52 protein-coding genes (1 of these 52 running past the window's edge) are annotated in these 57,671 nt (G+C 60.6%); 32 read left to right on the top strand and 20 right to left on the bottom strand.

Annotated features, from left to right (window positions below):
- Window positions 1–85: 85 nt before the first annotated feature.
- From BCS36_RS01795 to BCS36_RS01825, 7 genes are read right to left on the bottom strand one after another with little or no spacing between them, the layout of a single operon-like run.
- Window positions 86–3,373: an efflux RND transporter permease subunit gene (locus tag BCS36_RS01795; protein ID WP_291301217.1), complete on the bottom strand. Its 3,288-nt coding sequence runs from the start codon at window positions 3,371–3,373 to the stop codon at window positions 86–88.
- On the bottom strand, window positions 3,370–6,549 hold the full coding sequence (locus BCS36_RS01800) for an MdtB/MuxB family multidrug efflux RND transporter permease subunit (protein WP_291301218.1): 3,180 nt from the start codon (window positions 6,547–6,549) through the stop codon (window positions 3,370–3,372). The genes BCS36_RS01795 and BCS36_RS01800 overlap by 4 nt, the downstream gene beginning before the upstream one ends.
- A 41-nt stretch (window positions 6,550–6,590) precedes the next feature.
- Complete coding sequence (locus tag BCS36_RS01805; RefSeq protein WP_291301219.1) at window positions 6,591–7,916, bottom strand: MdtA/MuxA family multidrug efflux RND transporter periplasmic adaptor subunit; 1,326 nt, start codon at window positions 7,914–7,916, stop codon at window positions 6,591–6,593.
- Complete coding sequence (locus tag BCS36_RS01810) at window positions 7,916–9,568, bottom strand: HAMP domain-containing sensor histidine kinase (RefSeq protein ID WP_291301220.1); 1,653 nt, start codon at window positions 9,566–9,568, stop codon at window positions 7,916–7,918. Before BCS36_RS01810 ends, BCS36_RS01805 begins: the two co-directional genes overlap by 1 nt.
- Window positions 9,568–10,401, bottom strand: a complete 834-nt coding sequence (locus BCS36_RS01815) for a response regulator transcription factor (RefSeq protein WP_291301221.1) — start codon at window positions 10,399–10,401, stop codon at window positions 9,568–9,570. The genes BCS36_RS01810 and BCS36_RS01815 overlap by 1 nt, the downstream gene beginning before the upstream one ends.
- Before the next feature lie 3 nt (window positions 10,402–10,404).
- Window positions 10,405–10,809 carry a NirD/YgiW/YdeI family stress tolerance protein gene (locus tag BCS36_RS01820; protein ID WP_291301222.1) on the bottom strand — a complete coding sequence of 135 codons (405 nt, stop codon included), beginning with the start codon at window positions 10,807–10,809 and terminating at the stop codon, window positions 10,405–10,407.
- A gap of 53 nt (window positions 10,810–10,862) precedes the next feature.
- Window positions 10,863–11,234, bottom strand: coding sequence for a YgiW/YdeI family stress tolerance OB fold protein (locus BCS36_RS01825; protein ID WP_291301223.1), 372 nt, complete (start codon window positions 11,232–11,234; stop codon window positions 10,863–10,865).
- A gap of 74 nt (window positions 11,235–11,308) precedes the next feature.
- On the opposite strand from BCS36_RS01825, the gene BCS36_RS01830 reads away from it, so the two are divergent.
- Window positions 11,309–11,590: a hypothetical protein gene (locus BCS36_RS01830; protein WP_291301224.1), complete on the top strand. Its 282-nt coding sequence runs from the start codon at window positions 11,309–11,311 to the stop codon at window positions 11,588–11,590.
- Window positions 11,591–11,859: 269 nt separating this feature from the next.
- Here the strand turns inward: BCS36_RS01830 and BCS36_RS01835 are convergent, their stop codons facing one another.
- The gene (locus BCS36_RS01835; protein WP_291301225.1) at window positions 11,860–12,303 is read right to left on the bottom strand and encodes a NirD/YgiW/YdeI family stress tolerance protein; all 444 of its coding nucleotides are present in this window, start codon (window positions 12,301–12,303) and stop codon (window positions 11,860–11,862) included.
- A gap of 200 nt (window positions 12,304–12,503) precedes the next feature.
- On the opposite strand from BCS36_RS01835, the gene BCS36_RS01840 reads away from it, so the two are divergent.
- Window positions 12,504–12,773, top strand: a complete 270-nt coding sequence (locus tag BCS36_RS01840) for a hypothetical protein (protein ID WP_291301226.1) — start codon at window positions 12,504–12,506, stop codon at window positions 12,771–12,773.
- Window positions 12,774–13,316: 543 nt separating this feature from the next.
- Here the strand turns inward: BCS36_RS01840 and BCS36_RS01845 are convergent.
- Window positions 13,317–13,988: a S24 family peptidase gene (locus BCS36_RS01845; RefSeq protein ID WP_291301227.1), complete on the bottom strand. Its 672-nt coding sequence runs from the start codon at window positions 13,986–13,988 to the stop codon at window positions 13,317–13,319.
- Window positions 13,989–14,296: 308 nt separating this feature from the next.
- On the opposite strand from BCS36_RS01845, the gene BCS36_RS01850 reads away from it, so the two are divergent.
- From BCS36_RS01850 to BCS36_RS01950, 21 genes are all read left to right on the top strand, one after another.
- Entirely contained in the window at window positions 14,297–14,605 is a 309-nt protein-coding gene (locus BCS36_RS01850) for a hypothetical protein (RefSeq protein WP_291301228.1), read from the top strand.
- On the top strand, window positions 14,592–15,242 hold the full coding sequence (locus BCS36_RS01855) for a Mor transcription activator family protein (RefSeq protein ID WP_291301229.1): 651 nt from the start codon (window positions 14,592–14,594) through the stop codon (window positions 15,240–15,242). Before BCS36_RS01850 ends, BCS36_RS01855 begins: the two co-directional genes overlap by 14 nt.
- Before the next feature lie 241 nt (window positions 15,243–15,483).
- The gene (locus BCS36_RS01860) at window positions 15,484–16,167 is read left to right on the top strand and encodes a glycosyl hydrolase 108 family protein (protein ID WP_291301230.1); all 684 of its coding nucleotides are present in this window, start codon (window positions 15,484–15,486) and stop codon (window positions 16,165–16,167) included.
- Entirely contained in the window at window positions 16,167–16,478 is a 312-nt protein-coding gene (locus tag BCS36_RS01865) for a hypothetical protein (protein WP_291301231.1), read from the top strand. Before BCS36_RS01860 ends, BCS36_RS01865 begins: the two co-directional genes overlap by 1 nt.
- 220 nt (window positions 16,479–16,698) lie before the next feature.
- Window positions 16,699–17,118 (top strand): hypothetical protein, encoded by a 420-nt coding sequence (locus tag BCS36_RS01870; protein WP_291301232.1) that lies wholly within the window; start codon window positions 16,699–16,701, stop codon window positions 17,116–17,118.
- Entirely contained in the window at window positions 17,118–17,402 is a 285-nt protein-coding gene (locus BCS36_RS01875) for a hypothetical protein (protein WP_291301233.1), read from the top strand. Before BCS36_RS01870 ends, BCS36_RS01875 begins: the two co-directional genes overlap by 1 nt.
- A 97-nt stretch (window positions 17,403–17,499) precedes the next feature.
- On the top strand, window positions 17,500–18,888 hold the full coding sequence (locus BCS36_RS01880; RefSeq protein WP_291301234.1) for a hypothetical protein: 1,389 nt from the start codon (window positions 17,500–17,502) through the stop codon (window positions 18,886–18,888).
- Window positions 18,888–19,835: a hypothetical protein gene (locus BCS36_RS01885; protein WP_291301235.1), complete on the top strand. Its 948-nt coding sequence runs from the start codon at window positions 18,888–18,890 to the stop codon at window positions 19,833–19,835. Before BCS36_RS01880 ends, BCS36_RS01885 begins: the two co-directional genes overlap by 1 nt.
- 2 nt (window positions 19,836–19,837) lie before the next feature.
- Complete coding sequence (locus BCS36_RS01890) at window positions 19,838–21,793, top strand: portal protein (protein ID WP_291301236.1); 1,956 nt, start codon at window positions 19,838–19,840, stop codon at window positions 21,791–21,793.
- On the top strand, window positions 21,793–22,137 hold the full coding sequence (locus tag BCS36_RS01895; protein ID WP_291301237.1) for a hypothetical protein: 345 nt from the start codon (window positions 21,793–21,795) through the stop codon (window positions 22,135–22,137). The genes BCS36_RS01890 and BCS36_RS01895 overlap by 1 nt, the downstream gene beginning before the upstream one ends.
- Complete coding sequence (locus BCS36_RS01900; protein WP_291301238.1) at window positions 22,127–22,801, top strand: hypothetical protein; 675 nt, start codon at window positions 22,127–22,129, stop codon at window positions 22,799–22,801. Before BCS36_RS01895 ends, BCS36_RS01900 begins: the two co-directional genes overlap by 11 nt.
- Before the next feature lie 266 nt (window positions 22,802–23,067).
- Window positions 23,068–24,057, top strand: a complete 990-nt coding sequence (locus tag BCS36_RS01905) for a major capsid protein (RefSeq protein ID WP_291301239.1) — start codon at window positions 23,068–23,070, stop codon at window positions 24,055–24,057.
- Between the two features lie 172 nt (window positions 24,058–24,229).
- A complete protein-coding gene (locus tag BCS36_RS01910; protein ID WP_291301240.1) occupies window positions 24,230–24,673 on the top strand; it encodes a hypothetical protein in 444 nt (147 codons plus the stop codon).
- 369 nt (window positions 24,674–25,042) lie between these two features.
- Entirely contained in the window at window positions 25,043–25,633 is a 591-nt protein-coding gene (locus BCS36_RS01915; RefSeq protein WP_291301241.1) for a hypothetical protein, read from the top strand.
- Between the two features lie 376 nt (window positions 25,634–26,009).
- Entirely contained in the window at window positions 26,010–27,785 is a 1,776-nt protein-coding gene (locus BCS36_RS01920) for a hypothetical protein (RefSeq protein WP_291301242.1), read from the top strand.
- Window positions 27,786–27,801: 16 nt separating this feature from the next.
- Window positions 27,802–28,158: a phage tail assembly chaperone gene (locus BCS36_RS01925; RefSeq protein ID WP_291301243.1), complete on the top strand. Its 357-nt coding sequence runs from the start codon at window positions 27,802–27,804 to the stop codon at window positions 28,156–28,158.
- Window positions 28,159–28,170: 12 nt separating this feature from the next.
- On the top strand, window positions 28,171–30,270 hold the full coding sequence (locus BCS36_RS01930) for a hypothetical protein (RefSeq protein WP_291301244.1): 2,100 nt from the start codon (window positions 28,171–28,173) through the stop codon (window positions 30,268–30,270).
- Between the two features lie 260 nt (window positions 30,271–30,530).
- Entirely contained in the window at window positions 30,531–30,989 is a 459-nt protein-coding gene (locus tag BCS36_RS01935; RefSeq protein WP_291301245.1) for a GNAT family N-acetyltransferase, read from the top strand.
- A complete protein-coding gene (locus tag BCS36_RS01940; protein WP_291301246.1) occupies window positions 30,989–31,564 on the top strand; it encodes a hypothetical protein in 576 nt (191 codons plus the stop codon). Before BCS36_RS01935 ends, BCS36_RS01940 begins: the two co-directional genes overlap by 1 nt.
- A 268-nt stretch (window positions 31,565–31,832) precedes the next feature.
- On the top strand, window positions 31,833–32,486 hold the full coding sequence (locus BCS36_RS01945) for a DUF4417 domain-containing protein (RefSeq protein ID WP_291301247.1): 654 nt from the start codon (window positions 31,833–31,835) through the stop codon (window positions 32,484–32,486).
- Window positions 32,486–32,824: a hypothetical protein gene (locus BCS36_RS01950; protein ID WP_291301248.1), complete on the top strand. Its 339-nt coding sequence runs from the start codon at window positions 32,486–32,488 to the stop codon at window positions 32,822–32,824. The genes BCS36_RS01945 and BCS36_RS01950 overlap by 1 nt, the downstream gene beginning before the upstream one ends.
- A 50-nt stretch (window positions 32,825–32,874) precedes the next feature.
- On the opposite strand, the gene BCS36_RS01955 is transcribed toward BCS36_RS01950, so the two are convergent.
- The 5 genes from BCS36_RS01955 to BCS36_RS01975 all read right to left on the bottom strand — a co-directional run bounded on the left by BCS36_RS01955 (window position 32,875) and on the right by BCS36_RS01975 (window position 37,094).
- Window positions 32,875–33,315 (bottom strand): hypothetical protein, encoded by a 441-nt coding sequence (locus BCS36_RS01955; protein ID WP_291301249.1) that lies wholly within the window; start codon window positions 33,313–33,315, stop codon window positions 32,875–32,877.
- Between the two features lie 179 nt (window positions 33,316–33,494).
- The gene (locus BCS36_RS01960; RefSeq protein WP_291301250.1) at window positions 33,495–33,935 is read right to left on the bottom strand and encodes a hypothetical protein; all 441 of its coding nucleotides are present in this window, start codon (window positions 33,933–33,935) and stop codon (window positions 33,495–33,497) included.
- Between the two features lie 218 nt (window positions 33,936–34,153).
- The gene (locus BCS36_RS01965; RefSeq protein WP_291301251.1) at window positions 34,154–34,846 is read right to left on the bottom strand and encodes a hypothetical protein; all 693 of its coding nucleotides are present in this window, start codon (window positions 34,844–34,846) and stop codon (window positions 34,154–34,156) included.
- On the bottom strand, window positions 34,840–35,520 hold the full coding sequence (locus BCS36_RS01970; RefSeq protein ID WP_291301252.1) for a bifunctional adenosylcobinamide kinase/adenosylcobinamide-phosphate guanylyltransferase: 681 nt from the start codon (window positions 35,518–35,520) through the stop codon (window positions 34,840–34,842). The genes BCS36_RS01965 and BCS36_RS01970 overlap by 7 nt, the downstream gene beginning before the upstream one ends.
- Window positions 35,521–35,540: 20 nt before the next feature.
- Window positions 35,541–37,094, bottom strand: a complete 1,554-nt coding sequence (locus BCS36_RS01975) for a hypothetical protein (protein ID WP_291301253.1) — start codon at window positions 37,092–37,094, stop codon at window positions 35,541–35,543.
- Window positions 37,095–37,371: 277 nt separating this feature from the next.
- Here BCS36_RS01975 and thiD point away from each other — a divergent pair, with 277 nt between their 5' ends.
- From thiD to clpB, 9 genes are all read left to right on the top strand, one after another.
- Entirely contained in the window at window positions 37,372–38,172 is an 801-nt protein-coding gene (gene thiD, locus BCS36_RS01980; RefSeq protein ID WP_291301254.1) for a bifunctional hydroxymethylpyrimidine kinase/phosphomethylpyrimidine kinase, read from the top strand.
- Between the two features lie 455 nt (window positions 38,173–38,627).
- Window positions 38,628–39,071 (top strand): flagellar export protein FliJ, encoded by a 444-nt coding sequence (gene fliJ / locus BCS36_RS01985; RefSeq protein WP_291301255.1) that lies wholly within the window; start codon window positions 38,628–38,630, stop codon window positions 39,069–39,071.
- Window positions 39,028–40,383, top strand: a complete 1,356-nt coding sequence (locus BCS36_RS01990; RefSeq protein WP_291301256.1) for a hypothetical protein — start codon at window positions 39,028–39,030, stop codon at window positions 40,381–40,383. The genes fliJ and BCS36_RS01990 overlap by 44 nt, the downstream gene beginning before the upstream one ends.
- Window positions 40,383–41,168: a tRNA pseudouridine(38-40) synthase TruA gene (gene truA / locus BCS36_RS01995; protein ID WP_291301257.1), complete on the top strand. Its 786-nt coding sequence runs from the start codon at window positions 40,383–40,385 to the stop codon at window positions 41,166–41,168. Before BCS36_RS01990 ends, truA begins: the two co-directional genes overlap by 1 nt.
- Window positions 41,169–42,052: 884 nt before the next feature.
- Window positions 42,053–43,591 (top strand): outer membrane homotrimeric porin, encoded by a 1,539-nt coding sequence (locus tag BCS36_RS02000; RefSeq protein ID WP_291301258.1) that lies wholly within the window; start codon window positions 42,053–42,055, stop codon window positions 43,589–43,591.
- A gap of 820 nt (window positions 43,592–44,411) precedes the next feature.
- Window positions 44,412–46,502 carry an excinuclease ABC subunit UvrC gene (uvrC, locus tag BCS36_RS02005; protein ID WP_291301285.1) on the top strand — a complete coding sequence of 697 codons (2,091 nt, stop codon included), beginning with the start codon at window positions 44,412–44,414 and terminating at the stop codon, window positions 46,500–46,502.
- A 621-nt stretch (window positions 46,503–47,123) separates the two neighbouring features.
- Window positions 47,124–48,119 carry a J domain-containing protein gene (locus BCS36_RS02010; RefSeq protein ID WP_291301259.1) on the top strand — a complete coding sequence of 332 codons (996 nt, stop codon included), beginning with the start codon at window positions 47,124–47,126 and terminating at the stop codon, window positions 48,117–48,119.
- A 21-nt stretch (window positions 48,120–48,140) separates the two neighbouring features.
- Entirely contained in the window at window positions 48,141–48,455 is a 315-nt protein-coding gene (locus BCS36_RS02015; protein WP_291301260.1) for a chaperone modulator CbpM, read from the top strand.
- A gap of 240 nt (window positions 48,456–48,695) precedes the next feature.
- Window positions 48,696–51,305, top strand: coding sequence for an ATP-dependent chaperone ClpB (clpB, locus tag BCS36_RS02020; protein WP_291301261.1), 2,610 nt, complete (start codon window positions 48,696–48,698; stop codon window positions 51,303–51,305).
- Window positions 51,306–51,725: 420 nt separating this feature from the next.
- Here clpB and BCS36_RS02025 read toward each other — a convergent pair whose 3' ends face one another.
- The 6 genes from BCS36_RS02025 to BCS36_RS02050 form a co-directional block, all read right to left on the bottom strand.
- A complete protein-coding gene (locus BCS36_RS02025) occupies window positions 51,726–52,793 on the bottom strand; it encodes a hypothetical protein (RefSeq protein WP_291301262.1) in 1,068 nt (355 codons plus the stop codon).
- Window positions 52,794–53,068: 275 nt separating this feature from the next.
- Complete coding sequence (locus BCS36_RS02030; RefSeq protein WP_291301263.1) at window positions 53,069–53,695, bottom strand: YkgJ family cysteine cluster protein; 627 nt, start codon at window positions 53,693–53,695, stop codon at window positions 53,069–53,071.
- Between the two features lie 24 nt (window positions 53,696–53,719).
- Window positions 53,720–54,574 carry a phosphate signaling complex protein PhoU gene (gene phoU / locus BCS36_RS02035; RefSeq protein ID WP_291301264.1) on the bottom strand — a complete coding sequence of 285 codons (855 nt, stop codon included), beginning with the start codon at window positions 54,572–54,574 and terminating at the stop codon, window positions 53,720–53,722.
- 113 nt (window positions 54,575–54,687) lie between these two features.
- Complete coding sequence (pstB, locus tag BCS36_RS02040) at window positions 54,688–55,443, bottom strand: phosphate ABC transporter ATP-binding protein PstB (protein WP_291301265.1); 756 nt, start codon at window positions 55,441–55,443, stop codon at window positions 54,688–54,690.
- Complete coding sequence (locus BCS36_RS02045; RefSeq protein WP_291301266.1) at window positions 55,440–57,455, bottom strand: ATP-binding protein; 2,016 nt, start codon at window positions 57,453–57,455, stop codon at window positions 55,440–55,442. Before BCS36_RS02045 ends, pstB begins: the two co-directional genes overlap by 4 nt.
- A 72-nt stretch (window positions 57,456–57,527) precedes the next feature.
- A protein-coding gene (locus BCS36_RS02050; RefSeq protein WP_291301286.1) for a response regulator crosses the window boundary here: on the bottom strand, window positions 57,528–57,671 show its end. 537 nt of this gene lie beyond the right edge of the window; 144 of the gene's 681 nt are visible here — the last part of the coding sequence; its start codon lies beyond the right edge, outside the window; its stop codon occupies window positions 57,528–57,530.

Genomic DNA, 57,671 nt, shown 5'->3' on the forward strand with positions numbered 1-57,671 from the left:
GCTCTTCCGAGGCATTTCAAAGGAAACGCTGATTTATTCCGTTTGGCGGCGTTGCTTCACTCTCTGCATCTGCGTCTGCCTGCGCCTACGCCTTCTTGCTTAAAACCCTCAATCTGCCCGCCACGGCCTCGCCGTAGCGTACGCGCCACCACCAGCGGCGCGCGCGCAGGCGGGCGCGGTCAAGGCACAGGTACACCACGGGCGTGGTATAGAGCGTCAGAATCTGGCTCACCAGAAGGCCGCCCACAATGGTCACGCCAAGGGGCTGACGGATCTCGGCTCCGTCGCCCTGGCCCAGCATCAGAGGCACGGCCCCGAGGATAGCGGCTGCGGTGGTCATCATGATGGGCCGAAAGCGCAGCAGACATGCCTCATAGATGGCTTTGTCCGGGGGCAGATTGCGGCTGCGCGAAGCCTCCAAGGCAAAGTCGATCATCATGATGGCGTTCTTTTTGACGATGCCGCACAGCAGCAACACGCCGATAAGGGCAATGACGCTGAACTCCATCTTGAAGAGCATGAGCGCCAGCAAGGCCCCGCCCCCGGCTGAAGGCAGCGTGGACAAAATGGTCAGAGGATGGATGAGGCTTTCGTACAGCATGCCCAGAACGATATACAGCGCAGCCAGGGCCGCCAGAATAAGAATGACCTGATTGCCTGCCGTGTCGCTGAACATCTTGGCGGTACCCTGAAAGCTGCCCACAATGGTGGAGGGCATGCCGATCTTGACCCGCGCCTCATCAATGGCCGTCTGCGCCTGAGAAAGCGCCGAACCCGGCGCAAGGTTGAAGGAAAGGGTCACAGCGGCGAACTGCCCCTGATGCGAGACGGAGAGCGGCGCAAAGGACGGAACCACATGGGCGACGCTCAATAGGGGAACCAATCCCTCTTTGCCCGGCAGGTAGACCTTTTCAAGGGCTTCTTCGCTTTGCAGCCAGTCCGGCCCGTATTCCAGCACCACGCGGTACTGGTTCTTGTCGCGGTAAATGGTGGAGACCTGGCTTTGCCCAAAGGCAGTGCCCAGGGCCGAATCTACGTCCTTCATGGTCAGCCCGTGCCGTGCCAGGGCGTCGCGGTTGACTGTGACCGTCGTTTGCAGGCCGCGCTCTTCAATATCGCTGTCCACATCCTTGAAGAGCGGCAGTGACGCAAGCTCCCGCTGCATGCGGCGGCCCCAGGTGCGCAGATCATCCAGATTATCGGCCTGAAGGGTGTACTGGTACTGTGAACGCGAACCGCGTCCGCCCATCATGATGTCCTGCGACGGCTGCAAAAAAATCTGCAAGCCGGGTTCGCCGGAAAGCTTGCCGCGCAGCCTGCCTATGACGGCCTGCGCGCTCACCTTGCGCTCAGCCAGGGGCTTGAGGGCGATAAAGACGCCACCGCCCGCGCGCCCGCCGGTAATATGGGCAGAAACCTGCTGCACCGCCGGGTCCGCGCGTATAATTTCCACAAGTTTGGCCAGCTTGACCTGCATGGCCTGAAAGGACGCGCTCTGGTCGGCACGGATGCCGCCCATGATGACGCCCGTGTCCTGCTCGGGAAAAAACCCCTTGGGCACGGTGATATACATCCATACATTGGCCGCCACCACGAGCAGCAGAACAAACATGGTCAGGCGCGTATGCCGCAGCACCACAGGCAGGCTTTTGGCGTAGCCCGCCTGCATGCCCGAAAGCACCCGGCCCCACGCGTCGCCCAGCCTGGCGAAGAATCTGCGCACAAGGCCGCAAAGACCGCCAGCGCACAACCGCTGCGCCTGGGCAGCGGCCCTGGCGTCGTGCGCGCTCTGGTTCATGGGCCGCAAAAGCTTGGCGCACATCATGGGCGTGGTGGTGAGTGAAACCACCATTGAAACAAGCACCGCCGTGGTCAGCACCACGGAAAATTCGCGGAACAGCCGCCCCACCACGCCGCCCATAAAAAGAATGGGCGCGAACACCGCCACCAGCGAAATAGAAATGGACACAACGGTAAAGCCCACTTCCCGTGCGCCGCGCAGGGCGGCCCGCAGTGGGGTTTCGCCAAGTTCCAGACGGCGAACGATGTTTTCAAGCACCACAATGGCGTCGTCCACCACAAAACCCGTGGAGACAGTGAGCGCCATGAGCGAAAGGTTGTCCAGACTGTAGCCGCAGAGGTACATGACCCCAAAGGTGGCAATGAGCGACACCGGCGCGGCCACCGCCGGAATACTGGTGGCGCGCCCGTTGCGCAGAAAAAGAAACGTCACCAGCACCACAAGAGCCATGGCCAGCACAAGGCTTTTTTCCACTTCATGCAGTGATGCGCGGATAGTCAGCGAGCGGTCCATGCGCAAATCAAGGTCGGCGCTCTCCGGCAGCCAGGAGCGCAACTGGGGCAGCATTTCTTTCACCCTGTCCACAGTCTCGATGATATTGGCGCCGGGCGAGCGAAAAACGATAAGCAACACTGCAGGTCTGCCGTTGGAGACAGCCATGGCGCGCACGTCCTGCGCGCTGTCCACCACTTCCGCCACATCTGCGAGACGTATGACCCTGCCGCCGCTGCGGCCCACGATGAGGGGCTTGTACTCTTCCGCCTTGTGCAACTGGTCATTGGCGCTCACCAGCCAGTAGTTCGTCTCGCTTTCAATCTGCCCTTTGGGCAGATAGGCATTGGCTGAGGAGAGCGCCTTGCGCACGTCCGCCATGCTCAGGCCCAACCTGTTGAGGGCGTCGGGGATGACCTCCACACGCACCGCAGGCAGCGCGCCGCCGCCCACAATAACTTCACCCACGCCAGCAAGCTGGGATATTTTTTGCGCCAGCACCGTGGAAGCCGCATCGTACAGTTGCGAGCGGGTCAGCACGTCCGACGTGATGGACAGAATCATTATGGGAGCGCCCGCCGGGTTCACCTTACGGTAGGAGGGATTGGACGGCATGGTCGGCAGGGTGGAACTCGCCGCGTTGATAGCCGACTGCACGTCGCGGGCCGCGCCGTCGATATTGCGGTTGAGATCAAACTGCAAAATAATCTGGGTGGCGCCAAGACTGCTGCTTGAGGTCATTTCCGTAACCCCTGCGATGCGCCCCAAAGCCCGCTCCAGCGGCGTGGCCACCGTGGCGGCCATGGTTTCCGCCCCTGCGCCGGGCATGTTGGCCCGCACCATAACCACGGGAAAATCCGTATCCGGCAGTGGGGCCACGGGCAAAAGCCCAAAGGCCACAATGCCCGCCAGGGTGATGGCTATGGTCAGAAGGGCCGTAGCCACGGGCCGCCGGATAAAGGGCGCGGAAATATTCAGGGGCAGCACCTGAGGGCCGAGCCGATGGCCGGGCTCCGGCTTTCTGCGCACACGGGGGGTATCCGGCCTGCCGCCTGTTCCGGCTTCCGGGGGGCGGTTCATGACCTGCCCTCTTCGGGCCGCGCGGGCGCGTTCATGCCTGAAATGTGGCCCGAGGTCTGGCCCCCGGCCCGGCTTGCGGATGCGGCGCCCGGTTCACCCGCGTCCTGGCCGCGCACACGGCGGCTTAAGCGGTCGAACCACAGATAGATCACTGGCGTCGTAAAAAGCGTCAGCATCTGGCTGACAATAAGGCCGCCCACCATAGTCACGCCCAGGGGACGCCGCAACTCGGCGCCCATGCCCCAACCCACCATGAGGGGCAGCGCGCCCAAGAGGGCCGCCATGGTCGTCATGAGAATGGGCCGCAGGCGCAGCAGGCAGGCCTGACGAATGGCGGCCAGCGGCTCTTTGCCCTCATTGCGTTCGGCGTCAAGGGCGAAGTCTATCATCATGATGGCGTTCTTTTTGACAATGCCTATGAGCAGGATGATGCCGATAATGCCCACCACGCCCAGCTCCATGCCCCCCAGCATGAGGGCCAGCAAAGCCCCTACGCCTGCAGAAGGCAGGGTGGAAAGAATGGTCACGGGGTGGATATAGCTTTCGTACAATACGCCCAGCACGATATACATGGTCACAATGGCCGCCAGAATGAGCCACACCTGATTATTTGTAGATGACACGAAGGCCTGGGTAGCCCCCTGAAACTGGATGCGTAACGAATCCGGCAATCGCAGACCCTCAAACGTGGAGTTGATGGTCTTTACAGCCGCGCCCAGTGAAGAATCCTGTGCCACGTTGAAGGATATGGTCGCCACGGGAAACTGCCCCTGACGCGCTATGGAAAGCTGAGTGGGACGTTCCTCCACCGTGGCGATGCTGGTGAGGGGTACGGGCTTGCCGTCGCCGCCCTTGACGTAGATATTTTCAATGTCCTGCGGCCCCTGACGGAAGCGCGGAGCCACCTCAAGCACGACCTTGTATTGGTTGGTCTGGGTAAATATGGTGGAAATGAGGCGCTGGCCCAAAGCGTCGTACAGGGCGTTGTCGATATCAGACATGCTGATGCCGAGCCTTCCGGCCGCGTCACGGTTGATATTGAGCCAGGCCATGCGGCCAGGGTTCTGGTAGTCGCTGGTCACAAGCTCAAGCTGGGGCTGCTGGCGCAGGGCGTCCACCATCCGCCGCACCCAGGCGTCAAGCTGCGCCTTGTCCAGAGCTTCCACCGTAAGCTGATACTGGCTGCGGGACACGCGGTCCTCAATGGTCAGGTCCTGCACGGGTTGCAGATACAGCGTCATGCCAGGCAGGGCGGCGGCCTTGTTCATGATGCGCCGGGCTATGGCGGGCGCGCGGGCGTCACGGTCATCAAGCGGGCGCAGCTCTATGCTCAGGCGCGAAGTGGCCATGGTCTGGTTGATGCCGTCCACTCCCACAAAAAACACCACGCTTTCCACTGCCGGGTCTTCAAGAATGACCTGGGCAAGCTCACGCTGTCGTGTGGCCATGGCCTTGAAGGACGTGTCCTGCGGGGCTTCGGCCACGCCCTGTATGACGCCCGTGTCCTGCACGGGAAAAAATCCCTTGGGCACCAGCACATACAGCAGCACGGTCAGCACCAGGGTGCCCACGGCCACGGCCAGGGTGAACTTTTGATGGGCCAGCACCCAGTCCAGCCTGCCCTCGTACCACAGGAGCAGGCGGGCAAAAAAACGACCCTCGCTTTTCTGGCTTGCGTGGCGCTCCGGCCGCAGCATGACGGCGCAAAGCATGGGCGTCAGCGTCAGTGATATGGCCGCAGAAATAAGAATGGTCACGGCCAGCGTGACGGCGAATTCCCTGAACAGCCTGCCCACCACATCACCCATGAAGAGCAGGGGAATAAGCACGGCCACCAGCGAAATGGTCAGGGATATGATGGTAAAGCCTATCTGCCCCGCGCCCGTAAGCGCTGCCTCACGCGGGCGCATGCCCTGCTCCAGATAGCGGGAAATGTTTTCAATGACCACGATGGCGTCGTCCACCACAAAACCTGTGGCGATAACAAGAGCCATGAGCGTGAGGTTGTTGAGCGAATACCCCGCAAGGTGCATGACGCCGAGCGATCCCACCAGAGACAGGGGCACTGCCAGAGCGGGAATGATGGTAGCCTGCGCGTTGCGCAAGAAAAGCCAGATGACCCAGATAACCAGGGCCACGGCCAGCAGCAGTTCAAGCTGCACGTCATGCACTGTGGCGCGGATGGTGGTGGTGCGGTCCATAACCACGCGCACTTCCACATTGCCCGGCAGGGTCTGCTGCAGTACGGGCAAAAGCCGCGTCACGCTGTTGGCCACGCCGATGACGTTGGCCCCCGGCTGCCGCTGCACCGAAAGCACGATGGCCGGGCGAAAGCTCATGCCGTTGCCGGCGACGTAGGCCGCCAGACGTGCGTTCTCGGCCCCTTCCACCACATCGGCCACATCCTTGAGGCGCAGGGGAGCGCCGTCCTTGTAGCCTATGATGGCATTGGCGTATTCCTCCGCCGATGCAAGCTGGTCGTTGGCGTCGATGGTGCTGGCGCGCTCCTGCCCGTCAAAGCTGCCCTTGGCGTCATTGACGTTGGTCTTGGCTATGGCCGTGCGCACATCAGCGAGAGTAAGGCCAGCGTTGGCCAGCGCCCGGGGATTCATCTGCACGCGCACGGCGGGACGCTGCCCGCCCGAAAGCGTTACCAGTCCCACGCCGGGCAACTGCGAAATTTTCTGGGCCATGCGCGTGTCCACCAGGTCTTCCAGCCGGGTCAGGGGCATGGCGTCGCTGGTGACGGCGAGGGTAATGACGGGCGGGTCCGCCGGGTTGACCTTGTTGTATATGGGGGGCGTCGGCAGGTCGGAAGGCAGCAGGTTATTCGCCGCGTTGATGGCGGCCTGCACTTCCTGCTCCGCCACGTCCAGAGCCATAGCAAGGTCGAATTGCAGGGTAATGACCGAAGCTCCGGCAGACGAGAGCGAACTCATCTGCACAAGGCCCGACATGGTGCCGAACTGGCGCTCCAGCGGGGCCGTCACCACGGAGGCTATGACGTCGGGCGAAGCGCCGGGGTACAGCGTCTGCACCTGGATGGTGGGATAGTCTATCTGCGGCAGCGCCGCCACCGGCAGGTAACGGTAGCCCAGAAGGCCAGACAGCAGCAGGGCCACCATGAGCAGGGACGTGGCTATGGGCCGGAGAATGAAGATGCGCGAAAGATTCATGGCGGCATTGTCCTGTACGGCAAAAGCGGCGCTCCGCGTTTTTACGGAGCCTGCCCGGCTTCGGGCGGCGGCGTGCTGCCGGTGGGCGCGTTCCCCTGCGCCTGCGGGGTATTTTGGGCGGCGTTTTGGGCCGCGCCGGAGTCTTCAGCGACGGTTCCGTCCACGGACTCCGCCCTGGGCGTTTCCACTGTGGCCGTCACACGCACGGCAGTGCCGTCCCGCAGGCGGTCCAGACCGTCCACCACCACTCTTTCGCCAGGTTCCAGACCCTTGTCGATGACAGTCAGGCCGCCGGAGCTGACGCCGGGCGTCACTACCTGCAGTTGCGCCTCATCCTGCCCTTTTTCACCCTGGCGAACCACATACACGTAGGCCCCGCGAGTGCCCAACTGCACGGCAGAGGCTGGCACGGTGACGGCTCCCGGCAGGATGCGCACAAGCAGACGCGCATTGACGAACTGGTTGGGGTAAAGAGCGCCGTCCTTGTTGGCAAAGCTGGCCTTGAGGCGCACCGTGCCTGTGGCGCTGTCTATCTGGTTGTCCAGCGAAAGAAGCTGCCCCACGGCCAAAAGACGCTTCTGCTCCCTGTCCCATGCCTGAACGAGCAGCGGCGGGGAACCGGGCAAGCTCTCATTGTGGCGCAGGGCCTGCACCACCAGCGGCACCTGGCTTTCAGGAAGGGTAAAAATGACGTCACATGGGCTGATCTCAGTGATGCGCACAAGACCGTTGGCGTCAGAAGCCTTGATCATGTTGCCTTCGTCCACATTGCGCAGACCGAGCCGCCCGCTGATGGGGGCGGTAACGCGGCTGTATTCCAGTTGCAGGCGGGCCGAATCCACAGCGGCCTGATCGGCCCGCACAACGCCCTCAAACTGCCTCACCAGGGCGCGCTGCGTTTCATACTGCTGCGCCGCTATGTAGTTGCCCTGGGCAAGTTTGGCGTACCGGGCAAGATCGTTGCGGGCATTTTCAAGCTGGGCCTTGTCTTTGGCAAGATTGCCCAGGGCCTGATCCAGGCTGGCCTGAAAGGGGCGCGGGTCTATCTCCGCCAGCAGGTCCCCGGCTTTCACGCGCTGGCCTTCGGCAAAGTGCAGGCGCAGCAGTTGACCGTCAACCCGGCTGGTCACAAGCACGTCGCCAGACGGCAGCACCGTGCCAAGACCGTTAAGAAAATGCGGCACATTCTGGGCCAGGGACGTGGCCACGCGCACTGGCGGAGCATCCATGCTCATGCCGGGGCGGCCGCCTCCCTTGCCCAGCAGCTTCCAGCCCGCCACCACGGCCAGCAGAACCAGAACCACCGCCACCAGCTTACGGCGGCCCGAAAATATGCCGCGAACAGGGCTGATCTGAGAACCTGACATTACACGTTTTCTCCTTGGGCTGCCGGAGGAAAAATAAGGCGAAACACCGTTATCTCTTCCGCTCCGGTATCGGCGGAGGGCAGCAGTTCAAGCAACCAGCCGAGGCGTTCGCAGGCGCGCTGGGCCAAAGAAAGCCCCAGCCCGTACCCTGCGCCATCCCCGTCGGCGTTGTGGTCAGTGGCAGCGCGACGGCGCACGCCGCGCGCAAAAATATCGACATCGCATGGTGTCCGGCCTTTGTTGCCCACCAGCATCCTGCCGGATTCCAGAAGCACAAAAGCGCGCTCATTTTCTGTGTACTTGCAGGCATTGTCCAGCAAATTCTTGAAAATGATTATCGCCAGTTCCCTCTGGGCGCGCGCTGGCGCGTTGGCGGGTATGGCCGTGGCCAGAGCGACCGTGGGGGGCGCGAAAAGACGCGGTCGTGCCGACGCCTCGCGGGGCTGCTCCGGCGCTGACGAACCGCCGCCTTGCGGCTCAGGCCAATATCCGCTGCGCAGCATCAGCTCCACCATGTCGGGCAAACAGCCTGCCGCGCAGGCATCGCCCGATGCGCCAGCCACTTCCGTCACGCGCGCCAGCCCTTCGCGCTCCATTTCGCCTATGACTTCCCGCAGCAAGGCGGCGCAGTCCAAAACCTGAAACTGTATTTCCTCAGGGCGGCGGGCCAGCAACAGCAGCGTGCGCACCGTATCGCTCATGCGGCCTGTGGTGCGCAGAAGCCTGCTGACCACGGGAGCCAGATCCTCACCCTGCTGCAGGCGTCCCAGGCGCATCTCCAGCACTTCAAGCCCGCCCTGCATGACCGTGAGCGGCGTGCGCAGCTCGTGACTCACATCACCGGTAAAATGGCTCTCACGCTGTACAAAACGCCAAAGCGCCTCCTCGCGGGCGGCAATGGCGCGGGCCAGCACGCCGATCTCGTCATCCATATCTGTCATGGGAATGTCGGCGGGCGCGGCGAGCACGGTCATGGCCCGGCCGGCAGGCGGATCACCCCGCATTCCGGATTCCGGGCCGCGCGCGGCTGCGGAGCCGACGGCCATACGGCCCATCCCCGCAGCGGGACGCCCCTCCACCGCCAGGGTAAGCCGCCGCAGGGGATCGGTAAGACGGCGGCTCAAAACCACGGCCAGAAGCACCGCCACAGCCAGCCCGGCCAGCGCGCAGAGCAGCAGAATGCCGTTGAGACGGTCCTTGAGCGCCTGAAAGCCGCCTGTGCCGCCCCGGAGCATGTACTCCACGCCGTCGCGGCGCTCTATGAGAACAAATTCGGCATCATTTTCCACAAAGTGCAGGCCGTCGGGCAGGTCGCGCCACTGCGGCGTCACCTGTTTGCCCACCAGAAACGTCCAGTGCATGGCCGTAGCCAGGTCTTCGCCGTAATACAGCTGGTCGCGCCCGCTGTCTTCAGCCTCCCAGGCGCGCTTTTCTGCCTCGATGAGGGTTTCCATCACCGGGCGGGCATGCCAGCCCACCAGGTAGGTGCCCAGATAGTCAAAGGAAAGATGCCCCACGATACTGAGGGCCGTTCCCATGCCCAGGGCCAGAAAAACGAAAGCCACCAGAATCCGGCGCGCAAAAATGGTGCGGCTTCGGGCTGGCGGCCTGGTGCGGGAAGAAACAGGCGAAGGGGACGCAGCGGGAGCCATCAGTCCACATCCTTGTCAGTACAGGCGTTGGCCAGGCTGGACGGATCAACCGAACGAGACGGGCCAGCCGGGTGAGGCGGACAGGACGGGCCAGATGAAGCCTCATTTTCCGCAGGATCGGCCGCGCCGCCGTCGGCGGGATCGGGACTCAGGCGGTAGCCCACGTGCGGCACCGTATGCAGCAGGGGCAGGCCAAAGGGTTTGTCCAGCTCGCGCCGCAATTCATGAATATGGGTGCGCAGCGCGCTGCCTTCCGGCGGTTCGTCGCCCCACAGCAGCTGTTCCAGATGCTGACGGCGCACAAGCCCCGGAGCAGCGCGCAGCAGTTCCTTGAGAATACGGAATCCCGTGGGGCTCAGACGCAGCCGCCGCCCCTGACGCTCGGCCCAATGCTCCTCATCGTTCAGCGTGAGGTCGGCGCAGGTCCACAGTCCGCCCTTGTCCATTCCCGTGACGCTCTGCATGCGGCCCCGCCGCAGCAAGGCCCGGATGCGCGCCTCCAGTTCCCTGAAGGCAAAAGGCTTGACCAGATAGTCGTCAGCACCGGCCTCAAGCCCAGTCACCCTGTCGGCCACGGCATCACGCGCCGTAAGCATGATGACGGGCGTGACGCATTTGTGCTCCTGCCGCAGACGGCGGCACAGACTCACGCCGTCCAGCCCCGGCAGCATGACGTCCAGCACGATGCAGTCAAAATCTTGCTCAAGGGCCATCTGAAGCCCGGCCTTGCCGTTGCGGGCACAGTCCAGAACATAGCCCATAGGCTCAAGAAAGGCGTAGAGATTGGCGAGGATGTCCTCGTTATCTTCCACAAGCAGAAGAGAGCGCGGCATGGATTACCGTCCCGGCGAATCGTGTGCGTCCACAGTGCCGATGATTGCCAGTGCGTCCACCTGAACCTCATTGGGGCGCTTGCGGTTCCAGTCTATATGGCCGAGCAGGCGCACCTTGTCGTGCGGCGTCACCGTAAGGTGTCCGAACACCTCATTCTTGATTTCCACAATGATCTTGCCGCTGTGGTCCTCAAACAGGTAGCGATTTTTACGGCGGGGCAGCTTTTCAACAATATGCCCTTCAAGCACGCAGGGCGCATCGTCCTGCGCGCCAAGCACATCAGCGGCGCGGGTAACGGTGGCCGCCACGCCGGGGCCTTCAAAGCCCGAAGCCCACACAGTTCCGCCAGAAAAGGCCCCCCCGGCGAAACCTATGGTCAGGGCCAGCAGCACTGCCAACACTCGCATAAACATTCTCCATACATGGCGTGGCCGGATGCAAACCCGGCCACGCAGCACGATCAGTTCAGGATTTCCAGAACCTGGACATCGACCTTGACGGGTTCCATCAGGTCCTTGTCCAGCTTTCCGGAGAGCTTCACGGTTTTTTCAGGAGTGACAGTGCGGCCAGCAAAGACCTCTGTGTCGATATCCACGATTATTTCACCCGTGGCATCCCTGAAGATGTATTTATCATCACTGCCAGCCTTGCGGCCGACAATCTTTCCGGTAAGCAGCACCGGGGCATCGTCTTTGCCCTCCAGCGCCTGCTTGACTGAAGTTATTTCAACGCCCACCGTGGGGCCCTTGAAGCCTCCAGCGCCAGGGCCCTCAAAGGCTGCGTGGGCCGGTACGGCCAGAAGGAGCAACATCAATAAAAGTGCTATACGCATGGCAGTATCCTATATGTTGTGCTTCCGCTTTTGGGCTTGCTGTTTTGAAGCCCCTCATGCGGTAGCTGTTATCCTTGTTTTTCATAGCTGTGAAGGTGCGCGGCCCGGCAGTTCGGCCAGTACGACTAGTCCGACTGGCTCTGGCTGGGCTGGTTCTGGCTGGCCGGTTGGCTCTGGCTGGCCCGGGCAGCGCCGCCGGGGTTGCAGGGCCATGTTGCAAGCCGATTGCAGGGCAGTTCGTATGGCTGCCACAAAGAGCGGGCCGTCTGGCGACGCCCATAGGCGCTTGCCCCAAGGCCGTGGCCTGCCGCGTGCGTGTGGCACTGTGCCTGGCCGCATACGTCTGGTTATTATAGCCTGGTCGTGTCCGCCTGACCATCACAGACTGGCCGTAGCTGCATATGGCCGTGTCCCGCATGTCTGCGTGCGGCATATGGCCAGCATCTTTATTTCAGCGTGGTTTTTTTTGCGGTTTAGCGCAAGACAATTGCGCGGCTTTTCATGTGGGACAGCTCAAAAGCCATCAAAATACACCACGCGATATGAAGCCGGAATTTGCGGGCCCTGCGGCATAAAGCGGACCGCAGGGCAGGAGGCGTCCCGTCCGCCACGGGACAGAAAAAATTTACTTGATAAGGTGCACAGCCCTGACTCCCATAACAGGAGCCTTGTCGGCGGCCACCCTGATTCTGCCCTTGAGGCGAACCTTTGTGCCGGGGGCCAGATTCGCGCCCTTGAGGGCCTTGGGACCGATGGCAGCCGTCATGCGGCCAGTGCCGTCCTCAACAATATAGCGGTTCTTTTGACCGTCGACCTTTTCCACAATGGTGCCCACGATCAAGGCCGGGCTCTTGTTGGGAGCCGTCAACGCCTTGGCGACGGTATCCACTTCCTGCAGCTTTGCCGCGCCCTGGCCTTTTTCGTGCGGGGCCCTGGCTTTGACCTTGTGGGGAGCCGGGGCCGCAACGCCCTGGGAGTCGCTTACGGAGGCGGTGTTTTCAGCGGCATTGGCCGCCTGGACAGGCAGGACAATGGCGGCAGCCATAATCAGAACGAGAACATAACGCATAAATCCTCCAGAAATTTTGTCTATCACGCTGTGGGGGCGCATGACGCGCCACGCAGATACAACCTGCGCCACGGGGCGTCAGCAAAGCGTTAGGAAGACATGCGCCACCCAAAAAGACGCAAAAAACATTGAGGCACGACCCGGCACAGCCCTGACGGACTGCCGCCACGTACTTCTTGTGGACACTCGCCAAAGCTGCTATGCTGCTGGGCATGAAAGAGCTTGACCCACACACGATTCGCCCTTGCCTCGCTTGCGGCGGCACCAATGTTTATCTGGAATCCATGTTGCCACCAGGAAGGCGGCAGGAAGTCTGGCGGGTGGTTTGCTCATGTGGACAGACCTCACAGCAATGGTCTGTCTCGCAGGGGGCGGCCATCCGGGCCTGGAACCGCAACCTGGCCAGCGCCAATGAAATGGACGCCAGCCCCGCGCCTGTGGCAAACCCGCGTCCGCCCCTCAAGCCCTGAAGCATCTCGGGGCAAGGATTTTTCTGAAAATCCTTTGCAGAGCAGTTAACTCATTTCATTGGTAAACTGCTCTAGCCGGAAGGTCGGGACTTCATCAAGCCCGCAAAGCCGCTCTACAGCACGCTGCACCAAGGCCGCCATGCGGCTTTTTGCGTATGGTCTGGTCGCCAAAGTCTGGCACGAAGCCTGATCGCGAAAGTCAGCCTGCAAAAAAAATCAGACCTGACAACCCCTGACGCGCGCGCACTGCGGGCAAGGCTCTGCCCCCTGCGGGCAACGCAGTGCCGCCTCTGGCAGGCTTCGTATCCGGCGTATCCGGCGTATCCGGCGTTTTCGGTGTGGCGTTCGTGTCCGCCATCTCCGGTGTATTCGGCGTAACCGGCGTAGCTGTCATATCCGGCGCAGCGCTCGCAGCACCCGCGCGGGATTATTGCCACGGCCCTGTAGCCGCGCAGCCCAGGCCGTCCTGACTGGCCCAGCCCTGCTTCCGTCTCAGTCCTGCTCCCGGCCCAGCCCTGCTCCCTTCCCAGTCCAGCTTCCGGCTCAGTCCAGTTCCCGCCCCACCCACACGGCGCGCCCTATAACGCGCACGAGATCAGCTAGCTGTTCGCCGGTATCCGCCTCTATGGGCGCATAGTCGGGATTGAAGCTTGTCAGAATGAGCCTGCCCGGCATGGCGTTGACCACCTTGAGGTACACCATATCTTCCACGCCCACCGCATAGATGCGGCCCGGCACGGGATCGCGCTGCCCCTGGTCTATGAGCACAACGTCATTGTGCATGATCTGCGGTTGCATGCTGTCGCCCGAAACGCGCAGAAGGACCATCTGCGATGGGTTGCCCTTGCGGTGGAGAAAATCCCAGCGAAAAGCATAGTGCCGCAGCACCTCGCCGCCCGTTTCAAAGCTGCCCCTGCCAGCGGAAAGCCTGGCTTCCACCATGGGCACCATGACCAGCCTGGCCTCGCCCGCGCCGCCGTCGTCAACGGCCTCCTTGCCAGCCAACAGCCAGTCAAGGGAACAGTCCAGCGCCTCAGCCAGACGCACCGCAAACTCGCCCTTGGGCATCTGCCCTTTTTCGTATTGCTGAATGGTGGTCAGGCTTACCCCTACCTCGTTGGCCACATCCTGCTTGTGCAGGCCAAGAGTCTCGCGCCGCTGGCGCAAACGCTGCGCGAAGATTCTGGACAAATTCACTCCTGCTGCTGTTTTCATGGCGCTTCCATTGGCAAAAGTACCGTTTTAAAACTTTTCTTTAAAAACTCTTGAAAGGTTTTATTCACCCGCCCAGACCATATCCACTTTTTCTCGATCTTACAATCTTTTCTTTTAAAACAGCGCAAAATCGCAGCGTATAGCTAGGATTTTTGCCCTAAAATCTGGCCTTATGTAAAATAAAACATATAAATAACAGCATTATAAATCTTTTCTTTTAATTAAAAACTTTTCCCTTGCTCGTTAAAATAAAAAATTATAAATCTTCCCATAGCACGACATTCCATATTCACTTCAGGGAGCATAGCATGTCAGAATTTAATAACAACATCGAAACCGTAAGCGCTGTGCTGGACATTTTGCAAAACAACGCCCTCCCCGCCCAAAAACCTGTGCTGCGCCTGCTGGGTGACCACCTGCGTCTGCTTGTCCGCTGCATGGACGAAGAGGCGCTCTGCCCGCCGCACATGCCCTCAGGCACGCCCACGCCCGGCACATCCCGGCTGGCCGCATTCCCGCCCGTTACGGATGCTTCGCGCCTGGCGGAGAGTTCGCACATGGCGGCCGCTGACGGAACCGCGCGGAGATTTCAAGAGGTGGGTCATGTACGCCAGTAGCGCATCCGGCGCGGCCCCTGCCCGCATTTACTCTTCTGCCCGCACGGCCAGCGCCGCGCCCACGCCCCAAGGCAAAACACCGCGACCAGCGGCTTCTGGCGGGCGGCGTTCGTGGGGACAGGCCCTGCTGAAGGCGGATCAGAAAAAGCGCTGGCAACAACTGCTGGAGCATTTGCCCGAAAACATGCGGCAAATATGGCATGCCCTGGGTGGGCAGGAAAAAGGACGGCTGGACGACCTCTGGCGACTGCTTGATACCTATGGCGGGCAGACCATCCGTGTGCCCGCCGTCATACCTGCGGAGCGCCATCATCCCCTGTGCCGCCGGTTGGGGAGGCGCTGCGCGGCCAGACTGGTGGCGGCCTTTGGCGGAACCCCGCTGTACGTGCCGCGCTGTTCTTCCGTGCTCACCAAACTCCGCCAGCAGGAGATCATTGAGACCTTTTCCCGCCATACCGCACAGGGCACAAGCAGCACCGCTGCCGTGGCCTGTCTGGCCCGGCGGCATGGGCTGTCTGACCGTCAGGTATGGAAAATCCTCAAAAAAGTGGCCTCAGCTCCGGCGCAGGGCCATTTGCTCCACGAGTTCAAAGAACTGGGCACACAAAAAGAAAATCAAGATAACCATCTGCAATAAATAGTAAAAACACCAAACTGCACAGGCAAAAATATTTATAAGCCCGCGAAATCGTGGGCTTTTTTTATTTCATTTTTGGCCTGAAAGGGGGGTCTGCACAGTCCCGACCCGCGCCAGCCGGGGAAATAGCGGTGCTGAACCCGTTCAGTCTTACCGCGAGCCGCCTTTTTGGCATGTTGTACCCACGCCGCCGATGACGGAGGCGCAACGCTCACAGCCATCATGACCGGGAGAACATGCCATGACCGCATTTTTTCAAAAAGCCCACGACTTCACCGCCCGATGGGAAGGCGGCCTTTCCGACCATCCCGCTGACCCCGGCGGCCTGACCATGTACGGCGTTTCACTGCGCTGGGTTCAGGACCTGGCCCGCCAGGCCCGCGAGGACTGCCTGCGTCAGGCCCGCAGCTGTGACGGCTGCTCCGATGCGCGCACCCCCAGGTGCGGCTATGCCAGCCTTGATATGGACATGGACGGCGATGTGGACGCTGACGACATCCGCGCCTGCACCAGGGCGCAGGCCGCCGCTCTGTTCAAAAAACACTTCTGGGACAAGCTCGGCTGCGGCGGGCTTCCCCTGCCCCTGGCCGTGACCCTGTATGACGGCGCCGTGAACATGGGCCCGGCCCGGGCCGTGCGCCAGATGCAGCGGGCCATGAACACTGTGGGGGAATCTGAGCTCGACCGCTACGTGCCCATTGCCGAAGACGGCATCATGGGGCCGCGCACGGGCCAACTGGCTGAGGCGCTGGAACAGGGCGGCAAACACTGGTTCGCGGCCCGTCAGGTACTGCGCCTGCGTGATGCTTTTTACCGTGACCTTGCCGCGCGGCGGCCCTCCATGCAGGTGTTTCTGGCGGGGTGGCGCAACCGGGTCAAAGCCTTGAACCAGTATCTGGCTGAACTGGAAAGGGAGGACGGCTGATGTGGATGTTGCTTGGCAAACTTCTTGGCGGCCTCACGGGCCTCGCGGACAGGATCGTGCCCGACCGCAACCGGCAGAACGAGGCCCAGAGCCGTATCAATGAGGCTGAGGTTTCTGGCGCGCCAGCCAGCCGCATGCGCCTGTGGCGTTCGTTTCTTGGCTGGGTGCTGGCCCTGCTGTTTTGCTGGGAGGTCGTAGGGCGTCTGGTTATCGTGCCGCTGTTTTTCGCCGGATGGGGCGACAAACTGCCGCCCTCGGCCCTGGATCAGGTCATGGCCCTTCTTTTGGGCATGCTGGGACTGGGATTTTGACAGGGGCGACGCGGCTGCAAAAAACGACGCCCTGAAAAAACGCGACCGACACGTCCAAGCCCAGATAACCAGCCCCCTGGCTATTGCATCCTGAAAGCCCGCGCCTGGAAAGCCGCATGCAACACGCGGCGCGGCCCACGGGGCTGCGGTACTGCGAGACTGCGGGACTGCGGGACTGCGGTAGTGCGGCATGTTCAAACGCAGCACAATGGAGATCATCATGACTATGGATATTTTTTCTTCATCCGGCGCATCCCTGCTGGTGCTTGGCGTTCAGGGGCTTTTTGCCTGGGCGCTCTGGAGCCTGCGCCGCGCCTTTGTGCGGCAGGACGACTACCTTTTGCACATACAGCGTGATGCCCGGCGCGAGGCCGCCGCCTGCCGCCGCATCAGCGCTCTGGAAGAAACCCTGCGCCTCACGCCGGACAATGCCGATCTGGCAGGCCTGCACAACGAACTTTCGACCCTGCGCGGCGAAATACAGGCCCTGAACATTCGCATTTCCGGCCTGGATCGGCTTCTGGAACGGCTGGAACACAGTCTGGAACGGCAGGAGGACCGCCTGCACCTCATTCCGCCTGTCCGGCAAGGCGCTTTTTTGCGCACGTCCGGCATTGGCGCCAATGGAGAAAACCACTGATGCCCGCCTCAAGCCCTCGCAGCAGAAAAACGCGGAAAAGCTCGCGCCTGCTGGACAGCCTGGAGCAACGCCTTGATCTGCTCACGCGCACACTGGGCGAGGCTGAAATTGCCGGAAAAAGCATTGATATCGTCAAGGAAATAAAAGAGCTGCACGCAATTTTACGTTCATTGCGCGAGGAAGACGCGCCCGATGCGCCGCCCAAGGTCGTGGTGGTGTGGGGCGGCCCGCCCAGTTCATCGTCTGGCAAGGGGTCCTCGTCAGAAGCCACCGTGGCCCCTTGACAGATGTCTTCTGGCAGACGGCCCCAGGCTGACGACCTTCTGGCAGGCTGCCCCCTGGCAGGCAGGCGGATCCCAAACGAGCTGGCCTCACTGCAACGTGAATCCTTTGAACGCCAGTCTGATCCAGACCACACAGGAGGCTTCAACGCTTATGCCGCATGTCATCCCCTACAGTCCGCGCCCCCTGCAATGGCAGTTTCACGAGGAGCGCAAGCGCTTCTGCGTGCTGCTCTGCCACAGGCGTTTCGGCAAAACCGTGGCGGCGGTCAATGATCTCATCCGGCAGGCGCTTGTCTCTGGCCGTGAAGACTGGCGGGCCGCCTATGCCGCGCCATTCCAGGGGCAGGCGAAAGCCGTGGCCTGGGATTACTGCAAGCGCTTTGCCGGAGCCATACCCGGTTCGCGCTTTCTGGAAAGCGAGCTTGTATGCGTTTTGCCCACCGGAGGCCGCATACGGCTGCTCGGCACCGAGAACGCCCCTGCCCTGCGCGGTCTGTATCTGGACGATCTTGTGCTGGACGAACCCGCCGACATGCCGCGTCAGGTCTGGACGCAGATTTTCCGCCCCATGCTGGCAGACCGTCTGGGCCGGGCGCTGTTCTGCGGCACGCCGCAGGGCACGGACAACCTGCTTTACGATGTCTGGCAGCAGGCCGGAGCCGACACGGAAGGGTTGTGGTCGCGCTTCCGGTTCCCGGCCTCGCTGACAGGCTACCTGCCCCAGGTTGAACTGGCGGCCGCGCGGCGCAGCATGGACGAAGCCGAATACATGCAGGAGTTTGAATGCTCCTTTGCCGCCGCCGTGCGCGGGGCCTACTACGCGCCCCTGATGGACGCCGCCGACCGCGAGGGCCGCATTATCCCGCTGCCCTGCGCGCCGGAACTGCCCGTGCACACGGCCTGGGATCTCGGCATGGATGACGCCACGGCCATCTGGTTTTTTCAGGTGGAGCCTTCGGGCCAGTGGCGCTTTGTGGACTACTACGAAGCATCGGGCGAGGGCCTTGCCCACTACGCGGGCGTGCTGGCCCAAAAGGCGCGCCCGGCAGGGCAAGCGCCGCTGGACGGCCAGTCTGGCATGGTGGGCCGGGGCTTTACCTACGGCACGCATCTGGCCCCGCACGACATCCGCGTGCGCGAGCTGGGCACAGGTCAAAGCCGGTGGGAAAGCGCGGCTCAGCTGGGCATCCGCTTTACCCTGGCTCCGTCCCTGAGTCTGGCCGACGGAATTGACGCCGTGCGCCGCCGCCTGCCCCGCTGCTGGTTTGACGCCGTTTTTTGCGCGGGGGGCGTCAAGGCCCTGCGGGCCTACAGACGGCAATGGCGGCCAGGGCAGCAGGCGGCAGGTTCCGGCCCCCTGCACGACTGGACAAGCCACGCGGCAGACGCCCTGCGCTACGCGGCCACGGGATTTCGTCCGCCACAGGACGCGCATGGCGGCCAGCGCCGCGCCAAAACCCATTACGATGTCTTTGGAGGCTCCTGATGCTTCTTAACTATGCGCCAGCCGTCAGCCGAGCCCAGCGGGACGCCATCTTTTTACGCATGCAGGCCGAGGGGCTGCTTAACTGCGCCATGAGCGCGCTTGCCGCGCCCACGCTGGCTGACTGGCGGCGCATCACTTCGCCCCGGCGTGGGCTGCTGCTCTGCTGCCACGCTGCTGAAGACAACGACCCCCGAGGCAAGAGCGGGCCCGCGGCGCAACCCAGATACGATTTGACGGCCAGCCCCGACCCCAACGGCCCGGACAGTCAAATGGTTCCGTGTGGGTTGTACGCAAGTGAACTGGCCGCAAATGAATTGTCCGCAGGTATGCGGCCCTCCCGCACGACACAGCGCTCATCTGCTTTGGCGGCGCTTTCTGACGCCACCGACCCCGGCGCTGCGTCCATGCTGGGCTGCGCCCTGTTCACACCGCGTCGGGGCAAGGTGTGGGAGTTTGACTTCACCACCTTCCGCCCTGCCGCGCATCTGGCCGTCCGCATGGCGCACGGCGGCCTGGCCTGGGCTTTCGCCCATCTGGACTGCGCCGCCATTGCGGGCCTGTGCCCCGCGCCCAATCGCCACGCATGGCGGCTGGCCGAAGCTTGCGGTTTTCACGTCATGGGCCGCCTGCCGCAAGCCTGCTGGCACGCCCGCAAACAGTGTCATGTGGACGGCGTGCTGGTGCTCTGCACGCCGCGTGATCTTGCAGAACGAACAAGAGCCAGGGAGGCCGTTATGGGTTTTGGTGGAGGTTACAGTTCCCCCAGTGTTCCTGAAGTTACCCCCGCGCCCAAGCCGGAGGTGCAAAAATCTGTCACAGAGGCTGCCACCGCCGCCCGTCAGGCGCAGAAGGACAAGGCCAGCAAGGCCGCAGGCATCAACGCCTCGGTCTACACAAGCCCGCTCAACCGGGCGGACGCCACGCAAAAAACCCTGTTGGGGCAATAGACATGTTGCGGTCATCCTACAGTACGACACTGCCGCCGCCGTCCGGGGCAGTCACTGAACGCACGGACGGCGAGCGGGACTATCCGCTGGTGCGCGCGGACGTGCCTTCTCTGGCCCGCAGGTATCAGGCCCTTTTGCGCCGCCGTGCCCCCTGGGACACGGCATGGCAGAGCCTTGCCGACCACTTTCTGCCCACGCGCTGCCGCCTGCGGCAGCAGGGGCAGGAGGATCAGGAAGGCCCCATGCTCAACAGCGGCCTTGTGGACGCCACGGGCATTCTGGCCATGCGCACGCTGGCCGCCGGACTTCAGGGCGGCCTGACCAGCCCTGCCCGCCCCTGGTTCCGGCTGGGGCTGGACGATGCGGATCTGGCCCGCAGCCGTCCCGGCCAGGCATGGCTGGACGAGGTGGCCGCGCGCATGCGCGCTGTCTTCCACCGCTGCAACTTCTACAACGCCATGCACACCCTGTATGCGGAGCTGGCGACCTTTGGCACGGCCTTTACCTTTGAACTGGCTGATCCCACGCAGGGCTTCCGCTTTATGCCGCTCTGCGCCGGCGAATATGTGCTGGACTGCGACGCCGCCCGCAAGGTGGACACGGTTTTTCGCCGTTCAAGCATGACGCTGCGCCAGATCGTGCAGACCTTCGGCCTTTCCGCCCTGCCCGAATCCCTGCGCGAGGCGGCCAGCCGCAACGCGGACGAAAGGCGCAGCGTCATTCAGGCCGTGTATCCGCGTGTGGACTGCCAGCCCGGCATGCTCGCGGCCATGCACATGCCCGTGGCGTCGGTCTACTGGCTTGAGGGACGGGACGGCGGCGAACACCCCTTGCGTGAATCGGGCTTCAGGCATTTTCCCGGTTTCGGCCCGCGCTGGGATGTGGCGGGCAATGACGTATACGGGCGTTCGCCAGCAATGGACGCCCTGCCCGACTGCCGCATGCTGCAACAGATGGGCATCACCACGCTCAAGGCCATCCACAAGGCTGTGGACCCGCCCATGAGCGTGTCGGCGGGCTTGCGCTCCGTGGGGCTGGATCTGACCCCCGGCGGCATCAACTATGTGGACAGCGCCCCCGGCCAGAGCCCGCAGGCGGCGACGCCGCTGCTGCAGGTCAACCCTGACCTGTCCACAGCCCGGCGCGCTATGGAATCCGTGCAAAACCAGATCAGGTCAGGGCTCTACAACGACCTTTTCAAACTCATCCTTGAGGGCCGCAGCGGCGTGACCGCCAGCGAAATAGCCGCCCGTGAGGAAGAAAAGCTGGTTCTCATCGGCCCCGTGCTGGAACGCCTGCACGACGAACTCTTTATCCCGCTTATGGACAGAACGTTTGAATGCATGCGCGAACTGGACATGCTGCCCCCCTGCCCGCCCGAACTGGCAGGGCGACGCCTCAAGGTGGAATTCGTCTCACTGCTGGCTCAGGCGCAAAAACTGGTGGGCGTCAGCGCGGCGGACCAGTATCTGGCCCTGACCCTCAGGGCTTCCTCGGCCTGGCCCGAGGCTCTGGACACCGTCAACGTGGACCATCTGCTCGACAATTACGCCGACAGCCTCGGCCTGCCCGTGAGCCTCACACGCTCCCTTGAGGAACGGGAGCAGATGCGCGCCGCCAGAGCCGAAGCCGCACGCAATGCGGCCCTGACAGATACCCTGAAACAGGGCGCGGACCTTGTGCAGCGGCTTGCCCAAAGCCCGCTCACTGACCCGCAGGGCAGGCAGGGCACGGTACTTGACGGCCTTGTGGCCCTGCTGGGGCGTGCGGCCCAGACGCAGACCAACGGGGCTGTCGGGACTGGCGTTACTGGTGGGACTGCCGAGTTTGGCGGGATTGGCGGGATTGCCCGGGTTGGCGGAGCTGGCGAGTTTGGCGGCCAGGAGGCAAAAAGCATTCCCCCGGCCCCGAATGCTGCGGAAGAAGCCCGGCGTGACGCGCCGCAGGAGACGCCCTGATGGACATATTCGCCCCGTACGAACAGGCGCACCGGCAGGAAGGGGAAGCCCGCCAGCGGATGGAGGCGGCAGAGCGCCAGCTGCGCGACGCCGTCAACAGTCTCATGGCCCAGCGGCAGGGGCGACTGTTCCTGCGCTGGCTCGTCCACCAGTGCCAGTGCTTCAGCGCCCTGAATCTTGCCAATGGCGACTGCGGCGCACCGGGAGCGCATGATGCCGTGCGCCTCAGCTTTGCCGAGGGCCGCCGCTATGTGGGCATGACCCTGCTGCACCTTGTGCAACGCTCCGACCCCGGCAATTTGCCGAAACTGCTTGAGAACAGAGAGGATGAACATGACATATGACGCTTTTACTCCCGCATCGGCACAGAACAGCACTCCCGGCGCTGCATCGGCAAACGCTTCGACAGGGGGAAACACCTGGCTCGGCGTTTCGGGCAGTTCCGACGCTACGGCAAATTCTGGCGGGCATGGCGGCCAAAGCAGCCATGGCAGCCATGGCAGGATGACCGGCAGCGCGGCAGGCTCTGCCGTTGACCAGAATTCCGGCTCCAATTCCGGCCCCAATACAGGGCATGGCTCCGCCCCAAAAGAGGGCCAGAACCCGGATCAGAATTCGGCCCAGAACGGCAACGCCGCCACAGGGCAGGAACTGCTTAACCGCCAGATAGAGCAGCACATGCGCCAGCACGAAGCCGCCCGGCACGAGCAGTGGCAAAAGCAGGTCAGCCAGTGGCGTGAGGAAGTGGCGCAGGATCCGCAGCTTGGCGGCGTTCATATGGCCGCCAATGTGGCCCGCGCCCAGCTGGCTCTGGACCGCTTTGATCAGGGCAGGCACATCGGCAGGCTGCTTGAAGAAAGCGGCTATGGCAACCACCCGGAGGTGCTGCGCTTTTTCAACCGGGTGGCTGACGCGCTTATGGAAGACAGCCTGGTGCGCGGCGAGCCGGGCGGCGGCATGCCGCCCCTTGAGGAACGCATGTACGCTGGCTGGAGCTCACGCAAGTAGCCCGATCCGCCCCCTCCTGAACACGCTGCTGTTGTAAGCGGAGTTTTCCCGCCTGCCATCAGGCCGCCATGGGCGCTTGGCGCACAAGGTTGCGCATTCGAGTGGCATCGGTTTGCGCACCCTGCGGGCAGGCAATCATCAACATCCTGCTCCAAGCAGAAATCCTTTCTGCTGCACGCTCACGGCTTCAGCAGGCGCTCCACCACTGTTTTCTGTGGCGCGGCTCTCCCTTTTTGTCCATTCACCTTTCTACATACGAGGCAATCATGTCCAACTCTGCGGGTCTTGTGGTTTCTCTGGCGGAAATGGAACAGTTTTACCGTGGCGACAAGGCCGGTCAGATCATCGAGCTGATGAACAAGACCAATGACATTATGGACGACGTGCTCTGGATGGAATCCAACCAGAGCGACGGGCACCTCACCCGCATCCGCACGGGCCTGCCCGAAGTCTACTGGCGCAGGCTCTATCAGGGCACGCCGCCCTCCAAATCCCAGTGGGGGCAGGTCAAGGAGGGCTGCGGCATTCTTGAGGCCATCATGGAGCTGGACGTGGAAGAGCTGCGCCTCTACGGCAGCCGCGACAAGGCCTTCCGCATGAGCGAGGGCGTGTCCTTTGCCGAAGCCATGCGCCAGAAAGTGGCCGCCACGCTTTTTTACGGCAACAGCAACCTCAACCCTGATGAATTTAACGGCCTGTCCATGCGCTATCCCGCGCAGGACGCCAAAAACGTGCTGGACGCGGGCGGGCGCGACGAAGGCGGCTGCACCTCGCTCTGGCTCATTTCCTGGGGCGCGCAGGCCGTACACGGCATCTACCCCAAGGGCAGCACCGGCGGTCTTTCGCACGAGGACCTCAACACCTACATGGCTCAGGACCCCGACGGCCGCAAGTATCAGGTGGTGGGCGACAAGTACAACTGGCGCTGCGGCCTGGCCGTGCGCGACTGGCGCGCCGTGGTGCGCGTGGCCAACCTGCCTCTGGCCGCCCTTGGCAAGCGCAAGGGCCAGAGCGGCTTTGTCGACCTGCAAAAGCTGACCATCGAGGCCAAAAACCGCATGCCCCAGCACCTGCGCCAGAAGGCCGTGTGGTACGCCAATTCCGATGTGCTCACGGCGCTTGAGCTGCAAAATTCCGACGCGGGCAACGTGCAGCTGCAGTACGGCGAGTTCTTTGACTCCAAGGCTGTTCCCGTGCTGCATGGCCGCCCCGTGCGCCAGTGCGATGCTGTGCTGGCCAGCGAAAGCGTTGTGTAACCTGGCTTGTGACAGCAAAGAAACCTGCGCCAACGGCGTTGTCGTATCGTCTCATGCCTGCGGGCACGGCGGCTGAAGCTCTGCCCATCAGCCCGCTTCAATCGCCACGGACAACCACCCCGAACAACCGCCACGCGGCAAACGCCACGCCATAATCAAACAAGGAGCCACCATGGCTATTATTGACCGCAATTCCATTCTGTTTGAAGGCCCCCTCACCGGCAGCGTCACCGGCCCCGCCGTGGCCCTCAACGCTCTCAAGCTGCCGGGCCGTATGGAGCCCATGCCCTTGCGCCTGTCTGTAACGCAGGGCTTCAAGACCGAAGAGGTGCAGTCCCTGACCATCGCGCTTGAAGAGGCCGACACCGCCAGCGGCCCCTGGACAAGCGTGGCCGGAGCCACGGTCAGCGTATCCCATACGTCGGAAAACCCGGCCCTGGCCGCCGGGGCACGCCCCTACCACCGCTTTCTGCCGCACGGGGCGCGCAAAAGCTGGCTGCGCCTGTCATTCACGCTCACTCCCGTGAGCGGCAAAAGCGTCACCCAGGGCAGCATCTTTGCCGCTCTGCTGCGCGAGGAAGATTTGCCGTACGAAAAGGCGCTCATGGCTGGCTAGGGCAGACGCTCTCAGAGACAGCGTGATGTCATAGGCACTGTCTCCCCCCCCACTTCAACAGTGAAATGCTCTCATGCCATATTAGAACATTTAACACTTGAAATGCTCGTGTACGGCAGGCAAAAGCTTACCTACTCGCATTTCGTGGCAAGGATTTTTAAAAAAATCCTTACAGAGCAGCCAACTCATTTCATTCGTTACCTGCCCTAAATACAGTAAAAGTTTTAGGAGGTGGGGGCGTGGGGGAGGGCCCCTTTTACAAAAGGGTCCCTCCCCCACAAAGCATCTCACTGTGACAATACCATTGCACGCCTCCGGCTGGCCTAGCCGCCGGAGGCTTTTTCCATTCTTCACCCCACAGGAGGCGCTATGACCATCAGCCAGATTGACATCTGGAATCGCGCTCTCGGTTTTCTGGGCGCGCGCAGCGTGGCTTCCGAGCGCGAAAGCACGCCCGAAGTCCTGCAATGCCGTTTGTATTGGGATTCGGCCCGGCGTCAGGTATTGCGCGATTTTCCCTGGAGCTTCGCCCAGCGCAGGGCATGGCTTGCCTTGCAGGCGCTGCCGCAGGGCTACGCGCCGGAATACCGCTTTGCCTACGCCCTGCCTGAAAACTGCCTCAAGGTGCATGCGGTGCGGCACGAAGGCATCTCGGACAGACCCTTCTGCCTTGCCCTGAATACGGCGGGCGACGGCTCCCTGCTTTTGACAAACGCCTCGCGCGCCCTGCTCTTGTACACCGAAGACGTGCGCAACAGCCGCCTGTTTGACGATCTTTTCGCCCATATGCTGGCCCGCAAGCTGGCGGCCCTTGTGGCCGTGCCCCTGCTCAAGGGCAATGGACAAAAGGCCGCCGAACTGGAGCAACTCTATACTGCCAGCCTTCCCCCGGCGCGCGAGGCAGCTGCCTCTGAACGCAGCGAAAAACCGGCCGAGGATTCCTGGCTTGCCACCCGCTAGAGCATTTTCGCATTGAGAATATCCATTCTCGCGGTAGCCGTTGCCCGCAGGGCTTGCCTGAACCGTTGGCGGGACCCGCCTTACGGGGCAGGACAGCATCGCTACGGATGGCGACAGCGATTGTATGGAACAAGCTGTGTCGTTACGCATGCTGTCTTTATCCGTAGCTTCCTGCGTCACAACGCCTGAAGCAATGCTTCCAAGACGCCCGCTTCGGCGCATAACCGCGCAATAAATTACACTTACGCCTCTGCGGCGGGCGTCTGCTCACGCAGCCGCCAGAGCAATTTCAAAGTGAAATTGCTCTGGAGCAGTTAACGCCATTCATTCTTTAGCTGCTCCAGCTGGCCGCACACATAACAGCGAGGATATATTTATGACCATGCCCTATAGTCCCAGCCGGGCCGTCTATGAAGGCAATGACGCGGCCACGCGCTTTCCCTTCGGCTTCAAGGTTTGGGACGCATCACAGCTGGTGGTCACGCTCACCTCCCCTGACGGAGCGACCACCGAGGCCTCCGGCTGGACGGCGGATATTGGCGCGTCCGGCGGCGAAATTGTCTATCTGCATGAGGACGCGCCCCTTCCTTCTGGCTGGAAGCTGGCCGTCACCCGCAACATGCCCTTTACGCAGGAGGTGAACCTCGTCAGTGCCTCACGGTTTGACCCGCAGGTCATTGAGGACGCCCTGGACCAGGCCACGGCTGAACGCCAGCAGACGCTCGAGATGATGCGCCGCGCCGTCATTCTGCCAGCCACCAGCAGCGAAACGCCGCAGGACGTGGTGCTGGCTGTCTACGCCGCCCGCGACGATGCGCAAAACGCCAGCAGCGCCGCCCAGTCAGCCAAGGCAGCGGCAGGAAAAAGCGCCGAACAAGCAGCGGCCAGTGCTGCGGGGGCCTCGGCTGCCGTTGCGGCAGCGGCAGCAACAGCGGTTACTGCCGCATCGGCGCAAGCAGGCAGGGCGCAGAGCGCGGCAAACGCCGCAGAAGCGGCGGCCGAGGCGGCGGCAGACAATGCGCGGCAAGCCGTTGCCGCAGAAATCGGTAAGGCATCAAGCGAGGCAGACAGAGCGCAATCGGAGGCAAACCGCGCCCAAATAGAAGCCGACCGAGCACAAAGCCTGAGCGATATCGGTCCCGCTGCCTCTGATAAACTTGGTTTCGTCAAGATTGGCGAGGGCATTGCCATTACGGATGAAGGGGTAATTTCGGTTCCCCCGCCGCCCGAGATTAACCTTGCTACGAACGTAACAGCCGGGACTATCATCGTTGGTGAGGGCTTGCGCATAACCGGCCTTGTTGAAGAAGGGCAGGATTCCCCCCCCCCAGGCACGCTTGCGCTTGCTGCTCACTCGGATGAAAGCGGCGAAAAATATGGCAAGGGTGACAGCCAGTTTTTTGGCCACGTTAAACTGACGGATGATTTTGAGCAGGATGCCGATGCGACAAGCGGTATCTCCATTTCCCCCAAGGGGGTCAAAACAGCATTTAACAGACTGGTTGGCATTCTTGATGAACAAGTTATCACTTCCTCCCGTACATGGGTAGTACCAGAGACCGGGCGGTACAAAATAACTAATGTAGGTGGCGGCGGAAACGGAGCTAGCGGTGGTAGCGCTGCCTATGGCTTGTGGCCCTCATGCTATGAATGCGGCAATGTCTACTCTATTTCGTCTGGCGGTGGCGGCGGCGGCGGTGGCTCTGGTGAAACAACAACTATCACAACAACACTGACAAAGGGGCAATCATACAGCCTCACTATTGGAGGGGCTGGTGGTACAACATCCTTTGGCGTTCTGCTTACAGCCCGTGGCGGAGGAAACGGTAGCCCCGGAGGCTCCGGAACCGCTAGTTCGGGTGGGAACTATGGAGGCTCGGGTGGCAACCCCGGGACGTCTTATGGTGGCGCGGCTGGTCGGGGAGGCAATGGTTACAATGCGAACCGTGAAGGCTACTGGCCGGAACCTGTCGGCGGCGGAGGCGGTGGAAGCGGAGGCACTTCAACTGATGGCTATTACGGTAATGGTGGAGCTGGTGGAGCTGGTGGCGGGCAAAGCGATAGCGGGCGCGGCTATCTATCTTTGTACGGCCCGGCAGGCGGAGGCGCAGGCCGCCAAGGCTGCATAAAAATCAAAATCGTACCCGTGTAGGCTATTGGAGGTTAATATGCCAACATTTTACTCCCCCACCGGCAATCCCGAAATATGGGACGAACAGCCAGAGAGCTACATTACTGTTGAAGAGTGGAAAGTTGCCCGTGCGGCCGAAGAAGCCGAAGCCGAAGCGGCGCGCCTTGCCGAATACAACAGCGTGGCCGCCAGAGCCTCACGATTGCGCGCAGCGCGTGATGCGCTCCTCGCTGCCACAGACAAGTTTATGCTGGCTGATTATCCCATTAGTTCTGCAGAATTGGTGGAGGTCAAATCCTACCGTCAGATGCTGCGTGATCTGCCTGCACAGGAGGGCGCGCCTTTTGACGGCGGCGGCGATGACACGCCCTGGCCCGCGATTCCTCAACTGTAACCGGAGCACGCCATGCGCACAGCCCTGCAAAACTTTACTGGCGGCGAAATAGCGCCCACCCTTTCAGCGCGCTATGATCTGGCGCGATACCGCAACTGCCTTTTCTGCATGGAAAACATGCTCCCCGGCCTGCACGGCGACGCGGCCCGTCGCCCCGGCACCCGTTTTGTGGCGGACCTTGGCGGGTATTCCGTGCTTATCCCCTTCAGCTTCAGCGCCCTGGCCAGCCAGAATTTCGTGCTGGTTCTCGGCGACCACAGCCTGCGCATCGCCAGCGAGCGGGGGCTTGAGAACATTACCCCCATTGCGACGCCCTACAGCCCCGATGAACTGCTGGACATCTCCTACGCCCAGGTGGGGGACATCGTGTACCTCGCCCACAGCAATCACCCCCTGCACAAGGTGGTGCGCCGGGATGCGGTCAGCGGCTCCACCCCGGATTCCGACTCAGGCTCCGGGGATTCCAGTTCCACTGACGGGCATGCCGCATACGCCTGGCACCTGGAGGCAGTGGCACTCAACACGTCTCTCAAGCCGCCGACCACGCCCACGGTGACATTTTCCGGCACGGCGGGCAGCTACACCCTGCGCTACAAGGTGGCGGCCGTGGACGCCAACGGGCGCGAATCCCTTGCTTCGCCCGCCGGGCAATGCGCCACGGGCCGCCATCCTTCCGACTGGGTGCAGGGCAACAGCGCGGCCATATCCTGGCCCGCCGTTACGGACGCGGTGGAATACAATATCTACAGAGAAGAAGCGGGCTACTTTGGCTTTATCGGCGTTTCCACTGGCCTGAGCTTCAGCGACCAGAACTATGAGGCCGATACGTCCGACACCCCGAAAGAAGACTGGGATCCCTTTGCTGACGGCAATTACCCCGGCGTGGTGACCTTTCATCAGCAGCGTATGGTGCTGGCGGCCACGCCAAAAAGTCCGCAGGCCTTTTATATGTCGCGCGTGGGCGATTTTGAAAACTTTCGCAAATCCCGCCCGCTGCAGAATGATGACCCCGTGGAATACCTCATTGCCTCCGGCTCCATCGACGCCGTCACCTGGGCCGCCAGCTTCGGCGATCTGCTGCTGGGCACATCTGGCAGCGAGTACAAGGCCACCGGGGGCGACGGCAAGGCCATCACGCCGGGCAACATCAGCATTACGGCCCAAAGCTACTGGGGCAGCGCGGGCCTTGCGCCCATAATCATCGGCAACTCCATCCTGCACGTGCAGCGCCACGGCGCCCGCGTGCGCGACCTCTTCTATTCGCTGGAAAAAGACGGCTACGCGGGCAATGACCTTTCCATCATGGCCCCGCACCTTTTTGAAGGGCACACCATTTTGCAATGGGCCTATCAGCAGACGCCCGGCTCCACCATCTGGTGCCTGCGCGACGACGGCCTGCTGCTGGCTTTCACCTATATGAAGGAGCACGACATATGGGGCTGGTCGCGGCAGGTTACTGCCGGGCGGGTGCTTTCAGTGGCCGTCATCTCCGGCGAAAAGGGCGATACCCTCATGCTGGTAGTGGAACGCCTGGTAAACGGGCAGGAGCGCATTTTTCTCGAACGTCTTGCCCCGCAGTGGCAGGATCATGAAGCCATTGAGGAAGCCGTTTTTGTGGACTGCGGCCTGACCCTGCGCCCGCAGCAGCCCGAAGCCAGCCTGGACGGCCTGGATCACCTTGAAGGGTGCGGGCTGGCCATACTGGCGGACGGCAGCCCGGTAGAAGGCTGCGTGGTGCGCCAGGGCCGCATAGAACTGCCCTATGCGGCCAGCGTGGTGCAGGCGGGCCTGCCTTATGTTTCAAGCCTCGCCACCCTGCCCATAGAACTGGAGGCCTCTTCCGGCACAACGCTTGGCCGCCAGCGCGCCCACGGCATGTGCACCGCCCGCCTGTACCGCAGCGTTGGCGGCAAATACGGCCCCAGCAGGCAAGAACTCTACGATCTGCCCTTTTTGCCGGAATACTGGGGGCAGGCGGTATTGCCCTACTCCGGCGACGTGTCCTTTGCCCCCGGCGGCACATGGGCGGCGTCAGACAATCTCTGGTTGGTTCAGGACAGACCCTTGCCCTTCCGGCTGCTTTCCCTGGTGCTGGAAGTGAGTTTTTCCTGAAGCAGCCGACACGCCTTCCCTGACTGATCCTGCAATGCCTTGAAACACATTGGTGGGGAGGAACCCTTGCGTAAAAGGGATCCTCCCCGGCGGCCTCATCATTACAAAAAACTATCTTCGTATTTCACATCATTACAAAAAACGCCTCGGCCTGAACACGGCTGCCAGAAACCACGCCTGCCGCCATGCGCAACCGTACAATCAATCTGCCCATATTCGCCTGTTTACTGCATCTCCCTGAATCAACAAAGGAGAACACCATGCTGGCATTTGCCACCGAACCCTTCGCACAACTGGAGGCCGAGGCCCGGCCCCTCACCGCCGCGCACTGGAGCGAAGTGGAGGCCCCCCTGCACGGAAAAGCGGCCTATGGTCTTGACGCGGCACGCTACGCCCGCCTTGAAAGCCTGAGCATGCTGCACGTCAGCGCCGCCCGCGCCCCCGACGGCGCTCTGGCAGGCTATGCGGCCTTTACCCTTGTGCCCTGCCCACACCGCCAGGGCATGCTGCTGGCGGCTCTGGACGGACTGTATCTGTCCCCGCAGGCGCGGGGCGGCTTCACGGCCTTTAACCTGCTGCGCCATGCCGAGACGGAACTCAGGCAACGCGGCGCAGGTCTTGTGCAGTACAGCTCGCCCGCCTCACGCCCCTGTGACGCCCTGTACCGCCGCCTCGGCGCGCACCATACCGAAACCATCTGGCACAAGGAGCTTTGCTGATGGCCATTGCAACCAGTACAGCCGCTGCCATAAGCGCAGCCGTAGCTCTGGCCGGAGCCGCCGTGGGCACGGTCAGTTCCATCCAGCAGGCTGAAAGCCGCCGCCAACAGGCCGAATATCAGTCTCAAATGGCTGAGCGCAGCGCACAGCAGGCGGAACAGAGCGCCACCCTGGCGGATGATGCCGCCAGGCAGGAAAAACAGGCCGGGTATGAAGCTGCGGTAAAAAAACGGCAGGAGGCCGCCCGCATCATCGGCGGGCAAAGAGCGCAGGCGTCGACATCCGGCGCGCAGGTTGACGCGGGCAGCCAGCTCGATCTGAACCTTGATACCACGGAAAAAGGCGAACTGGACGCCCTGGCCCAGGAGCAGCAGGGCAATGCCGCCTCATATAACCAGCAGGTGCGCGCCTGGAACCTGCGCAATCAGGCCACAGCGGCCGCTTTGAACGCCGAAAATCTCGGCAGTCACGCGCAGACCGATTATCTGGGCCTGACCACCACCCTGATCAACGGCGCTTCCCGCATGGGGCGCAACTTCTACACCCTCGGCACGCGCGGCCCACTGTTGCCCTGAGTACGTAGGCGGGGAGCCAAAATGCTTTTGTGGGGGAGGGACGTCAGCCCCTTAAGCGCCGCAATCTCGGTTGCCGGGCCAGAATGCTTTGTGGGGGAGGGACCCTTTTGAAAAAGGGTCCCTCCCCCACGCCCCCACCCCCTAAAACGTTTATTCCTGTTTTACGGCTCTTGAAGGGGGTCTTCACATCCGAAACGAGGCTTCCAAGGGTTTGCGCAACGTCTTTCTCTGAAAAAACAATAAAACCTCTTTGCTTAAGGGGGGCATTTTGAAACGCTCACGCCACAACCGCTATGGCGTTTTCAAGTCCGAGCTGGTTAAAACAGCGCAGTTCAGCCCGATTTTTGAACTGCCGCAGTTGGAGCCGGTTCATTTTACTCCTGCCAATGCCCTTCCTTTTGAAAAGGCATATAGCAAGGCGACCGACAAAAACTGGCTGCATTTCTACACTCACGATCATATTTTTGAATGTGTCTGGAACAATCCAAAGCGCTACCTGCCGGTATTCAAGCGTATTGCCGGCGTAATTACGCCGGACTTCAGCATATACCGCGAAATGCCATTGGCCATGCAGATATGGAACACCTACCGCAACAGAGCACTGGCCTTTTGGCTGCAACGTGAGGGCGTGCCAATCATACCCAATATCCGATGGGGAGACGAACGCACCTACGCCTCTGCCTTTGAAGGTCTGCCCAAAGGGGGAACCGTGGCCGTCAGCACCAATGGCCTGCTGCGCAACAAACTGGACAGAGAATATTTCAAACAGGGCCTGGCCGTTATGATTGAAACGCTCCAGCCGCGAACCGTCGTCAACTACAGCCGGATGCCGGACGATACTTTTGGGCCTTACCGTAACAACGGGCCAGAACTGATTGAAATACCATACTACGCATTTTCTGCTCGCAAGGAGGCCGCGTAATGGGTGGTGGACGTGGTGGTGGATTTTTTGCAGGAACAGACGGCTGGCGCGCGTCAGAGGCTTTTGCCAGGGGAACGCTGGTTGCGGCGGCTGCTCAGAACACGGCTACGGACGCTGGTGGCGGCTCCGGCGGGATACTTGATGCTTTGCGCCCGTGGTGGTCTTACCCGTATGGACATCCAGAAAAAACAAAAAAGATTGAAATGCTGCAAAAGGCTTTAAAACCGAGAGCGGAAAAAATGGCAAACGGATTTATGTATATGCCAGATATGCCAAACCTGCAGGAAGAATTGATTTATAGTGGAATTGAACTTTTTAAAAAAAAGCAAAAAAACTGATACCGTCAAAAGCACAAGCATATTTTCCGCAAAAAATCATCAATGGTAAATTATTGATGGCTTTTTGCGGAGCTATCTTGTTTAAGATACTTTCCAGAAAAGAAGTATGTACTTAATATAAAATATAAATAAATTACTGACGCTAGAAATCCATGGTCAATAGGAACAAGGCGGTCTTTTTTGAACCAAAAAATATTGTCCATAGTACCGGGCACATCGGAAGGTCTCACTTTATCCGTACTTCCAAAAACATTGAGCAGCATCATGATCACACAATATGCCAGTACGATATTGACACTAGGCTCCAGAATCTTTTTATCAAAAAAACTTGCCACAAGGGCCATACCCACAAAAATGCGTATGCATTCCGTCATGACCACATAAGCAAAAGACGCCTGTTCCCAATGTCCGCCATACAACCATATAAAGTGGTCAACAACAATAAAGGCAAATAGTACGATTCTGTGGCGAGTATCAACAGATATACGCATAGTTAATGACCTCAGGCTGTCTGCTTTTACAAACAAAATCACCGAGCCATTAGGCTGAACATATTAGAACTTAACGCGTGCAGCTACTATCACCGATATTACTCCATGAATCTCTCAATAACAGCCAATATTCCTTTAAAATATGCCTATGGAAAAAATGATAAGTATCTTTACAGAGCCTATTTATATTTTTTTGCAATAATTTCTGGATCAATATACTTTCCAGAGAAAAAATATGCACTCAATATAAAATATAAATAAACTACTGACGCAAGAAATCCGTGTTCAATAGGAACAAGGCGGTCTTTTTTGAACCAAAAAACATTGGGCATTGAACCGGGCACTTCGGAAAAATTCGTTTTATCCGTGGCACCGATAAAATTGAGCAACATCATGGCTACGCAATACGCCAGCACAAACTTAACGCTGCCCTCCAGAATTTTTGGGTAAAAAAAGCTTGCCACAAGGGCAATGGCCACAAGAATCCGGATGCATTCCGTCATGACCACATAGGCAAAAGACGCCTGTTCCCAATGTCCGGCATACAGCCACACCAGATGGTCAAGGATAACAAAGAGCAAGAGCACTATTCTATGGCGATTATCACCAGATATACGCATTCAAGCCTCGCGCTGGCCGGTTATTGCAGAAAACCATCGCTACTCTAGGGGCTGTTTTTAAATTAATGATTTTGCGCCAAGGGCAAGGAAAAGGGCTTTTTTACGAGAGGAATGTACTTTTGCGGTACATGACGCGAGTAAAAAAGAGCCTTTTGACGCAGCCAATTGGACAAAAGAATTATTTAGAAACAGTCCCTAGCCACTGAACGTATCAGACCTCACTGCACGCTGCGGCTTTCGTCGGCAACCTGCCCCATAAGGGCTTCAAGGTTTTCAACAGCAACCAGCCGCCCGGAGCTGCTACCGTCAAAATTCACTCTTCCGTTCACCCGGTAACTTTCGCCATTGCCGTGATCGTAGACAGTAAAAGGCACCAGCCAGTCGCCATTTTTGGCGCGAGCCTCGCCCACCTGCCGAATTTCCTTGCGGCCAGTGGAAGCGTCCGCGAACAGGGGGGCCAGCACGCCCTGAGCGGCGCGCCCTTCCACCTTGCGCCCAGCAAACGCGCCGGAACTGATGCCGTTGACGATAAAGGCGCGTGATTCATTGAGCAGAAGGGCGCGCACCGTGGCGCTGCCCTGCTCGCCCGATGCGGCCTGAGAAAACAGTATGGCCAGCATGGGCGGCAACTCGGCCGCTGCCTGCGGCTGCCTGGCCCGCCGCACAAAAATATCCAGGGCGGCAGCAAGAATGCCGTCCATATCCACAAGCTTTTCAAAAGCCGCCGTATCGGCGCTGTCCACGGCTTTGCCAGCCTGCACGACGCACTGCCGCGCGGCGGCTGCCGTGCCTGCCGCCAGTGACGGCGAGGCAAATGCCAAACACAGAGTCATCAGAAAAAGACACAACAAAACCAGCGGCATGGCCCTTTTATGGGACGTGCCGCTGCATTTGCGCGAACAGTTCAACATAGTTCCTCCGGCAGCGCCCCCTTGAGAGCCAGGGGCAGGCCGCAACTGACAAAAACCACATGGTGGCAGACTCGGGCCAGTTCCTGATTTGCAAGGCCAAGCACGTCATTAAAGGCTCGCCCCAGAGGCGACATGGGCACAAGGCCCAGGCCCGTTTCGGCGCTGACCACGGCCACAGGCAAAGGGGGCGCGGCCAGACGCTCCCCAAGGGCCGATACGTTACGTAAAATTATCTCCTCGTCCTGATCGCGGGCAAGAAGATTGGCAATCCACAGGCTTATACAGTCCAGCAAAATGACGCCCGGTGCGGCGCTTTCCGGCCCGCCTGGCCCTTTCGGCATTTTTGGCCCGTTCGGCATTTCTGGCCCGTTCGGCATTTCTGGCCCGTCTGGCACGTCTGGCCCTACCGGGCCGTCCATTGCCGATGGCGTCTGCGAAGAGCGCACACCGCCAACCTGAGATGTCGCTGCAAAAAGACGGTCAAGAGCGGCGGCGGGATTCAAAGGTTCCTCAAGGCATTGCCAGCCAGCGCCGCGCATATTCTGATGCCTCGTCACACGGCGCGCCATTTCCTCATCCTCGGCCCAGCAGGTAGCCAGATACAGACGCTGCGGGGCCACGGCTTCGGCCCAGCGCTGGGCTATACCGCTTTTGCCGCTGCGTGTGCCTCCCACAAAAAAGACGCAACGTGCGCTCAACGGCCCTGCCCGCCCATCTGAACTGGTGACCCAACACCCTCCGGGCGCGCTGCGGGCGGCGTGAGGGCCGGGCTTGCATGCGGCGCGGTTGGCCCGGCGGGAACAGCCGGGGCCATTCCCTGAGATGGAACTTGCTCCGATGCCGGGGCCGACGTCGGAGCCAGTACTGAAGCAGGAACAGGCGCTGACAATGCGCCATTGCCTGCGGGCGGATTCAGGCTCTGCGCCGCGCCGGTTGCTGCTCCCTGCCCGGTTGTTGAGCCGGGATACGCGGGTTGCTGCGCTGCCCCCGGGTAGGAGGCGGGCGCGCTGTTATGAGGCGCAGGCGAACCGTTGTGAGAAGAGGAAGATCCATTGTGAGGCGCTGGCGCGCCCGTGGCGGCCTGTGCGCAACGCCGGGAAAGATCACGCAATATGCCCGCCGATGTCTGCACCGAGGCCATGGCCTGCGGGTCCTGCTTGAGGCGGCGGTCAGCCCAGCGGGCCACAAAAATAAGCTCGTCATCGTCCATAGTCTGTCCGGCCCCGCGCCGGACGGCGTTCACCAGCGCCCGTTGCGCCACGGCCTGCTCTTCCAGGGAACGGCGAAACCGTGCCCCAAGGCCGTCCACGCGCAGTTGGGCCGTGTTGAGCTGGCTCTGTGAAGCTTTGGCTTCGCGCAACTGGTCGTATTCAAACACCGCCTCGGCCATCTGGCTGTTGATGCCCACCGTGTTTTGCGCCGCCGCGTCCATCTGGCGCAGGCGCGCGTCAAGGTCAGGGGTGGCGGCAACGCCTTCAAGCGCTCCGGCAAGCATCACAAAACGGCCAGCCAATGCCATGTACAACTGCTGCGTCTGTTCTGCGTTCAAATCCCTGGCCTTGGCTTCACGGGCTATATCTTCCATGAAGCGGTCCACATACAGACTGTACAGCCCTTGCAGCATGGTAGGATGAAAAGCATAGCGCAAAAGGGCGACCCTGGCCCCCGCGTCGCCGTCTCCAAGGCCGGTGAGTTTGGAACCGAAGCGCTGATTGACGCTCTGCACCGAAGTGTTGAGCGTACCGGCACGCGGGCCGGGCTTGAAACGCGAAACCAGATATGCCGCCAGGCCTTCCACAAATTGCGGGCGCACGCGACTGTCTTCCGTAACGCGCGGGGTCAGCCCTGTGGGGGGGACGACACCGTCCGGCGCGGCGGCAGTTCCGTTTCCGGCCATAGGCGCATCAGCGGGGCTGCTCACAGTTCCCTGCACATTCTGTCCGGCCAGGGTGCCCGGCGCTGTATAGGGACTCACCACCGAAGGCGGAGGCGGCGGCGGCGCGTCACGCAGAACGTCGCCCACGCCAGCCAGGGGCGTGCCGCTGGTGGCGTTGTCGATAACGGCGGCTGCCTGATCGCGCCAGTGGTCGCGCGTGTCTTTATCACGCGTAAGCCAATAGGCGGCCCCGCCCACCAGCAGCACCGCCAGCAGGGCCAGAACCACCACCTTGCGCCCGCCCTTGCCCGGAGCAGGATCAGGAAGATTGATAATACCCGGCACTCCGGGTTCATTTTTTTCCAGTTTCATGCGCAACTCCTTCAACAGCGGCGTGCGAAAAAACATATGATCACACTGAGGCGCAAAGCCCCTCGCAGGGCGCTTTCGGCCCCGCAGGTCACCCATATGCGGGCTCTTACCGCTTTGCTGATGCTAGCATTGCTTTTCGGGGCTGTGAAGATATTTTCTAGACTCTCCGGGGCCGGAACGGTGGCGAACAGCAACACATTGCACCTGGCAACAGGGCGGGCTATAGTGCGGCTCTGTTCGCTCTTACTGTTTTCTACCTACTACCCAAGAGGCTCGCATGTTGAATCCTCCTAACATTCTCACTATTGCCGGGTCCGACTCCGGCGGCGGTGCGGGCATACAGGCAGACCTGAAAACCATTATGGCCATGGGCGGCTACGGCATGAGCGTCATTACTGCTCTTACCGCCCAAAACGGCCTGGGCGTCACGGGCATACACGCCCCTGACCCCGATTTCGTGGCTCTGCAGCTGCACACTGTGCTTGACGGCTTTTCCATAGCGGCCGCCAAGACAGGCATGCTTTTTTCCGCTCCCATCATCAGGGCGATAGCTTCCATACTGCGGCAGCGCAATTTTCCTCTGGTCGTGGACCCGGTTTCCGTAAGCCAGAGCGGCAGCAATCTTTTGCATGAAGACGCCGTCAGCGCGCTCATCAGTGACATAATTCCCGGCTGCGACCTGCTGACGCCCAACAGGCCCGAAGCCGAAATGCTGACCAATACGACCATAGACACCTTTGAAGACGCCGCGGCCGCTGGCGAAAAGCTGCTGCAAATGGGCGCAAGGGCCGTGCTTATCAAGGGCGGCCATATGGAAAGCAGTGTTGTGGTCACGGACTGCCTGTGCATCGAAGGCGAGGCCCCCAAGGCCTTGCCCCAGGCCAAGGTAGACACGACAAACAACCATGGCACGGGCTGCACGCTTTCTGCGGCCATCGCGGTGGGGCTTGGCAAGGGGCTGCCCCTGCAGGTGGCCGTGACACGCGCGCAGGAGTACCTTAACCTCGCCCTGCGCCGCAGCTACAGCCCCGGCAAGGGAGCCGGGCCGGTCAACCATGCGGCGGCCCTGAACGTCTAGAGCAGTTAACGCTTGAAATGCTCGCCACGCAGGCAAAAGCCTGCCTGCCCGCATTTCGTGGCAAGGATTTTCAAAAAAATCCCTGCAGAGCAGTTAACTCATTTTATTCGCAACCTGCTCTAGCTGACCAGAATCTGAAAAACAGGCCGGAGTTTGCGGCGCACAGGCGTGTCGGCCCTTTCACGCTTTTACCGTCGTTTGCTTTCTCTATCATTATATATAGAAGGCAGAGCGGCGGTTGGAGCGACACTTTGCTGGCGACAGCCCGTTATGGTTGCAGTTATGGCCGCTCTCATGGCCGCCGTGTCGTAAGAGCTTTTCGCATGGCACGCGCGCCGCGAAAAGCAGGGGACAGTTATGCGCGCGAACAGGTTGCGCGCAAACCGGCCACAGCTTGGCCCGCTGTTTGCACTTGATGAAAACGGATGCCCCGCAGGTGTCAAAAAAAAGGCGGTATGCGCGTGCCCTTCCGTTTCAAGATGCAAAAAGTGCTGGATTACCGGGAACAGCTGGAAGAAGAGGCCAAGGTCAACCTGGCCATTCAGCGTACCCGGCTGGCCGAAGCCCAGGACCGTCTGGACAAGATCAAGGCCGAGCTGCGCCAGGCCGAAGACCGCCTTGTGGGCGCTGTTCTTATGGATGCCGCCGAACGCTGGCTGCTTGAGCAGTACGTCAAAGGCCTGCGAGGCGACGCCGCGCACGAAGCCATCCAGGTGCGCATGCTGGAACAACTGGCTGAAGAAGCCCGCAAACTGCTGGCCGAACGCGCCATCGACAAAAAACTGCTGGAAAAGCTCAAGGAAAGGCAAAAGCAGCACTATGTCCGTGAGGAACAATTGAAGGAGCAACGCACCAATGACGAAACAGCCACCCTCCGCTACAAAGCTCCGACTCTCTAAGCTGTTCCGCTGGCTGGCGGTGCTTTGCTTCATCAAGCTTTCCATGCTGTGCATGCTGCTTCTTGACGTTCCCCTGCCTTCATGGCTTGGGGGCGCGCCGTCGCAAACGGCCTTTGTTCCTCCGGCGGACCCGCTTTCCGAGGCCGCCGTTATGGACAAGCTGACAGCGCTTGTGGCGGCCAGCCGTCAGGAAAACGACAAAACCGCCGAACCCGTGGATCTGCCCGCAACGCCGCAGCATGCCGCTGGCGCACCTGTCGTGCCTGCGGCTCCTGACGCGGGGGGTAAATCCCAAAGCGCGCCCGTTGACCGGCTTGCCAAAGATCAGGCCCATGCGCCGCAGGGTTCTGCCGCAGCCAGAATGGCGGCTGCTGCGCAACCGCATGGCGCTGCCTCGCGGGGACGCGTTATGGATGCGGACGCCCTGCCCTCGCCCATGGTGCCAGCGGGAGTCTCCCCCATCAGCCACGCCGCCGAGCAGCAACTTTTCACCCCGCCCGACATCAGCCAGCCCGCGCCCCTGCCTGCGCCGCTGGCCCAGCCGGGCATCAGCGCGCCAGCGCATGCCAGCTCTGCCGCCGCAACCGCCGCGTCAAAAAGTTCTGGCGAACACAGCTGGCTTGACGCCCTTGGCCGTTTGCCCATCCCGACCCTCGGCAGTGTGCAGGCCGCCCACGCGGCCGCCCAGGATATGCCCGTGCCGCAAACGCCGCCCCTGGGTCAGACAACGCCCTTTGCTCCCGCCGCGCAGACCGCGCCCTATTCACTGCCCGGAGCCCCGGATATTCCGTCCAACATCCCCCGAGGTCAGGGTGCGGACGGCGCGCCCCTGCCGCCGCGCGGCGCTTCGGGTTTTGGCGATTCAAACACGGGCAGCGTCCCTGCCCTGCCCATGAGCAGCCAGACAGGCGTACCCACGCCACCGGCCCCTTCCGTACGCCCCACGCAAACGCCCACTGACCCCAATATCAAGGCGCAGGAACTGGCCCGCGAGCAGCAGGACATTCTCATGCTGCGCCAGCAGATGGATCAGCGCCTCAAGGACATGCAGAACGCCGAACAGAAAATGAAGGACATGATCCGCGAAGCGCGCGGCATTGAGGATGAAAAAATCCGCCGACTCGTGCTCACCTATACCCAGATGAAGCCCAAGGCCGCCGCCAAGGCGCTGGAAAGTATGGATGAACGTGTAGCGGTACGCATCCTTACCGGCATGTCGCCCAAGCAGTCGGGGGACATTCTCACCTACGTCAATCCGGCCAAGACAGCCAAACTGACGGAAATCATCACCCGCATGAAGTTGCCGGAATAATGCGTCTCCGACTTCTCATTTCCTACGTGGGCACGGGCTACAGCGGCTGGCAGATTCAGGAAAAGCCCAAGCCTCCGCCGACCATTCAGGGCGCGCTTGAAGCCGCCCTGCTGCAAATCGCGGGACAGCACGTGCGCGTACATGGCTCGGGCCGCACCGATTCCGGCGTACACGCGCATGGGCAGGTGGCGCATTGCGATGTGCCTGACGCCCGCGCGGGGATTGACTGGCGGCACAGCCTCAATGCGGTGCTTCCGCGCGATATCCGCGTTCTGGAAGCAGTGCAGGCAGCTCCTGATTTTCACGCGCGCAAAGACGCCCTGCGCAAAACCTATGTCTATCAATTCTGGCAGGACCGCCGCTTTATGCCGCCCCAACTCCGCCCCTTTGCGTGGAACTGCGGGCCGCTGGATCAGGACGCCATGCGCAGCGCCATTCCATACTTGCTTGGCACGCACGACTTCGCCGGGCTGCGCAATGCGGGCACTGATGTGGAAAACACCGAGCGCACCCTGCTGGACGCCCGTCTGGAACAACTGCCCCCCTGCGAATTTTATCCGCCCCACGCGCCCATGCTTCGCCTTGCCGTCACGGCTGACGGCTTTTTAAAGCAGATGGTGCGCAACATGGCTGGTCTTCTGGCCGCCTGCGGCCAGGGCAAGATGCAGGCAGAGCAGATACCCGCCCTGCTGGCGGCCCATGACCGACGGGCGCTGCCCTCGGTGACGGCCCCCCCTGAAGGGCTGGCGCTTGCCTGCGTGCACTACGCTGCGGACCTGACCTGACCACTGGGATTTAGGCCGCACGCAATCCACAGGCATCAGCCAGATGCCCGAAAACCGGCACGTGCTGTCCCCCGTAAACCCTCCGGCCTGACTTTTTCAGGAGCCGTTCCCCATTGCGATGTCTGTTCGCAATGGGGTGCGGCTCCTGCTTTTGCCCGTGGCTGCAGGCGTTATGGCAGCGCCGTGTTTGCCGCAGCCGCCAGACGGCCTCAACGCGAGCCGAAGATCACAGCAGATGGCTGCGGCAAGGGCAAGGCTCCTTTCGCACAAGCCAGGGCAGTGCCCACAACCCGGCATTCACGCTATCTCTTCATCTCACTCTGGTGAAACCCGATAGCCTGCAATGGCGCTCTAATGACTTTATAATTATAGAATATAGCATATATAAACATAAAACTATTATTTAGTAGTTTTGTCTGACAACTCCGCAGACAAAACCGTCCCTCTGCTTGTGTGGAGCAAAATGCCCCTGTCACAGACCTGGCCCATCATTGTAACACCCTGCGTAACACCCTGCCGGGGCAGACAATACAAGCACGTGAATTCGGCCTTAATTTTTTCGGCGAGTGCCAAAAAATTATACCAATGGTATCATGAATGTAACATACTGAATTTATAGAGCCCTTTAATTTTTTATCCGCGTGCAGGCAAAAAAATTCAGCAACCAAGAAAAAAATTATTGCGTGAAAAAACTTTAACATAACGATTTAATAGAAGTTTTTTATTTTTTATTTTTTTTAATCCCAAGAGGGTTAAAATTTTTGCACGATAATGCTTGCAATGTGCTCGAGGCTTTTCTATAGTTGGCCCGAAGCGGACATCCGCTCCACAGGCGTGTACAGTAACAACGTGCCCTGACTGGGCAAAATAAAGGAAGGTTAACCATGAAAAAGATCGCTACTCTTCTGTTGGCGGCCGGTCTGGTGTTCGGCGCTGCCACAGGCGCCAGCGCCATTGACTTCAAGGCCAAGGGCCAGTGGATCATGAGCTTTGACTACGGCCAGAACGGCAGCTTCACCGGCGGCAATGGCCGCACCGGCTACAACAGCAGTGAAGACGAGTTCGAAGCCAACCAGCGCGTTCGCCTGCAGTTGGACGCCGTGGCTTCCGAATCCCTGTCCGGTACCGTGTTCTTCGAAATCGGCAAGACCACCTGGGGCAAGGCTGGCAGCAATGACAAGCCTTCCGGTGGCGCTCTTGGCGCTGACGACAACAACTCCATCAAGCTGAAGAACGCCTACATCGACTGGCTCGTTCCCCAGACCGACCTGAAGATCCGCATGGGTATTCAGGGTATCGCTCTGCCCAGCTTCACCACTGAAAGCCAGGTCTTCAACGACGACGTGGCCGGCATCACCGCCTCCTATCAGTTCAACGAAAACGTTGGCGTGACCGCGCTGTGGGCCCGCCCCTACAACGACAACTACAATACGGCCAACAGCGGCACCAAGAGCAACTACATGGACAACGTTGACGTTGCCGCCCTGCTCGTGCCCCTGACCTTTGACGGCGTGAAAGTGACCCCCTGGGTCATGTACGCTGCCATCGGCCCCAACGCCTTCCGTAGTGACACTGGCTACCTCACCAACTTTGCTGGCACCTCGGGCAAGTTCCCCAAGGCTGGCATGGTTCCCGTGGGCGGCGCTCACCACAAGGACGGCAGCCTTGCTACCAAGAAGCTCGGCGAATACGGCAACACCATTTGGGCTGGCCTGACCGGCGAAGTGACCATGTTTGACCCCATCCGCATCGCGTGGGATGTCAACTACGGTTCCGCCAGCTATGACGACAGCCGCCTCAACCGTTCCGGTTGGCTGGCTTCTCTGCTCGCCGAATACAAGCTTGACTGGGCCATCCCCGGCATCTACGGCTGGTACGGCTCCGGCGACGACAGCAACCCCGCCAACGGCTCCGAGCGTATGCCCAGCCTGAGCGTGAACAACATCAACAACGCCTTCTCGAACTTTGCCTTCAACGGCAACCCCTACATCGCTCGTGAAGCCACCCTTGGCTACAGCATGGCTGGCACCTGGGGCGTGGGCGCTCGCTTGAAGGACATGAGCTTCGTGGAAAACCTGAAGCACACCCTTCGCGTGAACCTCATCGGCGGCACCAACAGCACGACCATGGCCAAAAAGATGTCCAACAGCTGGGGCGGCGGCAACCTTGCTGCTAACAGCGGCGGAAGCGGCACGGCTGGCATGGATCCCCTGTACATGACCACCCAGGACTACGCCATGGAAATTGGCCTGACCAACGCTTACAAGATGTATGACAACTTCACCATCATGCTTGACGCCGCCTACCTGGCTACCTGGCTTGACCAGTCCAAGTCCGTGTGGGGCAACAGCAAGATGAACGGCAAGTCCGACGAAGTGCGTGATCCCTGGAACGTCAACGTGAGCTTCGTGTACTCTTTCTAAGAGAACAGAACTCAAGTTTCTTTATAAAGGGGAGCCTTGCGGCTCCCCTTTTTCTGTTTATGGCTTCAGCCAGTTGGGCACGCAAGCGCGGCATGCCCCTAAGTCCTCCCATACCCCAGACAAAATCCCCCAGGAGCGCCATAGAGCATGTTACCGCTGGAAAACTGTACATGCGCTAATGCTGCACGAAAGTGCCGCGCCGCCACAACGTGGCGTGGATTCAGCCGAACTTTAGCCGTTGCGACGAAGGAAGCTACGGATGCTTCAAGCGTTGTGGCGCAGGCTTAAAGCGTTGTGATGTAAGAAACTACGCTTGAAGACAGCATACGTAAAAACACGGCCTGTCCCATACAATCGCTGTCGCCATCCGTAGCGATGCTGTCCTGCCCCGTAAGACGGTCCGTCAACGGTTCAGGCAAGCCCTGCGGGCAATTGCTGCCGCAACGACAGCAATTACTTAATTGCACGGACAGCCTACTGATGGCTGTCGCTGCTTTAGCCGTTGCGACGGAGGAAGTTACGGATAAAGACAGCAATTGGTTAAGTGATCGGACAGCCTACTGATGGCTATCGCTGCTTTAGCCGTTGCGACGGAGGAAGTTACGGATAAAGACAGCAATTGGTTAAGTGATCGGACAGCCTACTGATGGCTATCGCTGTCCGTAAGCGGCAAAGGCCCGATAACGGCTAGCGCAAATCGCATTTTGGGGCTGAATGAACACCTTGAAATGCGAAGCAGTTCAAAGTTGCTCTGGTCTGGCCCCCTGGCAGCCCATTCCTTTTTGTTGGCAAGTTGGGCAAGGGTGGTTATATGGATGCCATGCAGAAACCGGAATCCTCAACCATCCCCCTGTCGCCCGGCGTTTACCTGTACAAGGATGTCCGGGGCCGCATCATCTACGTTGGCAAGGCGCGCGTGCTGCGGCGGCGCGTGCTTTCCTATTTCAGGGCTGACGGCTTGCCCGCCAAGACGAAGGCCATGCTTTCTCATGCCGCAAGCATCGAATACCTCACCACCACCACGGAAAAAGAAGCGCTGCTCCTTGAGGCCAGCCTTATTAAAAAGCACAGGCCGCGCTATAACATCGTGCTGCGCGACGACAAGCAGTATGTGCTCTTTCGTCTGAACACCAAGCACGACTTTCCCCGGCTTGAAATTGTCCGTCAGGCCAGGCGCGACGGCGCACGCTATTTCGGGCCGTTCACTTCGGCGCTGGCGGCGCGCGAAACGTGGAAGATCATCCACCGCGCTTTCGCTCTGCGCCGCTGCACCGACAAGGCCATGAAAAACCGCGTGCGCGCGTGCCTGTATCATTTTATGGGGCAGTGCCCCGCGCCCTGCATGGGCATGGTGACGCCTCAGGAGTACAATGAAAACGTCCGCAAGGTCTGTGACCTTTTGCAAGGACGCGCCGCGCCGCTCATGAACAGTCTGCGCGAGGCAATGGACAGGGCTTCGGAAGATCTGGAATTTGAAAAAGCCGCCATCCTGCGCGACCAGATTCGCGCAGTGGAGCGCACGGTGGAGCGTCAGGCCGCCGTGCTGCCCGGCGGCGGCGACATGGACGCCGTGGGCCTCTTTCCGGCCGACAAGGGCCTTGCCCTGGGCATTGTCTTTGTACGCGGCGGCGCGGTGACGGATGGGCGCGCCTTCTACTGGCCGGGCCTGGGCTTTGAAGACGCTCCCGAGCTGCTCTGGAGCTTTGTGAGCCAGTACTACAGCCAGGTCACTCCGCCGCCCCGCATCCTTCTGCCCTGGCTGCCCCCCGATGCCGAGGATATGGAAGACGCGAACAACGGTGAGACACCCTTTGCTGAAGGACTCTCCCCGTCTCCCGACGCACTTCCTGCCGCAACCCCGGATTCGGCCCCTGTAACTTCCGCACCGGTAATTTCCGGGCCGGTAATTTCCGGACCAGAGACTTCCAGGCCGATAACTTCCGGACCGATAACTCCCGGAATGGACGCGCCCAACCATGCCGGGCAGGCTGCCCCTCATGGAGAAACAGCCGCGCCGTCCGCCCCGCCATCCTCTTCCACTGCCCGCGAACTGCTGGAGCAGGCCCTGTCCGACCGCAGAAACGGCGCTGTGCGCATAGTGCCGCCCCAGCATGCCGGGGATAACCAGCTCGTGGACATGGCCCAGTCCAATGCCCGTGAAGAGGCGCGCCGTCAGGAACAGAAAACCGAACTGGGCATTCTTGACCGCCTGGCCCGCTCCCTGCACCTTGCGGGGCCGCCGCACCGCATCGAATGCGTGGACGTTTCCCACACTGGGGGGCAGCAGACGCGCGTGGGTATGGTGGTTTTTGAAGAAGGCCAGCCCGCACGCTCACAGTACCGCGCCTATGCCATGCCTGACAGCGGCGACGACTACGCCACCCTGTACGCCTGGGTGGCGCGCAGGCTTGAAAGCGGCCCCCCCTGGCCCGACTTGCTGCTCATTGACGGCGGGCGCGGACAGCTGCGCACCATTCAGCGCGCGCTGCAGGAGGCTGGGCAGCCAGACCTTTTCGCCCTGGCCGCCATTGCCAAGGCCAGGGACGAGCAAGGCCACGCAGACCGACGCGCCGGCAATGTGGCCGACCGCATTTTTATTCCTGACAGGGCCAACCCCCTGCCCCTGCGAGAAGGCGGCCCGGAACTGCTTTTTCTGCAAAATGTGCGTGACAGCACCCACCGCTTTGCCATTGGCCGCCACCGCAAGGCCAAGCGCGGCGCGGCCCTTGCGGGCGAACTCATGCGTTTGCCCGGCATTGGGCCAGCCACGGCGCGTCTTTTGTGGGACCGCTTCGGCAGCGTGGAAGCCATGCGCGCAGCCACACAGGAAGAGCTGTGCGGCCTGCCCGGCATCGGCCCCGCCAAAGCCGCGCTGCTGCTGCAAAAACTTTCCGGCCTCGGCCACGTGTAATAGTCCCGCAGGCTGCCCCCGCCAACCGTGTCGATCCCCTTTGCTGCAGGGCAGAGTATATTTAAGATCCCTTGTGGGGGAGGGCCCCTTTTGCAAAAGGGTCTCCTCCCCCACGCCCCCACCCCCTAAAATTCTTATTGTATTTGGTGCAGCACAACGAATTTTCTGACTTGGGTGAGGTTCCAGATATAGCGTCTGGCGTTATACCGCCTCAAAGATTCTCTGCACAACGCAGGTCAAGAGCCACGACCCCGCCGCGGCCCGTGGCAGTTCCCAAAACTCTGCGCTCCCGACCTGCCGGTGCTCCATTTATCGGCGCATGGCTTTGACGCGCCCGCCAGCTCCCGCCCCTCTCCCGCAGCTGCTGAAAATCACGCCAAAAGCCTGTGCTGAACACGGCTGAAAGACCCCAGAATAAAAATCCTGAAAATCTGATAAGGATTTTGGTTTTTGCGTAAAAATGTATATTGTATTTCACAGACAGGCATTGACCTTACGTATCACGGCCTTATTCTTGCATATTGAGACCCGGCCACGCACAGATACGGCCGGCACAGCCCGAACCACCATCCCCAAAAGGGCGGCGCGAGCGGGAGTACGATTCGCACGGGGGAACACAGAATGTCAGTATCTTATAAGGACTATTACAAACTGCTGGGAGTAGAGCGCACGGCCAAGACCGAGGACATTTCCAAGGCCTATAAAAAGCTGGCGCGCAAATACCACCCCGACCTGAATCCCGGCGACAAGCAGGCTGAGGACAAGTTTAAAGAAATCAACGAGGCGCATGAGGTTCTTAAAGACCCGGAAAAGCGCAAGCTGTACGACCAGCTTGGCCCCAACTGGCAGCATGGCCAGCAGTTCCAGGGCGAGCCGGGTTTTGAAAACGTGCACTTTACCTTTGGCGGCAAAAGCTTTGATGGATCAGGGTTTTCAGACTTTTTTGAAACCCTTTTCGGTGGAGCGGCAGGCGGCGCACAGTTTGGCGGTCAGTCCGGCAACCCTTTTGGCGGCTCGTTCGGCGGCCAGTCAGGTGGTCGTGGCGCGCAATTCGGCCCGGACCCCTTTGGCGGCTTTTCCTCCCGCCCCCGGCGTGGCCGGGATGTGGAGGCCGAGTTGCCCCTGACGCTTGAAGAAGTGCAGAAAGGCGGCAGCCGCACCGTGTCGATCCAGGGCCCGCAGGGTCCCAAGACGCTGGACGTCAATGTGCCCTCTGGCATACGCGAAGGGGCCAAGCTGCGGCTGGCCGGGCAGGGTGATCCCGCACCTGGCGGCTCCCCCGGCGACCTTTTTTTACGGGTGCGCTATCTGCCGCACAACACGTTCAAGGTGGACGGCGAAAATCTGCAATGCGACCTGGCCCTGGCCCCCTGGGAGGCCGCACTCGGCGCCAGGGTTGAAGTGCCCACGCTGGAGGGGCATGTGGAAATGCAGATTCCCGCTGGCTCCAGCTCAGGCCGCAAATTCCGCCTGCGCGGCAAGGGCCTGGGCGCGGTCGGCAAACGTGGCGACCTGCTGGCCAGAGTCATGATAAAAACGCCAACGCAACTGTCCGATGCCGAGCGCGAACTCTGGCAGAAACTGGCGGATACTTCGGCCTTCAAGGCCCGCGCATAACGCCTGGTGGAGGGTTTTAGCATGAGCATGACACCCAAAAATCCCACTCTGCCCGCGCCGTCCACGGTCATGGTATGGGAAGAATTTGTGCAGGTTACGGGTATAGACCCCGAGCGTCTCAACGAACTGCTCGCTCTGGGCTGGCTTGAAACGCGCGGCGCGGCCGAGCGGCAGCACCTCTTCCGCGATGCGGACATTTACCGCGTACGCAAGCTTGAGCGTATCTGCTGCGATTTTGAACTGCCCGTTCTTGGTGGCACCATTATCGTAGACCTGCTTGAGCGCATTGACGCTCTGGAACGCGCAGTGCGCAGCCTCAAGAATTTTGAAGACTAGGGAAGCACTGATTAAAGAGCCACCTGGAAACGCGCAGTTATTTCGTTTGGCAAGGCGCGATCTTTTTTTGAAGCAGGAGTGGACTCTTCCGTCCTCGACTGTTTCAAAAAAAGTGAAGCAACGCCGCCAAACGAAATAAATCAGCGTTTCCTTAGGAACTGATGCAGAGTTTTGCTGTAGCAGAACCAAAAAATATATATTGCCCGCCCGTAACGGCGCGGCATTGTCGGAGGAATCCATATGGATATCAACAAATTCACTGAAAAAGCGCGTGAAGCCGTCAGCGAAGCCCAAAGCCTCGCCGCTGGCATGGGTCATCAGGAGACGGACGTCGACCACCTGGCCCTGGCCCTCACCCAGCAGGAAAACGGCATAGTGCCGCGCATTCTGGATCAGATGGGCGTGCAGCCCCGTGCCTTTGCCGTGGCCGTTGAAGGCGCGCTGCGCAAGCGCCCCTCGGTGTCCGGCGGCGGCATGGACCCCACCAAGATCATGATCACGCAGCGTCTGGCCAAGGTTCTGAGCGATGCCCAGAATGAAGCCAAACGCATGAAGGACGAATACGTCAGCGTTGACCACCTGTTCGCGGCTTTGACCGAAGTGCCGTCTTCCACGCCTCTGGGCGAGGTGTTCAAGGAGTACAAGATCACCCGCAGCGCCTTTGTTGCCGCCATGGAAGAACTGCGCGGCGGCGCGCGCGTGACCAGCGCCAACCCGGAAGACACCTTTGAGGCCCTGAACAAATACGCTCGCGACCTGGTGGAGGCCGCCCGTCAGGGCAAGATGGACCCGGTTATTGGCCGCGATGCCGAGATACGCCGGGTTATCCGCATTCTTTCGCGCCGCACCAAGAACAACCCTGTTCTTATTGGCGAGGCGGGCGTTGGCAAAACCGCCATCGTTGAAGGTCTGGCCTTCCGCATCGTCAAGGGCGACGTGCCCGAGGGCCTCAAGGGCCGCAAGCTCTTCGCGCTGGATATGGGCGCGCTCATCGCTGGCGCGAAATATCGCGGCGAATTTGAAGAGCGCCTCAAGGCCGTTCTTAATGAAGTGGAAAAAAGCGAAGGGCACACCATCCTTTTCATTGACGAGCTGCACACCATAGTGGGCGCTGGCAAAACCGAAGGCGCCATGGATGCTGGCAATCTGCTCAAGCCCATGCTGGCGCGCGGCGAGCTGCACTGCATCGGCGCTACAACCGTGGACGAGTACCGCAAGTACATTGAAAAAGACCCGGCCCTGGAACGGCGCTTTCAGCCGGTCATGGTGGAAGAACCCACGGTGGAAGACACCATTTCCATATTGCGCGGGCTCAAGGAACGCTTCGAGGTGCACCATGGCGTGCGCATAAGCGACTCGGCCATCGTGGAAGCCGTGGTGCTCTCGCACCGCTACATCACAGACCGCCAATTGCCCGACAAGGCCATAGACCTTATTGACGAGGCCGCAGCCCTCATCCGCACGGAGATAGACTCCCTGCCCGCAGATCTGGACGAAGTGAACCGCAAGGTCATGCAGCTTGAAATCGAGCGCGAGGCCCTGCGCCGTGAAACCGATGCGGCTTCACGCGAGCGCCTTGAAAAGCTCGAAAACGAACTGGCCGATCTGCGCGCCGAGCAGGCCGATCTGCGCAAGCAGTGGGAAAGCGAAAAAGGCTCCATCAATCAGGTGCGCGAGATCAAGGAGCAGATCGAACATACCAAGCTGGCCATCGAGCAGGCCGAACGCGCCTATGACCTCAACAAGGCCGCTGAACTCAAGTATTCGAAGCTGCTTGAACTTGAGAAAAAACTGGCTGACGCCGAAGTGGCCGGAAGTAGCGACGCCAATGGCGCGCGCCTGCTCAAGGAAGAAGTGCGGCCTGACGACGTGGCCGAAATTGTCGGCAAATGGACGGGCATACCCGTTACCCGGCTGCTGGAATCTGAACGCGAAAAGCTGCTGCGCCTGCCCGACCAGTTGCATGAACGCGTCGTAGGTCAGGACGAAGCCGTCACTGCCGTGTCTGACGCTGTGCTGCGCGCCAGGGCCGGGCTTTCCGACCCCGACAGGCCCACTGGCTCGTTCATCTTCCTTGGCCCCACGGGCGTGGGCAAGACCGAGCTTTCCAAGGCATTGGCCGAAGCGCTCTTTGACACTGAGGACAACATGGTGCGTCTCGACATGAGCGAGTATATGGAAAAGCACTCCGTATCCCGCCTCATCGGCGCGCCTCCAGGATATGTGGGCTATGACGAAGGCGGCCAGCTTACCGAGGCCGTACGGCGCAAACCCTATTCCGTCATTCTTTTTGACGAGATAGAAAAGGCCCACCCCGACGTCTTCAACACCCTGCTGCAACTGCTGGACGATGGCCGTCTTACCGACAGTCAGGGACGCACGGTGGATTTTCGCAACTGCATCGTCATCATGACGTCCAACATCGGCTCAATGCATTTGCTGGACGGCATCGAGGCTGACGGAACCCTGAAGGAAGGCGCACGCGAAAGGGTTATGGAAGAACTGCGCGCGCATTTCAGGCCGGAGTTCCTCAACCGCGTTGACGAAACCGTGGTCTTTCTGCCGCTGCGGCGCGACCAGATCAGCCGCATCGTCGAATTGCAGCTGGCCCGCCTGCGCAAGCGCCTTGAAGACCGCAAGATCAAGCTGAACATGACCGACGCGGCCAAGAACTTCATAGGCGAAGCCGGGTACGACCCCATTTACGGCGCACGGCCCCTCAAGCGCTATGTGCAGCAGGCGGTTGAAACCCCGCTGGCCCGTCTGCTGGTGGGCGGCAAGATCCGCGACGGCCAGACCGTGACCGTGGATGTGAAGGACGAAGAACTCACCTTCACGGCCAACCAGTAGAGCATTTTGCTAATGAAAATATCTATCCTTAATGTTTCCAAGACGCCCGCTTCGGCGCGTAACAGCGCAAATAAATTGCGCTTACGCCTCTGCGGCGGGCGTCTGCTCCCGTATCCGCCAGAGCAATTTCAAAGTGAAATTGCTCTAAAATGTCCATAAAATCCGGCTGCCGCCAGGCCGGAAAGTGATGAGGCCCCGTGCGGTATTCCGCACGGGGCCTGTTTTTTTACGGTATTGCGAACACGGCGCAGCATCGGCGTCGATAGTTTCACTCATTGCTTTTGAGGCAGCAAAATCTCAACGTCACTATAACCTGAAGACGTCGCCACGAAAGCCGATGCGCGCCCTGCCTCGCAACTGCCGAAAAGAGCCGCTTTGCGGCAGACGTTTCACTGCCGTCGGCCTCCGGCTGCTGGATGCCTACTGGATGTCTTCGGGCTTTACCACAAGCCAGTTCTTGTCGGCCGTGACGGGCTGGCCCAGTTCCTTCTGCCGGGCGGCGGCCTTCTTCCACATGTCTTCCATTTTTTTCATGGCGCTGTCTTTGCGGTTGATCCATACACGGGCCCCGCCCTTTTCCACGTCCACGCCGTTCAGCAGCATGAAGCCGTCGGAAATGGGCGTATCGCCGCCCACAATGATGGGCTTTTTCCACTGGTCGATATACCCGAGGATGGTACCCATCTTGCCTTCATACCAGGTCATGGGATTCATGAGGTAGGAAGTCAGCAGAAGGTCGAGATTTTTCTTCTGGTCATACTTGCCCTTCTCAATCTGCAGGCGCGAAGTGGTCAGTTCGCCCGTGGCGGGGTTCTTGAGCAGCATGGTAACGCCAATGACGTTTTCGGGCTTTACGTTGTACCCGTACTTGGGGTCGCTGGCCACCATGCGCACCAGTTCTTCGCTGGCGGCGGTCATGACGTAGACATCAATGCCGTTTTCCATAAGCCTGGCGTACAGTTCCTGCATACCGGCAAAGGGCTTGGGCGGATTGATGCTGGTCTCCTTGACGGTGTCGCCGCTGTAGTATCTGGCCTTGAGAGGCTTGCCGTACTCCATCAGCCCGTCCACGTGGCCCTTGAGTTCCTTGAGGGTAAAGCCCGAGAAGACCTGCGCCACCCACGGGTAACAGATCAGATCGTCCACTTCGCAGAGGCGGTAGTAGTAGCTGATCAGGCCTTCCTTGAAATCCTTGGTGTCCTTGAAGGGGATGAGCCGCAGTTCTGGGGGCAGGGTGTCGCGCGTGAGCGCTCCCTTCATTTCCATATAAGCGAGCAAAGATTCTTCCAGATCGTAGCGATAGCTCGTGTTGTCCATGTCAAAAACAGCAAAATTACCCTGATTGGCATTCTGATCGATAATTACATCCAGTTGTTTTTTGACAGGATCAGGCCAGTGCTTCAACTCCGTCGCCGCGTTGGATGCCGAAGCCATCAAAAACACAACAAGCATTGAACATACGATGGACCCAAGGAACTTTTTTCGCATTACAGCCCTCCTTAAAGGTTTAACAATCTTTTTATGACGACGTGTATACAGTCGTCATAAACCACCAGCTACGTCATATTGTCATAGTGAAAACAAAAAAATGTTATATTCTTTCGAACATAACATTCCAGTAAAGGGGAAGGTCAATAGGTTTTTTAAATTTTGCTGTTCGTAAGTATGAAGTGTTTTAATATGCGACTGTATATTAAAACACAAAAACACTTATGCAGCATATAAAACAGGCACAGGCAGGAGCCGGTCGAACTCGGCAGGAATCAGACGTGAAAAAAACGGTTCCAGGCTACGGCCTGGACAACCGAAGTGATGGCTTGAAAAAAAACACGCGCGCTTTCTTCGGAGGGGTGCTCCGGCGGCTCGGGTTTGTGCCCTGCGTACCAGGGCAGCGTGCGCATCAGCGCGGCGAGCATATGGTCATAGGACGGCACAAGCACATCCTGCGGGCGGCTGCGGCTGGCGTCTTCTCCTTGTGCGCAGGAGGCGCCGAAAACCATGTACTGTCGGCAGGCCACAGGCCGCACGGGGTAAACAAGGCAGGCGCCGTCACAAAGGAAGGGACAGGGCGAGGCAATGTCGCGCTTTTGCCCCTCATAGCGCGACAGCCTGTGCGCCAGACCGGCAAGGACGGCTGGCGGCAGCCTGTGGCGGGCATACCTGTGCAGCGCCAGCACTTCCAGCGGCGTTACGGGGATGGGCTGCCAGCAGCATTGCGCACACCCTGCACGGCAGGCAGGCACGCGCCCGTCCCGGCCTGTGGCGACCTTCACGCCCAAATCCACCACGGCATAGGCGTCAAGCAGAAGGCCGAGGTCGGGGTAGCGGCGCTCAAGGGAAGGGTCTGCATACCTGAACGCTCGGGCCTCTGGGGGCCACGCTAAGGGCATAAGCCGCGCCCCCGGCGCGCGTGGTCACACATTGTCCGTGCCCTTTTCGCCGCGGGTGCGACGCGAGGCAGTTTTTTCATTGCCTTCCGCTTCACGGGGCGTGGCCTCTTGGCCCGAAGCGGCAGCGGCAGGGGTGAGCCCGGTAACAGCGGCAGGCGTGAACCCGCCAGCAGCGGCTGGCGTCGTGGAGGCAAGAAACATGTCTTCCTTGTTTTCGCCCTTGTGCTTGAGGCTTTCGCCCCGGCTGATAAAGTACACATGCTCGGCAATGTTGACGGAACGCCGCCAGATGCGCGTCAGCGAACGTGTCACCAAAATTATGTGCATGGCCTGATGCGGTTCAAGGCTGCTTTGCGGGTCAGAAAGCCCTTCCATAAGCCCTTGAATGATGCGGACTTCCGTTTGCACGGCTTCGTCATCGCCCCGGCTCATGATCAGCGCGCCCTGAGCGTCGTTCTCGCGAAAAACCCGCACCGCGTTTTCAAAAGCTTCGCGCGCGCTCACGTAAAGCTCGCGCACATGCGGTATCACGCTGAAGCCCGGCATATCCTGCATAAGAATGGCCTGCTCGGACATGCTCACGGCCTCGTCGCCAATGCGCTCCAGGTCCACCACCATACGCAGGGATGTGACAACAAAGCGCAGGTCGCTGGCCACAGGCTGCGACCGGGCCAGCAGCCGCAGGGCCATTTCATCTATCTCATTTTCCAGGGCGTCGATGGACGCGTCGCTTTCGATAACGGCAGCGGCCCTGCCCGGATCGTTGGCGGCAAGGGCCTTGCCCGCCTCTTCCAGCGCAATGCCCACACTGGCGCACATGACCAGAAGCCGGGTGCGCAGGGTCACAAGCAGTTGTTGCAGATAATTGGCCTGTTGCATGACAGCCTCCTGAAAATCGCGCTGTATGTTCTGGCCGGATCGCGGCCACATCTGTTTTGGTTTTGAATGCGAACAAAGGCCCCAGGGCCGAAAGACGATACTCTTGCCGCCGCCTAGCCGAAGCGTCCGGTGATATAGTCTTCGGTCTGTTTTTTGGCAGGCCGCGTAAACATTATATCTGTGGCATTATACTCAATGAGTTCACCCATATAGAAGAACGCCGTCGTGTCGGACACGCGTGCGGCCTGCTGCATGTTGTGCGTAACGATGATGATGGACAGGGACTCGCGCAGCTCACGGATGCTTTCTTCAATCTTTTGCGTGGCTATGGGGTCCAGGGCGCTTGCGGGTTCGTCCATAAGCAGCACTTCGGGCTCCACTGCCAGGGCGCGGGCAATGCACAAGCGCTGCTGCTGCCCACCGGAAAGACCTAAGGCCGGGGCTTGCAGGCGGTCTTTCACCTCGTCGAAAATGGCGGCCCTGCGCAGGGAAAGCTCAACTTTTTCTGCAATAAGGCTCTCGTCCCTGAGGCCGTTGACCCGCAGACCGTAGGCCACATTTTCGTAAATGGTCTTGGGAAAGGGATTGGGCTTCTGAAAAACCATGCCCACCCGGCAGCGCAGCGAAACCACATCCGTGTCCGGGCGATTCATGTCTTTGCCGTCCAGCAGGACTTCCCCTTCCACGCGCGCGCCGGGCACGAGGTCGTTCATACGGTTCAGACAACGCAGAAAGGTGGATTTGCCGCAGCCCGACGGGCCGATAAGGGCCGTCACCTTGCAGGGTTCAAAGGCCAGGGACACTTCGTGCAGGGCCTTGTGCTGCCCGTAATAGACACTGACGTTGCGTGTCAGCAGATGTTCCTTCATGACTGTGCTGCTCCGTGAACGGAAGTAAGAGTGAAAACAAGGGCCGTATTGCCGTCAGGGGCCGGGCTTTCCGCCCGGATGCTGCCGCCGTGCCTTTCAATGATATGCTTGCAGATGGCAAGGCCAAGGCCGGTGCTGGCCTGCCCCCTGTGCCGCTCGACCTGATAGAAGCGTTCAAATATGCGTTCAAGGTCCTGCTTGGGAATGCCTGGGCCATCGTCGGTAACGCGAAAGATGACGCTGTCGCCAGCCTGTCGCGCGCTCACGCGGATGCTGCCGCCCTCTGGCGCGTACCGGCCCGCGTTTTCCAGCAGATTGCGAAAGACCTGGGTCAGATGCGGCTGGCTGGCCATGACGCGGCAATCGGCCGGGATCTGTGGATCCACCTTGCAGCGCCTGCGCTCCAGCACTTCGCGGCACATGCCCGTGGCCTGCGCCAGAGCTTCGCGGGGATCGACCGGGGCAAGCTCAAGGCTGCCGCTCTTGCCTTCAAGCCGCGCCAGGGTGAGCAGGTCCTCCACCATGCGCGAAAGGTAGGCCCCGTTTTTGAGAATGATCTCGCCAAAGCGGCGGCATTCCGGCGGGCCGTCCAGACTGATGAGGGTTTCGGCATATCCCTGTATGGCCGTGAGCGGCGTGCGCAATTCGTGCGACACGTTGGCCACGAAGTCCCTGCGCACTCTTTCAAGCCGCATGAGTTCCGTAATGTCGTGGAACACGGCCACAGCGCCCAGCTGCCCGCCCTTTTCCGTGTCGGCGGATGCGGGCAGCGAAATGCACACCGACATGACCTGTCCCGAAGGCAGTTCAAGGTGCAGATAACGCTGCATACGGCCGCCGTCCGGGGTGAGCCCTTCATCGCTGCCGTCTTCGTCATCCTCAAGGCCATCAAGGTCTGGCGCGACCGAATCCTGCGTTGCCAGCCCGGCGTCATCGGCCCCGGCTGTCTGGGACTGGGGCGCGCCATCAACCGCAGACGCTACTGCTCCTTGGCCCGCTGGCCGTCCGTCCGCCACAAGTTCCGGGTAGTCCTGCGCCACGGAGGCGGCAAGGGCCAGCGCCCGCTGACGCGCATGGTTTTGGGCTTCCGCCTCTGCCATGAGGTCGTCGACGGCATTCTGCAAGGGCGGCGAAGGGATGACTTCAACCACTTGAGCGCCCAGGGCTGACGCGGCATCGGGAAATTCCCTGGCCAGCGCCCTGTTGCAACGGCGGATGCGTCCGCGCGGGCCAAGCACCAGCACCCCGTCGCTCATGGTATCGAGGATGCTTTCAAGCTGAGCTGTCTGCTCGGCCGCCGCACGGATGTGCTCTTCAATATTTTCGGCCATGCGGTTCACTGCGTCCGCAAGAGGCGCGAACTCGCGCCCCGGTATGCGGCGCAGACGGCGCTGAAAATTGCCAAGCGATATGGCCTCAACAACAGACACCATCTGACTTAACGAACGCCGCAGCGCGCCGGACAGCAGCCCGGCCAGCACCAGTGAAAGCGCCACCGTGATGATGCCTATGCGCGTGAAGACGGCAAGCTGGCTGTCGATAATCTGCCTGAGGCTGACCAGCGGTACGGAAACGCGCAAAATATCGCCGTTTTGCAGGGCCACAGCGGCATAGGCCAGGTCTGTGCCCAGGGTGCCGCTGGGCCGGATGGTAAAGCCTGCCCTTCCGGCCATGGCCTCACGCACTTCGGGTCTGTCGGCATGGTTGTCCAGACGGGTGACGGGCTGCGCCCCGGGCGCTGTATCGCCCAGCACGCTTCCCTTGCTGTTCAGCAAAGACAGGCGCTCTTCCGGCATGTCAAGAATGGCCGCCAGTTGAGAAAGCCCGGATGTATGGTCGCCAAGCCTGTCCAGTATGGCCCCGGCCAGCACAGTTTCGCGCACAAGACGTTCACGCGCGGATTCAAGCTGGGCCTTTTCAAACCAGGCCTTGCCGTAAAACACGGCCACAGCTATGGAAACCAGGGCCACAGCCAGCATGCCGTAAAAAATTCGGGTTCTGAATGAAAACATAGTTCCCTGCCAGTGCGGCCTTGCCGCCAGCTTTGCTATGAGCCCCACGGGCGCAGCCCGTGCGGAGCCTTTCTACTCCTTGATTCTGTAGCCGACGCCGCGTACGGTTTCCAACATGGCCGCAGCGCCGCCGAGCTTGGCGCGCAAACGGCGCACATGGGTGTCCACGGTGCGGGCATACCCTTCAAAAGAATAACCCCACACCTTGTTCAACAG

Source organism: Desulfovibrio sp. MES5 (assembly GCF_002237645.1).
In the GTDB taxonomy this organism is placed as follows: Bacteria; Desulfobacterota; Desulfovibrionia; order Desulfovibrionales; family Desulfovibrionaceae; genus Desulfovibrio.

Bases quoted from the DNA above. Each gene is read 5' to 3' on its own strand.
- BCS36_RS01795 (WP_291301217.1), bottom strand. From the start codon at position 3,373: ATGAACCGCCCCCCGGAAGCCGGAACAGGCGGCAGGCCGGATACCCCC.
- BCS36_RS01800 (WP_291301218.1), bottom strand. From the start codon at position 6,549: ATGAATCTTTCGCGCATCTTCATTCTCCGGCCCATAGCCACGTCCCTG.
- BCS36_RS01805 (WP_291301219.1), bottom strand. From the start codon at position 7,916: ATGTCAGGTTCTCAGATCAGCCCTGTTCGCGGCATATTTTCGGGCCGC.
- BCS36_RS01810 (WP_291301220.1), bottom strand. From the start codon at position 9,568: ATGGCTCCCGCTGCGTCCCCTTCGCCTGTTTCTTCCCGCACCAGGCCG.
- BCS36_RS01815 (WP_291301221.1), bottom strand. From the start codon at position 10,401: ATGCCGCGCTCTCTTCTGCTTGTGGAAGATAACGAGGACATCCTCGCC.
- BCS36_RS01820 (WP_291301222.1), bottom strand. From the start codon at position 10,809: ATGCGAGTGTTGGCAGTGCTGCTGGCCCTGACCATAGGTTTCGCCGGG.
- BCS36_RS01825 (WP_291301223.1), bottom strand. From the start codon at position 11,234: ATGCGTATAGCACTTTTATTGATGTTGCTCCTTCTGGCCGTACCGGCC.
- BCS36_RS01835 (WP_291301225.1), bottom strand. From the start codon at position 12,303: ATGCGTTATGTTCTCGTTCTGATTATGGCTGCCGCCATTGTCCTGCCT.
- BCS36_RS01840 (WP_291301226.1), top strand. From the start codon at position 12,504: ATGCTGCTGGGCATGAAAGAGCTTGACCCACACACGATTCGCCCTTGC.
- BCS36_RS01845 (WP_291301227.1), bottom strand. From the start codon at position 13,988: ATGAAAACAGCAGCAGGAGTGAATTTGTCCAGAATCTTCGCGCAGCGT.
- BCS36_RS01850 (WP_291301228.1), top strand. From the start codon at position 14,297: ATGTCAGAATTTAATAACAACATCGAAACCGTAAGCGCTGTGCTGGAC.
- BCS36_RS01855 (WP_291301229.1), top strand. From the start codon at position 14,592: ATGTACGCCAGTAGCGCATCCGGCGCGGCCCCTGCCCGCATTTACTCT.
- BCS36_RS01860 (WP_291301230.1), top strand. From the start codon at position 15,484: ATGACCGCATTTTTTCAAAAAGCCCACGACTTCACCGCCCGATGGGAA.
- BCS36_RS01865 (WP_291301231.1), top strand. From the start codon at position 16,167: ATGTGGATGTTGCTTGGCAAACTTCTTGGCGGCCTCACGGGCCTCGCG.
- BCS36_RS01870 (WP_291301232.1), top strand. From the start codon at position 16,699: ATGACTATGGATATTTTTTCTTCATCCGGCGCATCCCTGCTGGTGCTT.
- BCS36_RS01875 (WP_291301233.1), top strand. From the start codon at position 17,118: ATGCCCGCCTCAAGCCCTCGCAGCAGAAAAACGCGGAAAAGCTCGCGC.
- BCS36_RS01885 (WP_291301235.1), top strand. From the start codon at position 18,888: ATGCTTCTTAACTATGCGCCAGCCGTCAGCCGAGCCCAGCGGGACGCC.
- BCS36_RS01890 (WP_291301236.1), top strand. From the start codon at position 19,838: ATGTTGCGGTCATCCTACAGTACGACACTGCCGCCGCCGTCCGGGGCA.
- BCS36_RS01895 (WP_291301237.1), top strand. From the start codon at position 21,793: ATGGACATATTCGCCCCGTACGAACAGGCGCACCGGCAGGAAGGGGAA.
- BCS36_RS01900 (WP_291301238.1), top strand. From the start codon at position 22,127: ATGACATATGACGCTTTTACTCCCGCATCGGCACAGAACAGCACTCCC.
- BCS36_RS01905 (WP_291301239.1), top strand. From the start codon at position 23,068: ATGTCCAACTCTGCGGGTCTTGTGGTTTCTCTGGCGGAAATGGAACAG.
- BCS36_RS01910 (WP_291301240.1), top strand. From the start codon at position 24,230: ATGGCTATTATTGACCGCAATTCCATTCTGTTTGAAGGCCCCCTCACC.
- BCS36_RS01915 (WP_291301241.1), top strand. From the start codon at position 25,043: ATGACCATCAGCCAGATTGACATCTGGAATCGCGCTCTCGGTTTTCTG.
- BCS36_RS01920 (WP_291301242.1), top strand. From the start codon at position 26,010: ATGACCATGCCCTATAGTCCCAGCCGGGCCGTCTATGAAGGCAATGAC.
- BCS36_RS01925 (WP_291301243.1), top strand. From the start codon at position 27,802: ATGCCAACATTTTACTCCCCCACCGGCAATCCCGAAATATGGGACGAA.
- BCS36_RS01930 (WP_291301244.1), top strand. From the start codon at position 28,171: ATGCGCACAGCCCTGCAAAACTTTACTGGCGGCGAAATAGCGCCCACC.
- BCS36_RS01935 (WP_291301245.1), top strand. From the start codon at position 30,531: ATGCTGGCATTTGCCACCGAACCCTTCGCACAACTGGAGGCCGAGGCC.
- BCS36_RS01940 (WP_291301246.1), top strand. From the start codon at position 30,989: ATGGCCATTGCAACCAGTACAGCCGCTGCCATAAGCGCAGCCGTAGCT.
- BCS36_RS01950 (WP_291301248.1), top strand. From the start codon at position 32,486: ATGGGTGGTGGACGTGGTGGTGGATTTTTTGCAGGAACAGACGGCTGG.
- BCS36_RS01955 (WP_291301249.1), bottom strand. From the start codon at position 33,315: ATGCGTATATCTGTTGATACTCGCCACAGAATCGTACTATTTGCCTTT.
- BCS36_RS01960 (WP_291301250.1), bottom strand. From the start codon at position 33,935: ATGCGTATATCTGGTGATAATCGCCATAGAATAGTGCTCTTGCTCTTT.
- BCS36_RS01965 (WP_291301251.1), bottom strand. From the start codon at position 34,846: ATGTTGAACTGTTCGCGCAAATGCAGCGGCACGTCCCATAAAAGGGCC.
- BCS36_RS01975 (WP_291301253.1), bottom strand. From the start codon at position 37,094: ATGAAACTGGAAAAAAATGAACCCGGAGTGCCGGGTATTATCAATCTT.
- thiD (WP_291301254.1), top strand. From the start codon at position 37,372: ATGTTGAATCCTCCTAACATTCTCACTATTGCCGGGTCCGACTCCGGC.
- fliJ (WP_291301255.1), top strand. From the start codon at position 38,628: ATGCGCGTGCCCTTCCGTTTCAAGATGCAAAAAGTGCTGGATTACCGG.
- BCS36_RS01990 (WP_291301256.1), top strand. From the start codon at position 39,028: ATGACGAAACAGCCACCCTCCGCTACAAAGCTCCGACTCTCTAAGCTG.
- truA (WP_291301257.1), top strand. From the start codon at position 40,383: ATGCGTCTCCGACTTCTCATTTCCTACGTGGGCACGGGCTACAGCGGC.
- BCS36_RS02000 (WP_291301258.1), top strand. From the start codon at position 42,053: ATGAAAAAGATCGCTACTCTTCTGTTGGCGGCCGGTCTGGTGTTCGGC.
- uvrC (WP_291301285.1), top strand. From the start codon at position 44,412: ATGCAGAAACCGGAATCCTCAACCATCCCCCTGTCGCCCGGCGTTTAC.
- BCS36_RS02010 (WP_291301259.1), top strand. From the start codon at position 47,124: ATGTCAGTATCTTATAAGGACTATTACAAACTGCTGGGAGTAGAGCGC.
- BCS36_RS02015 (WP_291301260.1), top strand. From the start codon at position 48,141: ATGAGCATGACACCCAAAAATCCCACTCTGCCCGCGCCGTCCACGGTC.
- clpB (WP_291301261.1), top strand. From the start codon at position 48,696: ATGGATATCAACAAATTCACTGAAAAAGCGCGTGAAGCCGTCAGCGAA.
- BCS36_RS02025 (WP_291301262.1), bottom strand. From the start codon at position 52,793: ATGCGAAAAAAGTTCCTTGGGTCCATCGTATGTTCAATGCTTGTTGTG.
- BCS36_RS02030 (WP_291301263.1), bottom strand. From the start codon at position 53,695: ATGCCCTTAGCGTGGCCCCCAGAGGCCCGAGCGTTCAGGTATGCAGAC.
- phoU (WP_291301264.1), bottom strand. From the start codon at position 54,574: ATGCAACAGGCCAATTATCTGCAACAACTGCTTGTGACCCTGCGCACC.
- pstB (WP_291301265.1), bottom strand. From the start codon at position 55,443: ATGAAGGAACATCTGCTGACACGCAACGTCAGTGTCTATTACGGGCAG.
- BCS36_RS02045 (WP_291301266.1), bottom strand. From the start codon at position 57,455: ATGTTTTCATTCAGAACCCGAATTTTTTACGGCATGCTGGCTGTGGCC.